The sequence below is a fragment of the Rhizobacter sp. P2_G4 genome, assembly GCF_056403575.1.
In genome coordinates this window covers 113,107-170,777 of sequence record NZ_JBFUFG010000009.1, presented here as the reverse complement: position 1 = coordinate 170,777, position 57,671 = coordinate 113,107, and the positions used below count along the sequence as shown (strand labels likewise).

Below are 57,671 nucleotides of genomic sequence, written 5' to 3'. Positions count from 1 at the left end.
CCTCGACGCCCACCAGGCGTTCGGCCAGCCACGGGTGGTTCTTCGTGTCGTGCGTCGAACGCCCGGAAAGGGGGGTCCACTTCGCACCGCCATCGCTGGACAGGTACAACTCGTCGCCCGCGCCGTCCCATTGCTCCAGCAGCATCGAGGTGACGATGCGGCCGCGCGGATCGACGTCCAGCGCGCCATAGGCGCAGGCGCGGCCGCCGGCCTTCGCCGGCGACACGTCGCTCCAGGCGCCGGCCGGCGTGCGCTTCCACACGCCGCCGCCGCGCAGGCCGCCCGGGTTCGGCGCCCACTCTCCGGCCGCGGCGAAGCTCACGTACAGGGTGCCGTCAGGGCCGAAGGCCGCGCGCTGCGGCACCTGGTCTGGTGCGCCGGCCTCACGGCTGAAGGTGGTGCCGCCATCGCGAGTCAGGTACAGCCCCGGCTGGTCGACGCCGCCCGCGTAAAAGGTCTTGCCGCCGCCGGCCGGGTCGAACAGTACCAGCGACACGTGCCTCGGCGGGAAGGCGAGATCGACGAAGCTTGCCCCGCCGTCGCTGCTCTTCTTCAAGCCATCGCGGGTGGTGCCGAGCACGAGCACGCGGCCGTCCTGCGGGTCGACCTGCAGCCGTTCACCGCTGCCCCGCCCTCCTTCGTTGCCCCCCAGGCGGAAGGTCTGCTCGTGGAGCCGCCACGTCGTGCCGCGGTCGCTCGACGCCAGCACGGCCGCCTTGCGGCTCCACTCGCCGGTGGAGTCGCCGCAAGCGAGGAACACGCGCTGCGCATCTTGCGGGTCCACCGCCACGCTGAGCACGCTCATCAGGTCTGCGTCGGGGCCGCCCAAGTGATCGAGCAACGGTTGCCAAGGCTGGTCGTGCGCATCGCGCCGGTAGACGCCGCCCCGCTCGGCGCGCGCGTAAACGAGCCCGGGCTGGCGCGGGTGCATCACCAGACTGCAAATGAAGCCGCCACCACCGAAAGGGAGGTTGCGCCACGTGTAGGGTGCAGCGGCGTCCGCCGCCCGCACCAGGGAGGCTGCCGGGCCCAACAGCAGCCCAGCACCGGAAGCGGCAAGCAGTCGCCTGCGATCGATCATCATGAAACGCGCCTCCGGGCAAGCCGCGCGATCAGAACGCGTAGCGCGCTGTCAGGCTGTAGCTGCGACCCGGGTAGAACCAGGCCCGCCCCATGTCGCCGATATGCTGCTGCTGCGTCTGGCGAACGATCACGTCATTGATGTTGGTGACGTTGAACGACATGCTGAGGCTGTCGTTGAGCTGATACGACAGACCGCCGTCCCACTGGCCGAATGCCTCCTGCCATGTCGGCAGGCCCCAGCCGACGTCCTGCGCACCGGGCCGCGCCGGATCGGCGCTGGTGGCGTCGGTGCCGCGCGTGCCGTTGACGTCGGTGCCCTGCAGGACGCGGCTGTGCCAGTTGTAGGCCAGGCGTGCCGACAAAGGTCCCTTGTCATACATCAGCACGAAGTTGAGCGCGTGCTTCGCCATGTACGGGAGCGGCAGGTCGTTGAAAGGAACGCCGTTGGTGTCGCAGCCGTACGCGTGCAGGCTCGCGTTGCTCGCCGCGTTTCCGGCGTCGCAATAGGGGTTCGAGAAGTCCTTGTAGAGCTTCTGCCGGCCGTTGATGTAGGTGTAGTTGGCCGACACGCCGAAGCCTTTGCTCCACGCAGGCAGCTTGTCCTCGAGGAAGGACACGCGATCCAGGTAGGTCATGCCTGCGATCTCGAAGCCGCTCACCTTCGCCCGTGCCACGTTGTCCGGCCCGGTGATCGCGAAGGTCTGGTCGTTGCCGGCCTGACTCTTGTACGTGCGCGTGTACATGGTGTTCATGATGATGTCCTTGACATCCTTGTGGAACACCGTGCCCGTGAGCGACTGGCCATCGCGCGGGTACCACTCAAGCGCCAGGTCGATGCTGTCGGCCTTGATCGGCTTGAGGTTCACGTTGCCGGTGTTCTTGCCTACGTACGAAACCGTGTTGTTGGTCGCGTCGTACTTCTGTTCCAGCTCGATGTACTCGCCCAGCTGGTTGAAGCCAGGGCGGTTCATCGATCTGGACAGCGCGAGGCGCCCTTGCAAGCGCTTCGTGAGGTCGACCTTCAGGTTCAACGACGGCATCAAGTCGACGTGGCTGCTCGACACATCCATCGGCCGGGCCACCGTGTCGAAGCGCGGCAGATCCGGTGGCGTGTTGGAGTTGTACTCGGGCGAGAACTTCTCGTAGCCATGCGACACATCCCGCGTGTACACCACGCGCGCACCCACATTGCCTTCGACCGGGAACTTCCAGTCTTCGAAGCCGAAACGCAGCGCGCCATAGGCGGCCAGCGTCCGTTCGCTGTGCGTGCTTTTCTTGGACGGATCATCGTCATAGGCGGGCAGCGTGAACTCGTAGTCCGACAGCTTGCAGGTGTCTGGGGCCCGGCCATAGAGCGCGGCGCCGTCCAGGCACTGCTGGTAGCGGAAGTCCCGCGCCAGCGTCGTGTAGGCGTTCGGGTAGTCCTTCACCAGACCGAAGGTGGGGAACACGAGGTTGGGCAGCTGACCCGCCTTGCCGCGATAGAAGTTGCCGTAGTTGAAAATCTCCGTGGGCAACTGGTACTTCGGATTGCTGAGATATCCGAAATTGCCGCGTGGCGCCCAATCCGCTGGATCGCTCGCGCTGGGCAACTGCCCGGGCGTCGATGTCTGCTTCACGGCCCAGGGCTCGGCAATGGAGGTCCAGTTATTGACCTTGCCGTCGAAGTGCCGCGCCTCGCGGTAGGTCGCGCGCGCGCCGAAGCGGAAGTCGCGCAGCACAGGGTCTTCGAAGCGGAACTTGCCATCGGCCTTCCACGCGTACAGGTCGGCGTTTGCCTTCGACATGGCGGGCGCAACGACGTTCCAGTAGTAATTGTCCGGGTTGGAGAGGAAGGCGGTCGACTGCTGATCGAAGCCGATGCGCACCGGTGCCGTGCCCGAAGCGTCGATCGACATGCTGGGGACGAAGGTGCCCATCTGGATGCCGCGGTCAATGCTGTCGTTCTTCGCATGCACCCACTGCAGGTCGTTCTGGAACGCCCAGCGTTCGTTGATCTCCCACTTGAAGTTCCAGGCCAGCTCCTGGGTGGTGTTCGACTTCTCGCTGTAGCCACGCGCCATGTTCATCCCCAAACCGCCTTGCGCGAAATTGTTCGCGCCCAGACCGCCGGAGGGATAGGTGTAGGTGCCGGACTGCAAGACGCCACGGCTGTCGTACACGGGGTTGCTGATCACCGACTTGTACGGGTTCTCGACACCTGTGTAGGTGGCGGTTTCGGTCTCGGTCGAGTTGGAGGCCGAGACGAAGTAGGTCAGTGCCGACTGCATCTCGTTCTTCTTCCACTGCAGCGCGGCGTAGAGTCCCTTGCGATCGGTTTCGCCGGTGTTGGTACGCCAAGAGGCCGACTTCGGCACCCAGACCGTCTGGCCGGGGACGAGGTCGGTACGTGGATAGTAGGCGTCGAGCTGCAGGGTTTCGTTCTGGAAGGTCGACCGGTTGGCGGAGAGGTCGACCAGCATCCCCCACTTGCCGGACTCGGCGTCCCACTGGGTGGTGTACAGCCCGGACACGTTGGGCGAGGCCTTCTTCGACACCTCGACGTAGTTCGCGCCGACGGAGAGATAAGACTTCGTTTCCTTGAAGTCGAACGGCAGGTGGGTGCGCAGATTCACCAGGCCGCTGACGCCGCCTTCGATCAGCTCGGCAGACGGGTTCTTGTAGACGTCCACACCTGCCATCAGTTCGGGCGGCACGTCCCCCCAGTTCAGCTCGCGGCCAGGCCAGCCGGCAGAGAAGGACTCGCGCCCGTTCAAGGTCGATGCGCCCCAGCTCAGCCCGCGCACGCTGATGCCCGACCCTTCAACCGAGAAGTGCTCCGGGTCGCCACGCGAGCGGTTGCGGTCGATCGTCACGCCGACCAGGCGCTGAAGCACCTCGGTGATCGACTTGTCGGGCAACTTGCCGGCCTCCTCGGCCACCACCGAGTCCACGATCTCTTCGGCGTTGCGCTTGAGTTGCTGGGCCGACTGCAGCGCGGCGCGCTGCCCGGTCACTGCCACACCGGGCAGCACCTGCGACGCGGGGGGCGCTACGTCCGGCTGGGCCTGCGACGCAGCGGCTGCGGCGGGCACTGCGGCTGGCTGCGCCTGCGACGCGGCGGACGCGGCGGACGCGGCGGACGCGGCAGATGCGGCAGATGCGGCAGATGCGGCAGATGCGGCGGGCACCGCCTGTGACGCTGCAGGAGCGGCGGGCACAGCACCCGGCTGCGCCTGCGATGCGGCAGATGCCGGAGCCGCGGGCGGCGTGCCCTCGGCCTGCGCATACGCACCACCTGCAACAAGCATCAACGCCTGCGCCACGGCCCGGGAAATCGTCGTCCTCTTGGGTTGTCTCATTTGTCGTCTCATTTCTGATGCTCGTGGACGCTTGCTCGGCGGCCCCGTCGGACCAGGACCTCAGGTCACTGGCTGTGAAGAGGCGGCATCACTGGCCGCCTCGGGTTTTTTTCGTCGCCGGTCAGGCCGCGACGATGCGATTGATCAGGTTCTCGAGGTACTCCTGGCGACCCGAAACGGGCGCCACATCCTTGTTGCGTGCGAGTGCAGCCTCAGCGAGGTCGTGCAGCGGGACGCGGCCCGCGAGGATGTCCTGCCCACGCGGTGCGACCCAGCCCTGGTAGCGGCCCTCCAGCAGTCGATCCAGTTCGCCATCGGCGACGATCCTCTCGGCCGCCAGCAGCGCCTGAGCACACAGGTCCATGGCACCGACGTGGCCATGGAACATGTCCTCGGGGTCGAGCGATTGGCGGCGCACCTTCGCATCGAAGTTGAGCCCGCCGGTGCCCAGGCCGCCGGCCTTGACGATGTGGTACATCGCCAGCGCGAGTTCGGGCAAGTTGTTCGGGAACTGGTCGGTGTCCCAACCCAGTTGCGCATCGCCCCGGTTCATGTCGATGCTGCCCAGGATGCCGAGCGCCGCCGCCGTGGCGATCTCGTGCTCGAAGCTGTGGCCCGACAGCGTGGCGTGGTTGGCTTCGATGTTGACCTTGACTTCCTTCTCCAGGCCGTAGCGCGTCAGGAAGCCGTAGACCGTGGCGACGTCGAAGTCGTATTGGTGCTTCGAAGGCTCGCGCGGCTTCGGCTCAATGAGGATTGCGCCCTTGAAGCCGATCTTGTGCTTGTGCTCGACGACCATGTTCAGGAAGCGCCCCATCTGATCGAGCTCCTGACCCATGTTCGTGTTGAGCAGCGTCTCGTAGCCTTCGCGCCCGCCCCACAGCACGTAGTTCTCACCGCCGAGTTCCAGCGTGGCGTTCATCGCGTCACGCACCTGCAGCGCCGCCAGCGTGAAGATCTCCGGGTCCGGGTTGGTGGACGCTCCGGCCATGAAGCGGCGGTGGCTGAACAGGTTGGCCGTGCCCCACAGCAGCTTCATGCCGGTGCGCTGCTGGTGTTCGCCGAGCAGCGCGACGACGCGCCGGAAGTTCTCGTGGCTCTCGCGCGGCGTGGCACCTTCAGGGGCCACGTCGCGGTCGTGGAAGCAGTAGTACGGGGCGCCCAGTTTGCTGAAGAACTCGAACGCCGCCTCGGCCTTCATGGCAGCCAGCTCCATCGGGCTGCCGCCCTGGAACCAGGGCCGCTCGAAGGTGGCGCCGCCGAACGGATCCAGGCCGGTCCAGACGAAGTTGTGCCAGTAGCACACGGCGAAGCGCAGGTGGTCTTCCATGCGCTTGCCCAGAACCACGCGGTTCTTGTCGTAGTGCCGGAATGACAAGGGGTCGTTGCTGCTGGCGCCGCGGAACTGAATGGGCTCAGTGCCAGAAAAATACTTACTCATGGTTCGATTCGCTAAGGAGTGAATGCATTTCAGACACCGGTCGCCCGCCGGTGCAACGGGAAGAACCCACCGGCAGGCCCGCAACATCTCTTCCCGTTTGCGGAGCCGGATGGAACATGGCGAAGCCCTGTTGGCCACCAGCCCCGACGACAGCAGCGGAGACGACCGTGTGCATGCATGCGCGGCTTACTGAACGGTGATGGGGCCGAAGATCGCGATGTCGTTGGTGAGCGTGTAGTCCGCATCCGTCTTCGCCGGAATCGTGCCGTCTGCCCTGGGCGCCGACGTGGTGAGGTTCATCGAGTTCGGTGAGAACTCCAGCAGCCGAATGCCATACGTCCTGATTTCGGCCAGAGCCGCCGCCTTCGACTCGGCCGTCACGCCCCAATTGAACATCCAGCCCTCGGTCTTCGGCATGTCGGGCAGGCCACAGTTGTCCGTCACTGCAAAGTCGCTGAGCTGCAGCAGACGCCCGGTCAGGTCCGCGCTCGCCATCTCGGGCAGTTGAGAAACGGTCACGTAGCAGTTGCCGCTGCCATCGGATTTGGGCACCGCATGGCCCGTCTGGATCCTCACGAACACCCTTCCGCCCGTGGCGTACAGCGTGGGGTCGACGCCGTAGTTGACGAACAAGGTGGTCTCCGTCAGCGCCTCGAACGGCGTCAGGTCGTAGTGATCAAAGGCGCCACTCGCATTGAGCACACGGGTGCGGGGCGCTCCGACCTGCAGGGCGTAGTAGGCCCCGTCGATGACGCTGTCCGCACCCCAGTTCGGATTGGTTTTCAGCGGCTTGATGTCGTACGCACCCACCGCCATGAAAGGAAGCACGGTCAGATTGCAATTGGACGGCGTCGAGCCGCCGCACCACCAACCGTCCACAGCGCTACCCGCGGTTAAGTTGAGTTCGCCGTACTCCGCGGTTTGATTTAACGTTAAATTGAAGCCAGTCGAATAGAAGCGCGGATCAATCGATACTGAATAGCTCGCTAGCGAACCGCCCGATCCAGTCGCCGAAACCTGGCAGCTGCCTTTGGCGAGCAGCTGCAGGTCGCTCCCGGACACCGTACAGACCGTCGGCGTCGTGGACGTATAGCTCAGGGCCTGCCCGTCGGTATCGACCGTGGCAAGCGCTACGCGCTGAACCACACCCAAGGACCGAGCCACGAAAGGCGGTTGGCTATCGACCGGAAATGACGCTCCACTCGCCAGTGCCGAATAGTTAGCATCTGCCGGCGCTGTGACCATCAGGTCGCACAGCCCCAGGCCCGTCACTGTCAGAACGGTGCCACTGACCGCGCACACCGCCGGCGAGCGCGATGCATAGCTCGCGGCAAGACCAGCATCGGTGACGGCTGACAACGCGACCGTTTCGCTTGTACCCCGAAACACAGCAGCCATCGGCAGCACTGCCGTCTGTGCGTGCCTGAGCACGTTGAACAGCTGGCTGACGCGATCGGCAGCCGCCCATTGCACACCGTTCGCTGCCGAACCGCCGCCTTGATTGGCAACGACCAGGCACTCGCCCGCCGCCACCAGGGTCAGCTGGTCACCCGACACGGTGCAGGTGGTTGGCGTACTCGAGCTGAATGTCACGGGCAAGCCCGACGTGGCCGTCGCATGCAAGACCGTGGGCCCGTTCAGCAGCGTGTTTCCGCCCGGATACTGAAAGTTGATGGTCTGCAGGCGGCCCTCTGAGTTGCCACCCCCACCACTGCCGCCGCACGCGGCGAGCAGAAGGCCACAGGTTGCGGCCACCAGGAACATGCGCATTGCGCACTCGATTTGTCTCATCTCGTTCTCCTTGTCAGACCTGCACGGCAGGCCGTACTCCGCTCGGGATGCTTTCCACTTTTGCATGGTCATGCGCCATGCATTGCGGTGTCTCCATTTCCCGCCTGTGCCGCCTTGAATGCTTCACGACGACACGCTCGACGTCGGTCAGACCGAGCGAAGCCATATTAATTTGCACGCCAAACTAATTAAAACGGTGGAAACACCTAAGCCGGTGTCGACTGGACAGGTGCATGGTTGCGGTCGATCAAGAAAGGACACTTCGTGAACGGCAGCGCATTGCGCAAAGTAGTGATCGTTGGCGGAGGATCCGCGGGTTGGATCACGGCTGCCCCGCTAGCACGCATGCTGTGCGGACCGGCTGCGCAGCCCTGCGAGGTGGTCGTTGTGGAGTCGCCCGAGATCGGCACCGTCGGTGTCGGCGAAGCCACACTTCCAACCATCGCCTTCTACAACCAGATGCTCGGCCTCGACGAGGCGGAGTTCGTGCAAAAGACACGCGCAAGCTTCAAGCTGGGCATCGAGTTCAAGGACTGGGGTCGCATCGGCCACCGCTTCTTCCATGGCTTCGGCGACTTCGGCCCGACGATCCACAACCGCCCGTTGTGGATGTACTGGCTGCGGCTGCGCGCCACCGAGCCCAATCTGCCATCGTACGAAGAGTGGTCCACCGCCACGGTGATGGCGCGCCATGGGCGTTTCGCCTTGCCGCAAGACGGCGAGCCCTCGCCCGCCAATGCATACAAATACGCCTATCACTTCGACGCTGCGCTCTACGGTGCCTACCTGCGGGACTACGCACTGAAGCATGGCGCACAGCGAATCGAGGGCACCATCGTCAATGTCGAGACGCGCCCGGACGACGGCTTCGTGGCTGCACTTCATCTGCGCGACGGCCGCCGCATCGACGGTGACCTGTTCATCGACTGCTCGGGCTTTCGCGCGCTGCTGATCGGCGGCGTGATGAATTCACGTTACGAAGACTGGAGCCACTGGCTACCCTGTGACCGAGCACTGGCGGTACCCTGCGAGCGCGTGGACCCGATGACGCCCTACACCACCTCCAGCGCCAAAGCAGCCGGCTGGCAGTGGCGCATCCCGCTGCAGCACCGCACCGGCAACGGCCTGGTGTACTGCAGCGCACACGTGAGCGACGACGAAGCCGCGAGCACGCTGCTCAGTGGCCTGGATGGCCCGGCACTGGACGAACCGCGCCCGCTGCGCTTCACGACTGGCCGGCGGCGCGAGGGCTGGACGAAGAACGTGGTGGCCATCGGTCTGTCCTCGGGATTTCTGGAACCGCTGGAGTCCACCAGCATCCAGCTCATCATGGACGGAGTCAGCCGTCTGACGGCACTGATGCCAGATCGCCATTTCGCGCCTGCGCTGGCGGCGGAGTTCAATCGGCAGATGGCATATCGCTACGAGTCGGTGCGCGACTTCATCATCCTGCACTACAAGCTCGGCGAGCGCCGCGACAGCGCGTTCTGGCGTTACTGCGCCGAGATGCCGATTCCGGACGACCTGGCCCATCAGATCGAGCTGTTTCGCAGCACCGCTCGCGTGGCCATCATCGAGCCCGAAGGCTTCGGCGTGCCCTCATGGGCTTCGATCCTGTTCGGCCTGGGCATCATGCCGGAGCACTACGACCCGTACGTCGATCGGGTGGATGCCGCCATCGTGAAACAGCACTTGGCGGGAGTGCACGAAGCGATTCGTCGCACGGTGCTGAACACTCCCAGCCACGGCGACTTCCTGGCCCGACTGATCGCGCGCAGCGGCTCGTAGGCGGCGCTGCGCGGGCCGTCCTCACCCGTCAGAGGTGCTCGGCATCAAGGGTCATGTCTTCGGTGTCTGTGCATGATGAAGGTGTTCATCGAACCGGGTTCAGAAGCTTCTGCAGCGTGGGGTCCATCTCGCGTTGCCATATGGCGTAGCCGGTCGCGTTGGGATGCAGGTAGTCGGGCATCACGTCGCGCGACAGCGTTCCGTTGTCTTCGAGCAGCGCCGCGTTGATGTCGAGGTAGTGCACCGTGCGGCCATCGGCGTAGCCCGCGAGGATCTTGTTCACGCGCTCGTTGATGCCGCGAAGCAAGTCGCCGGGCTTCTCGCCGCGCGGGAAGATGGCCAGCAGCAGCACCTGGGTGCCGGGCAGGCGCTGGCGAATCTCATCGAGCAGGCGTTTGACCCCCGCTGCCGTGGTTTCGGGGTTCTCGGCCCGATGGCCGGTGTTGTTGGTGCCGATCATCAGCACCGTCACCTTCGGCGCCTGGCCGTCGAGTGCGCCGTGCTGCAATCGCCACAGCACGTTCTCGGTACGGTCGCCGCCGATGCCCAGATTGACGGCGTGGACCTTGTCATAGTGGCGCTGCCAGACCTCGCGGCCTACGTCGCCCCAACCCTGGGTGATGGAGTCGCCGATGAAGAGGAGTTCAGGGCGGTGCCCAGCAGCCAGGATCGCACGCGCTTCGTCCAGCCGCTTCTGGTGGGTCGGCAGCCACCAATCCACGGCCCAGGGCTGGTTCTGCATCGCCGGGGTAATCGATTCGGTGCGGTAGTCGGGACAGGCGGTGTTGGGCTTGCCGCCGCGCGTGATGCGCAGGTTCGCCACGCTGACACGCCCGCTGCCTGAGCCTTCGAGCATGAAGGGCATCGTCACCTCCGAGAAATCGGCGCCATCGCGCACGAAGCAGTTCAATGCGAGCGCCACGTGCTGCCACCCTTTGCCCTCCATGGCACGCGCCTGGTCCAGCACCACGGCGCGTTCGCAGCCGTTTCCACACGAGAGCTTGATCTTCACGCCGCCCTTGGCCAGGTCAGCAACGTGCAGGTCGAGTTCCAGCGTGCCGCCGAGCCAGGGCCGCAAGTCCATCGGCTGCGGGCTTTCGATGCGCAGCCAGGACGACCAGAGCCCACTCCAGTCGAGCAGCAGCGTCTCGCGCTGGCCGGCGGTGCCGCCAGCGCTCGCGCCCAGGTGGCTGTAGCGGGCGTATTCGGCCGTGGGCGTTGCCACCACCACGGACGCGCCGGTGAGTTCGGCCTGGCTTTCCCAGTGGCCGACAAAGGTCCGCCACGCGCCCGGGGGCGCAGGCAGCATGACCAGGTCCGTGTCGGCCTCGGCCCAAGCACCGCCGGCACACACCAGCAAGACGCTGGCGCATGCGGCTGCAAGCCGCTTGCACGCACTGTCCCGCATCACCGCCGCCGCACCGGCGTCGTCGTTGCCGCCGCTGGTGAAGGACTTGATCCGGTCACCCATGCAGGCACGCGCAGGGCTGCCAGGGTCGGCAGAACGCCTTGTCGAAATTCCAGTTCCTGTAGTTGCTTTCAAGACGAACCTCTTTGCATTCGACGACCGACCAACGTCGGCCCAGGTAGCGCCGCGACTCTCACACTTACTTCATACTCGCACGGCTTCACACGGCCCGCGACTCGAGTCGACGGCCAAAGAAATCCCTCGCTCAGCGGCCGGACTCGACGATCGCCCGGATCACATCCGGTTCTTTCTGAGCGCCGGTGCTGCGGTCGATCAAGGCACCGGTGTCCCACCACATCGGCACCAGCCCGTGCTTGCGCATCGAACCCGTGACGTGCCGGATCCAGTAGTCGACGTAGGGCTTCATGCCGGGGAACTGCTGCTTTGGATACGCGCCGTACTCACCGACCAGAACCGGCACGCCCCGATCGACGAAGCGTTTCTGCATCGCGCTGAACTGCTTCTCGACCCAGGGCTCGTCGGCCCACGTCTGGGTCGCGGCAGGATCCTTGGCAATGGCGCCCCATTGCCAGATCTTGCTGTCCCTGTTGAGTGCGAAGTCGTACGGGTCGTAGTAGTGAACCTCCATCATCAGCCGGTCAGCGATGGTGTCCTTGGGCAGTACCGCGTGCTTGAGCGTGTGGTCGATATTGGTGTTGTAGCCCTGCACGACGAGGTGCCGCTTCGCGTTGTTGCCGCCGGTGGCGCGCACGGTGGTAACGAAGGTCTGGTTGAAGCTGTTCTGCACCGCGGCGTACTCGTCGGTCGGCGGCGTGAACAGGTTTTCCATGCCGACCTCATTGGTGCCGGCGAACAGGAGGTGCTCGTCGTAGTCTTTGAACGCGTTGGCGATCTGTGTCCATAGGCGGGCGAGCCGCGCATTCAGCGCGGCCTGTTTGTCGTAGGTCGTGTGATTCAGCCAGCCGCCGTCCCAGTGTGTGTTGATCATCACGTACAGGCCAGCGCGACGAGCGTGGTCCACGACCTGCTTGACGCGGGCGATCCAGGCCGGGTCGATGCGGTCCTGGGCATCCGCATGGGCGAGCCAGGCCACAGGAATGCGCACGCTGTTGAAACCGGCGGCCTTGTACGCATCCATGACTTTCTGAGCGGTGGGTGGGTTGCCCCACGAGGTCTCGGTCGGGAGGGCCTCCAGCGTGTTGCCCAGGTTGATGCCCGGCGACATGGCCTGTGCAAGATCCTTGTTCGTGCTCGAGACGGTGCGCGTCGAGGCAGCGGCAACCGGGTCGCCAGGTGGCGTGGCACACCCCGCCAGCGCGGCAGCCATGCCCAGGGCGGCGGCGAGGCACTGGCGCCGCGTGCGGATGATGGGGTTCATGGTGCTATGTCTCCAGGTTTTGGGAATGGAGGTGCGAAGCCGTGTCCGCCATGGCGCCGAGGTCACGACGACGATCAACTTCGGTGGCAACTCCCTTCATCCCGGCAGCCCCCGGTATTGGAAATTGCGAAAGCGAACCTCGCCGCTACCGGCCGCGTACAGCGCCAGTCGCAACGCGAGGAAGCCGCCGAACACGTTCTGGTGATAGCCCGAGACCTCGCGCTCCCAGCCCTGCTTGACCCACGGGCCGTTGTCCAGCGCGTAGTAGAAGGTGACGTCGTGCGCGACGTTGCGCAGCTTCAGCCGGTAGCGGCGCGCTGGCGCCTTCTCCCGCGCCCAGCTCTGTTCTTGGCCGTAGTGGTGGATGAACATGGTGCCGCCACCAAACCCCAGCCCAAGGTGGCCACGGTCGTCGTAGAACAGTGCCACGCCACCTTGCGCGCCCTCGCCCACCTCCAGCTCGACCTCGGCCTCGTAATGGCGGTCGCCCACGGTGCAGACCAGCGGCGAGCATTCGGCCAGCGACTTGCCCTTGGCACGCAGCACCAGTCCGCCGCCATCTAGGCGCGCGCGGCCACTTTCGTCACCGGTCGGTCGGAAGATGGCCCACTGGGTGCCGAATCGGGCTTGCGTGAAGTCGTCGCTCAGGGGGAACCCCGCGGGGCTCGCCTGTCCGCCCCTGGGCTTGGGCAACGGGCGGTCCAGCGTGCCGCCCTTGGCGCGCAGCCAGCCGTCGGCAGTCCATTCGACTGGATCGAGCAGCACCTGGCGCCCGAGCGTGCGGTAGCCGCTTTCGTAGCCGTGGTAGACCATCCACCAGTCGCCCGCCGGGCCCTCGACCACCGACGCATGGCCGCGTGACCACCACGGCTCGGCGGCGCTCTTGGTGCGCACGATCGGGTTGAACGGGCAGTCTTGCCACGGTCCGTGGATAGAGCGCGAACGCGCCACCGTCACCATGTGGCTGGTAGCTGGTCCCGCGGTGCCGCCCACGGCGGCGATCATGTAGAAGTACTCGCCATGGCGCAGCAGCTTCGGGCCCTCGGGCGCGAACATCTCCACCACCCAGTCCTTGGGGTACTGCCAAGGCGTGTGTGCGTGTTCGACTTGGCCCACGGTGGCCAGCCCGTCATCGGTGAGTCCAATGCGGCGCACGCCGTTGACGAACAAGTAGCGCTTGCCGTCTTCACCCACAACATGGCCCGGGTCGATGCAGCCGTCGAGCCCGAGGTCGATCGGGTCGCTCCAGGGCCCGTGAATGCTGTCGGCGTGCACGACGTAGACGGCCATCCGCTGCGGTTGCAGGACGGGGATGTAGATGAAGTAGCGTCCCTCGTGTTTCACCAGATCCATGGCCCACACGGTGCCGATGTTCTTGTGCAGCGCGGGGCCGACGGGCGCCCAGTTCACCAGGTCCCGCGATTGCCAGATCACCGCGCCCGGATAGAACTGGAACGACGAGAACGTCATGTAGTAGCCCGCACCATCCTTCAAGATCGTCGGGTCGGCATGGTCGCCGGGCACGATCGGATTGCGGAAGGTGCCGTTGCCCAGATCGGCCTTGCGCTGGCCTTCGAACCCGAGGCCGAAGATCGGCTCGGCAGGTGCGGCGGGACCCGCAAGGCGTGGCGCCGCCTGTGCGGTCAGCCCAGCAGCACCGGTGGAGACGAAGGCCGCCGATGCGAAGAACCGACGGCGCGTGGACGAGAGGTCGCTCATGGTCAGACAGTCCCCCGGCGGCTTTCGAGCTGGACGCGGATCTCCCCCATGCGCTTCTCGTCGAGACGCATGCGCAGCACGACGATCAGCGCGATGACGAGGCCGATGACCGGGATGCCCGACAGCAGCAAGCGGATGACGAGGATCACGCTTTCGTCTTGAATCGGCAGCTTGGAGTCGAAGCCGGTGAACTGCAGGATCCAGCCGGAGGCGCCGTTGCCGATGGCCATGCCGGCCTTCGTGATCCACGATTGGCAGGCCGAGAACGAACCCTCGCGCCGCTGGCCCGTTTCCAACTCGTCGTCGTCCATCACGTCGGCGAGGGCCGAGCCGTAGATCGTCCAGAAGCCGGCGCCGGTGAAGGCGACGAAGCCGCAGGCGAGCAGTTGCAGCGCCGGAAACGCGGGGTTGTAGAACCACCAGTCGCCGATGAAGGCCGCGACAGCACCGATCAGGACGGTGATGAGTGCGGCGCGCTTGCCCTTTCGTTTGGCGATGGCGCCGAAGAACGGGATGCCAGCAAAGCCGAACACCATGCCCGCCACACCCATTGCCGTGTTCCACTGCCCGGCCAGCGTCAGGTCGCCGCCGCAGACGTGGTAGATCGTGGTGTAGTAGCCCAGCACCGAGACCATCGCCGTGGCCATGCCATAGGCCATCATCGCGGTCAGCAGAATTCGGAAGTGCCGATTTTTCAAGGTGCGGTACAAGGTGTCGCGAATCGGCACCTTGCTGCCGTGCGCGACGACGACCGTCGCGTAGTAGCGCTCGCGAACCATGAAGAACACCGCGACCGCCGCGGCGACCATGATGGCGCCCAGGATCGACGTATAGACCTGGGCACCCTTCAAGATGTCCGGCTTGCCGTTCGCGTCGTAGAAGATCACGAGCGTCGTGAACTGCGCGGCGCCGAACATCGCCAGCTCGGGCAGCTTCTGGACCACCGCCCTGATTTGCTGGACGGTGGTGCGCTCGTGATAGTCCGGCGTCATCTCCGAGCCCAAGCTCACCCAGGGCATGTTGAAGCAGCTCATGACCGGCACGTAGAGCAGCAGCGACACGAGCATGAACCAGAAATACTGCATGTCAGACCAGCCGCGCCCGACGGCGAACATCAGCGGCAGGCCCACCCCGGCCAGCACACCGCCCACCAGGATGAACGGCCGGCGTCGGCCCCAGCGTGTGCGCGTGTTGTCGGAGAGCCAGCCGAAGAAGACATCCGAGACCGCGTCCAACAGGACCTTGAGCATCATCACCGTCGAGATCAGGCCCGGTGCCACCCCCAGGGCGAGGTTGAAGACCTGGTACGCGAGCGATGAGTAGAGCCAGTGGCCCCACATGTCAAGAATGGAGCCCAGGCCGTAACCCACCTTCTGGCGCATGGGCAGGCGGTCGGGCGCGATCGCGGTCGCGGGCGCGGCGGCGATGTGAGTCGCAGGGATAGCAGACATGTCAGGCAATCGTGATCTTGGTCGTGCGCGGTGCGAACAGCGTCGCTCCGGGGACAACCACCGTGGGAAGCACGGTGCTAGTCGCAACGTGTACGGGAGTTTGGTCTTGTCTTGCTTCGATGAGGCCGATCAGCGTGTCAACCGCTTGCCGACCCAGCTGGCCTAGCGGCTGAGACACGGTGGACAAGCGCGCAGCCCGCGCAAGCAAGGTGTTATCGAAGCCAACAAGCGAGATATCGGCTGGCACGCGATGGCCGCGCACGATCAGGCGGTCGAAGCAGCCGAGAGCGACCGCGTCGCTCGCGGCGAATATGGCGTCGGGCAGCGGCTGCCCGGCATGGCGCGCCAACCAAGCCTCGAGCCCATCGCGCCCTCCCTCGACCGTGAAGTCAGTCCGAATGACGAATTCGGGCAACGGCGTGAAACCGGCTTCGGCATGCGCCCGCAAGTAGCCGCCGAGGCGACGCTCGGCGCCTCGCGTTCCGATGGGGCCGCCCACATGCAAGATGCGACGGTGGCCCAACTCCAGCAAGCGCCGGACCGCCCGATACGCGCCACCTTCGTCGTCGGACTCCAGGTTGGGTACGCCGGGGATCTCGTGGTTCGCATGCACGGAGACCATCGGCGTGTGCCGGGGCAGCCACTCGGCCGCATCGGCTTCCAGCAGCGGCGCCAGCAGGATCAGGCCGTCGATGCGCCCGTCGCAGAATTTCGGCACCTGATGTCGGGCGACGTCCCAATCGACCATCGTGAAGACGGTAGTGGTCTGCCCGTGCGCGGCCGCGCCTTGCATGACGCCGTTGAAGACTTCGAGGAAGTACAAGTTCGGCTCGTCGCCGAGCAGCGTCGCCACCATGCCCAGCGTGTTCATGCGCTGGACCGCCAGTCCGCGGGCGGTCGCGTTCGGCCGGTAGTTCAGCTTCTCGGCGGCCGCGATGACGCGTGCACGGGTTTCGTCCGAGATCCGGGTCGAGGTTTGCGCGCCGTTGAGAACGGCTGATGCGGCCATCGCAGAAACGCCAGCCTCGCGCCCCACGTCACTGAGGGTCGCGGCACGCAGCCTGCGGCTGGGAGGGGAGTTCTTAGGCATGGGCGTTGTGTATCAGACGATGCGACGCGTGCGCATCACGTCAGCGTAGTAGCGCGCCGACAGCTTGGGCGTGCGCACCTGCGTCGCGAAGTCGCAGTGCACGATGCCGAAGCGTCGTTCGTAGCCATCTTCCCATTCGTAGTTGTCGATGAACGACCACAGGAAGTAGCCATCCAGCGGCACGCCGTCGGCGATGGCGCGGTGTGCCTCGCGCAGATGGTTGCGCAGGAAGTCACGGCGGTGCAGGTCGATCACCTCGCCGTTCACCACATCCTCGTGGTTGTAGCCGCAGCCGTTCTCGGTGATGTAGATCGAGCGGTAGCCATACAGCTCGTGGCACATGCGCGTGGCCCAGTAGATCGCCTGCGGCACCAGGTTGAGCCACGGGCTGTCGGCGCGCGGGTAGTTGGCGGGCAGCGGCAGCGCCTCGTAGGCCTGGCCGTCGCGTCCGGCGCGCACAAAGGTGGCGGTGTAGACGTTCAGGCCGAGGAAGTCGGTGGGCAGCCCAATCAGGTTGAAGTCGCCTGGTTGCACTACGGGCGCATTGGCACCGGCGCGAGCCATCCAGGCCTGCGCCTCGCTCTTGCCCTGCATCACGCCGAGGATGTGCAGGTTCTTGTCGAGGAACCATGCCTTGGCGGCAGCGATGTCGTCTGGCGTCTCGGTGACGGGGACGCACACGTCGCAGTTGTCGGTCAGGCCCACGCGCGCACCGGGCCCGCCGAACTCGCGCACCGCGCGCACCGCATGCCCATGGCACAGCAGCGCATGGTGATACGTCTGGTTCACCACAGCCTCGCTTTCCTTGCGGCCTGGCGCTTTGCTGCCGGTGCCGTAGGCCAGCAGGGTGAAGCAGCGGATCTCGTTGAGCGTGATCCAGTTTTTCACCTGGTCTGCGAGCGCCTTGACCACGGTCTGGGCGTAGACGGCGAAGGCGTCGACGGTGGCGCGCGAAACCCAACCGCCCCGCTCTTCCAGCGCTTGCGGCAAGTCCCAATGGAAGAGCGTGACCCAGGGCGTGATGCCATGGTGATGCAGGCTGGCGAGCAACCGGCGATAGAAGTCCAGGCCGGCCTCGTTGACCTCACTGTCGCCGTTCGGAAAGATGCGCGGCCAGGCGATCGACAAGCGATAGTTCTTCACTCCCAACGAGGCCATCAGCGCGAAGTCCTCGTCAAAACGGTTGTAGTGATCGCAGGCGACATCGAGATTGTCCCCGTTTGCCACCTTGCCCGGCGTGCGGGCGAAGTGGTCCCAGATCGAGGCGCCTTTGCCGTCGGTGAAGGCCGCTCCTTCGATCTGCGCGGCGGCGGCCGCAACGCCGAAGACGAATGAGGGCGGGAAGGCCTTGGAGTCGGTAATGGTGCTGGTGCTCATTGGATGGGTACTTCTGTGGTGCTATGGAAGGGAGAGCAGGCGCTCCAGCGTCGGCACGATTGCGCGTGCCCACTGCCGGTAGCCTTTTTCGCTCAGGTGCAAGAGGTCGGGCATCACGTCTCTTGCGATGGTGCCGTCGGTGTTCATCAGCGACGCGTTGATGTCGAGGAAGAAGACGTCGCGGCCGTCGTGCAGGCCGGCGATCCGCTCGTTGACGCGGTTGTTCAGGCGCCGCAGCAGCGTGTTCGGCTGCTCGTCGCGCGGGAAAATCGCCAGCACCAGCACCTTCGTCCCGGGCTGACGCTTGCGTAGTTCTTCGACGACGCGGCGGATGCCTGCGGCCGTAGTGTTGGGGTCCTCTTGCCGGTCGCCGGTGTTGTTGGTGCCGATCATCAGCACCGCCACCTTCGGCGCGATGCCGTCGACCTCGCCATTCTGCAAGCGCCACAGTACGTTTTCGGTCCTGTCACCGCCGTACCCGAGATTCAGCGGGTGGTACCTGCCAAAGGCCTGGTCCCACACCGGACGGCCGACGTTCTCCCAGCCGTGGGTGATCGAGTCACCGATGAACACCATGCTTGGCGGTGTGCCGGCCGCCTTCAGCGCGCGCAATTCCAGCAGCTTGTCCTCGTGCCGGCGCATCCACCAGTCCACCGCCCAGGTTTGCAGCAGCGGTCCCGGAGTGACCGACTCGGTACGGTAGTCCGGGCACGCAGCGCTGGGCTTGCCGCCACGAACGATGCGCACGTTGGACACCATGACCGCACCGCTGCCGTGGGTGTCGACGACGAAGGGCTGCGAGATGGCGCTGAAATCGTTGCCGTCGCGCTCGAAACACGTGAGCGCGAAAGACAGACGCTGCCAGCCCAGGCCCTGCAGCGCGCGCGAAGGCAACACGTAGTTCACCTTGCGCCCGCAATCCCGACCGCAGCCCATCGCGAAACTGAGGCCCGACTTGGCGACATCCAGCACGTTCACCTCGACCTCCAGCGTGGAATCAGGCAACCATCGGCGCAGGTCCATCGGCCGATCGGCCACCAGGCGCAGGCTGGTGAACCAGGTGTTCTGCCAGCGCAGTTCGAGCGCGTCGGCATCGGCGCGGCGCGGCGTTCGGCGCAGGTTGGCGTCGCTGGCCGGCTCGCCGGCCTTGGCGGTGTTGGGCATCGACACCGACGCCGCGGCGAGGTCGAGCTGACCGCCCGGGCCGGCCAGTTGCACGCGCAGACCGGCGGCTTGGCCGTTGCCGAACAGCACCAGTGTGTCGGGCTCGGCCGGAGCTCGCTTGATGGCGCATCCACCCAGCACGAGCGCCGCCAGCGACATGCCAGCCGCCATCGCTGCACGACCTATGAGGCCCTTCATCACTGGTAGCGTCCCATCTTCACCTTGAGCACCACCGGTCGCCCGGTGAAGTTCAGTCCCCAGTCGACCTGATCGCCGTTCCAGCGGCGCTCCATGACCCAGCGGCCACTTGCATCGAAGCGGCCCTGCTCGGCGCGGTCGATCATGGCCCGGCCGCTGCCCTCGGCATCGTCCAGCCGGACCCGCGCGAACTGGCCGACGAGAATGAACTCGTCCTCTGCGATCTGCGCGATCGCTACGCCGCCCTGGGCCTTCGCGGCGTGCGGTGGCGCCTCCTTCGCGTTGCCCGGCCATTCCCTCTCGCCGAACATCCATTGCCCGAAGGTGACCTTGGCCATCCAGCCGTTCATCACAATCGTCTGGTCGCCGTGGTCGTCGCCTTCTGCCACGCCCCGGGTGCGACCCTCGAAGGCCCAGCGCGCCCACTGGCGCTGCATGGGCGCAAAGACCTTGAACACGCGGGCGAAGGGCTCGACCATCGAGCGGTCACTGCGCTTGGCGCCGAGCGGGAAGTTCGCGTAATCGAAGTAGTCGATGCCGAACGGCGCCACGCCGATCGCCCCTCGCCCAAGAATCTGGTAGACGTAACGCGCGAAGGCCTCGGCGTTGCCGAGTTCCGGCACCCACAGCGCGTTGTCCGGGCGCTGGAACTTCTGCAGATTGGCGGTGACCTTGTCCGACTCGGCCTGGTAGAGGTCCGGCCCGATGATGTCGATGCTCGGCGCGGCGGCCTTGTAGATGTCAATGACGTCGTAGGTCGGGCCACCGGAGGCGAAGTTGCTCTTCCACGGCGCCAACGGCTCGAGCGGCTCGCGCAGCGCGTTGTTCACGTACATCGGCAGGTCGTAAGCGGCGCGCCCGGCCTTCGCGATGAACTCGATGTAGCTGGCGATGGCCCAGGCGTGGAAGTACTCGTCGGCGTAGTCGCCGTACACCGCGCGCCACGAGCCGCTGGCAGCGCCCGGCACCGGCGGCTTCTTGCGCGCGAGCACGGCGGCGGGCACGTCGCGGTCGAACGCCGCCTGCGCCCTCGCTCCGAAATCGCGCACCGTCCCGAAGGTCCCGACCTCGTTTTGCACCTGCACGAGGATGACGGTGCGCTCGCGGGTGTCGACCTTCTTCAGATGCGTCATCAGCGCGACGAAGGCCTTCCTGTCGGCTTCCAGCGTGTGCTCACCCAAGGGCGAGAGGCAATAGCTGTTCTTGCCGTCGCGGTCCACCATGCGCGGAAAGCGCCGGTTGTCGAACTTCACCCACGCCGGGACGTACTGCGGGCTGGTGTTCTTCCACGTGCCGAACCACAGCAGCACGACGCGCATTCGGTGCGCGCGCGCCTGCTGCAGCAACGTGTCGAGGAAGGAGAAGTCGAAGCGGCCCTCGACCGGCTCGACTTGCTCCCATGAGATCGGCACCTCCACCGTGTTGGCCCCGAGATCTTTGGCGGCGGGCCACACCTGATCCAGCGCGCCGGACCAGTTGCTTGAGTTGTGAACCTGGGCGCCGAGTACCGTGAACGGCGCACCGTCGACCATCAGCGCATGGCGCCCGTCGCGCTGCAGAAGGTGGGTGCGCGCAGCGGCCTCGGCGGCCTGGGCGAACGTGCAAGCCAGGACCAGGGTCAGGGCGGCGGCGAATCGGAGCAGGATCATGGTTGCAATTGATTAATGTGAAGCCGGCGAGCTGTGCCGCTTGAGCGGTCTCGGTGCACCAGTTGGAATCGTTCGGTGTCGAGCCTGGCACCACGATGGCCGACACGCTCACTAACGCCTACTTCCTGACTCAACTTCCAGTGCTTGATTTTTCGATAAATCTACAACACGTCAAGGGGAATTGCTGGCAGGATTTTCACTACATCGGATGTCCTTCAGCACCGAACGTCCAGGCGGCCCACATCTGCGTACAGGCCCGCGCCGGCGCGCCACCACTGCCGGCCCGCTGAGTCTCGCCCGCATCGGTCAGCAAGAGCACCCTCACCTCCGACGTGCCGAAGTTGATGCTGAGGAACATCAGACGACGTCCGCCAAGGCCAGTTCTCGGTCGCCGACGGATCGCGCCTCGATGAGCGTGCGTGTCAACCGATACCGGACCAGGCCCGCAGCGCCCAAGGCGACGGCATCGGCGCCATAGCGCGAAAGCCTGACCTGCGGGGCTGCGAACCCTGCCGCGCTCGCGTACTCGCCCAGCGTGCGCAGCGCCGGGCGCAGGAACGCATCTCCCAGTTCGACCAGGGCCCCTCCCAAGACGATGCACCCGGGGTCGTAGGCCGCAGCGAGGTTCTGCAACAGGACGCCCAGGTAGGCCCCGGCGCGTTCTACCGCGCCCAGGGTCGCCTCGTCACCCGCGGCGACGAGGTGCTGCACCTGCTTCAAGGCAAGATCGTTCGGCACACCTGGGGCCATCGAACGTGGGCCGATCAACGCCTCGGCACAGCCGTGCCGCCCGCAGGAACAGAGCGGCCCATCGGCGTCCAGGACCATGTGACCGACCTCGCCGGCGAATCCGCGATGACCCGTGAGCAGCCGCTCGTCGACAATCACGCCCGCACCGACGCCCTGATTGACGCTGACGTACAGCAGCGGATCGGCAACCTGCTCCCGGTTGAATTCCAACTCGCCGACGGCCGCCACATCGGCCTCGTTCTGAATGCACAAAGGTACCGATTCCAGCGGCGTGCCTTCGAGCCGCTTGCGCAGAAGCTCGATCACCGGCACCGCCTTCCATTTCAGGTTCGGCGCAAAGTGCAACATGCCGTTGGCCTCGCTGACTCCGCCGGGAACTCCCACGCCGATCCCGACTACTCGTTGGGTCCGAACGTCGATCTGCCGCAAAAGCTTCTGCATCGCACTCGCCAGAACACCGATGCACGCATTGGCGCTGCGTGACGAGCCGTAGCCTGAGCGGGCATGGGCAAGAATTTCTCCGGTCAACGACGTTGCCACCACGCGCACACCGTCGATGCCCACCTCGCCTCCGATGAGCACGAGCCGGGTCGGGTCAATGAACAGCGGTGTCGGCCGCCGCCCCAGATCACCCGTGGCGAGAACCTCGCTCTCGACAAGCCAACCTTCCTCGACGAGTTCGCGCACAAGAATGCTGACAGTGGACTTCGTCAGTTGCACCGTGGTCGCGAGGTCACTGCGCGACAGACCGGGGTGCCTGCACAGAGCCCTGACGAGCGCCATCTTGTTGACGCTCTTCAGAACTTGCTGATGCCCCCGGGCCGCGCCAAGTTCATCCAGCAAGTTGCACCCCTCTTCGGCAGCGGCGCCGGCAAGTCTCGGTCTTCATCCAGTCGATGATAAATTCGTGCATCGAACAAATGTATGCGTGTAAGCCCCTAGCGAAACCCATTGGCTTGGCTTGCACGCAACTTTATACTTTTCGGATCAATTTATGGATAAATCATCTTGAAGTTCACTGACGGCCAATGGCTTCTCCAACCCGGTGTGACGGCGCACTACGCGTCGCAGAACTATCACACGCAAGTGCTGGAGGATCGTCTGGTGGTTCTGGCCACCAACAAACCCATCAAGCACCGCGGCGACACGCTGGCCGGACCGACGCTGACACTGGTCCTCAGCTCGCCGCTCGAAGGCGTGATCCGCGTGAGCGTCGAGCACTACGCAGCCTCGCAGCCGCCGCGGCTGCACGTGCCAATGCCCGGCGCCACCCGCGTGCCCGTGCGCATCGAGGAAAGCGACGACGCCTGGACGCTAACCAGCGGTGCGATCTCGGTCGACGTAAAGAAGGGCGATGCCTGGTGCCTGACCTTCCGCGAGGGCAGCCGCGTCCTCACGCGCAGCGATTGGCGCGGCCTCGGCTACATCCAGTACGCCGGCCGCGGCAACTTCATGCACGAGCAGCTCACGCTGGAGGTGGGCGAGTGCGTCTACGGCCTGGGCGAGCGCTTCACGCCCTTCATCAAGAACGGCCAGGTGGTCGAGAACATCAACAAGGACGGCGGAACGGCCTGCGACCAGGCCTACAAGAGCGTGCCGTTCTACCTGTCGAGCCGGGGCTATGGCGTACTGGTCAATGAGGCCGGTCCGGTGTCGTTCGAGGTAGCCACCGAGAAGACCACGCGCGTGCAGTTCAGCCGCGAAGGCGAGAGCCTGGACTACTGTGTCTTCGCCGGCCCCACGCCCAAAGACGTGCTGGGGCGGCTCACCGCCCTCACCGGCCGCGCGCCTCTGCCGCCCGCCTGGACCTTCGGCCTGTGGATGACGACCTCGTTCACGACGCAATACGACGAGGCCACCGCTACCCACTTCATCGACGAGATGAAGCGGCGCGACCTGCCGCTGGCGGTGTTCCACTTCGACTGCTTCTGGATGCGCGAATTCGAGTGGATGAACTTCACGTGGGACTCGCGCGGCTTCCCCGCTCCCGAAGCGATGCTCGCGCGGCTGCGCGCCAAGGGCCTGAAGATCAGCCTCTGGATCAATCCATACGTCGCGCAGCAGTCGCCGTTGTTCGCCGAAGGCGTGCGCGAGGGCTATTTCATCAAGCGCGCCAACGGCCTGACCTTCCAGACCGACCTCTGGCAGCCTGGCATGGCGATCATCGACTTCACCAACCCGGCGGCGGTGGCCTGGTACCAAGGCCACTTGCGTCGCATGCTGGCGATGGGCGTCGACTGCTTCAAGACCGACTTCGGCGAGCGCATTCCCGACACCGGTGTGGTCTACCACGACGGCTCCGACCCGGTGGAGATGCACAACCTCTATGCGCTGCAATACAACGAAGTCGTCTTCAACCTGCTGCGTGAAGTGAAAGGTGCCGACGCGGTGGTCTTCGCGCGCAGCACCTATGCCAGCGGCCAGCGCTTCCCTGTGCACTGGGGCGGTGACTGCTGGTCCACCTTCGGCTCGATGGCCGAAAGCCTGCGCGGCGGCCTGTCGCTCACGAGCTGCGGCTTCGCGTTCTGGAGCCATGACATCGGCGGCTTCGAAGGCAACCCGCCACCGGCCGTCTACAAGCGCTGGATCCAGTTCGGCCTGCTGTCGTCGCACAGCCGCCTGCACGGCAGCAGCGGCTACCGCGTGCCCTGGCTGGTGGACGAAGAAAGCTGCGACGTGCTCAGGCTGTTCACGCGGCTGAAGCACCAGCTCATGCCCTACCTGTTCGCCAAGGCGATCGAGGCCACCGAAACCGGCGTGCCGGTGATGCGGGCGATGGTCATCGAACATCCGGAGGACCCGGCCAGCCCCACGCTGGACCGCCAGTACCACCTGGGCGAAGCCCTGCTGGTGGCGCCAGTGTTCAACGACAGCGGTGAGGTCGACTTCTACCTGCCCGACCTCGGTGGCGGCATGTGGACCAACCTGCTCAGCGGCGAGAAGCGCGCTGGTGGCCGGTGGGTGCGCGAGACCCATGGCTTCCTGAGCCTGCCGCTTTACGTCGCTCCGGGCACCGTGCTGCCCTGGGGTGCCGAGACTGAACGGCCGGACTACGGCTATGCCCGCGGCGTCACCCTGCGTGTGTTCGAACTCGCCGACGGCGCGAGCGCCGCATTCGTGGTGCCCACGCCGGCCGGCGGCATCGCCGCACGCGGCGTGGTCGAACGCAGCGGCGGCACCTACACCGCCAGCGTCACCGAGGGTGCGTTGCTGGACTGGAGCCTGCAGGTGGAAGGCCAGCGCAGTCCGGTGCAGGTCCAAGGCGGTCGCTTGACCTGGGGCGCGGGCCGATGAGCCGCGGCGGTAGTTTCGGCACCCGCGCGTCGCGTTCGAGTGGGCGCTGCAGTAGGCAGCTGCGCCGGTCAGACAACCACAGCACCATGGAGCCGCGTTGATGACGCCTCTGAACAGGCAGCGCGCCGCGCTGCGGCATACGCTGGGCCTGCTGCTGCTGTGCGCCTCCACATTGGTGCAGGCCCAGCGCAGCAGAACGACGCTCGACGGATCCTGGCGCTTCGAGCGCGGCGACCGGCCTGAGGCCGCAGCGCCGGACTTCGACGATGCCAGCTTTGCCCGGGTCACACTGCCACACAGCTGGAACGCGACCGACGGCGAGGCCGGTGGGCCGTATTACCGCGGCCCGGGCTGGTACCGGCGCGTGATCGAACGACCAGCCGCGCCTGCGGGCCCTGGCGCGCCCGCGCGCCGGCAGTTCCTCGAGCTCGACGGCGCGACGCTGGCCGCCGAGGTCTGGCTCAACGGCCAGCGCGTCGGACGCCACGAAGGCGGTTTCTCGCGCTTCCGCTTCGACGTCACTGCTTTTCTCAAGCCCGGGCACAACCTGCTCGCGGTGCGCGTCGACAACAGCACGCTGCCGCACGTCGCACCGCTGGGCGGCGACTTTACTGTCTTCGGCGGCCTGATCCGGCCGGTGCGCCTGATCGAGACAGAAGCCGCCCACATCGAGCTGCTGGACCACGGCGGCCCCGGCGTGCGCGTGGACACCGAGGCGCTGTCGGCGACCGATGCGCGGCTGAAGGTACGCGTACAGCTGCGCAACGACGCGCGGCAAGCCGCCGACCGCGAGCTGCGCCTCACGCTGCGCGACGCCCAGGGGCGCGCCGTCGCGCAGCACCGCCAGCGAGTGCGCCTGCTTGCCGGTGCCGCCGACACCGCCAGCGCCGTGCTGCACCTACGCAACCCGCATCTGTGGCAGGGTGTGTTCGACCCCTACCTGTACCGGCTGAGCGCCGAGCTGATCCAAGGCCGCACGGTGGCCGACGCCGTGCAGTTGCCGCTGGGCCTGCGCCAGTTCGCGGTCGATGCCGAGCGTGGCTTCCTGCTCAATGGCAAACCGTACCCGCTGCATGGCGTCAACTACTTCCACGCCGGTCGGCCCGGTCGGGGCGTGGCAGTCGGCGACGCCGAGATCGACGAGGACCTGCGCATCCTGATGGAGCTGGGTGCCACCGGCCTGCGCCTGGTGCACTACCAGCATCCGCCGCACACCTACGAGCGCGCCGACGAGCTGGGCCTGGTGCTGTGGACCGAAGTCCCGCTGAACGCGGTGATGCAGGAAACGCCGGCCTTCCGGAACAACCTGTTCCAGCAATTGCGCGAGCTGGTTCGGCAGAACCAGCACCATGCCTCGGTCGCGATCTGGGGCCTGGGCAACGAGGTCTACCGCAGCGACGAGCCCATCCGCGCGTTGCTCGCCGACTTGCAGACGCTGGCCAAGCACGAAGACCCGTCGCGCCTGACCGCTTACGCCCACTGCTGCGCACCAGACGATCACCCGATGGCACTGGTTGCCGACCTGGCCGCCTACAACCGCTACTGGGGCTGGTACGACGGCGCCGTCACCGACATCGGCCCCTGGGCCGACAAGCTGCACGCCAGGTTGCCGGGCAAACCCATCGGCCTGGGCGAATACGGCGCCGGCGCCAGCGCGCTACAGCAGGAAGACCCGCCGCGCCGCCCCGAGCCGGGTGGCCGCTGGCACCCAGAGCAGTACCAGGCCCTGTTCCACGAAGCCTATGCGCGCCAGCTTGCGGCACGGCCCTATCTTTGGGGCCACTTCGTGTGGCTCGGCTTTGACCATGCCTCTGCCATACGCAATGAAGGTGACAAGCCTGGCGTCAACGACAAGGGCCTCGTCAGCTACGACCGGCGCTTGCGCAAGGACGCTTACCACCTGCTGCGCGCCTGGTGGGCGCGCGAGCCGGTGCTGCACATCGCCAACCAACGCCTGGCCACGCGACCGGCCGGCGCCGTCGCGGTCAAGGCTTACAGCAACGCCCGGGAGCTAACTCTTGAAGTGAACGGACAGCCGGTGGGCACGGTGCCGGTAGTCGACCGCATCGCCACCTGGCCGGCGGTGAACCTGGCCGCCGGCCGCGCGACCTTGCAGGTGCGCGACGAGCGCGGCACCACCGACCGCGTCAACTGGGAGATCGAGTCCTGCGGGACCGACGCGCTGGGCACCAGCCGCGTGCTACAGCTGCCGCGCGAGGGCGCCGCCTACGGCCGAGCCCAGCACGGGCCGCTGGCGCTGGCGCCCGATGAAGTGGTGCTCACCTTCGACGACGGGCCGCGGCCCGAGACCACCGAGCGCGTGCTGCAGGCGCTGAAGGCCGAATGCGCACGCGCCACCTTCTTCGTCAACGGCGAGCCGCTGCTGCGGCACCCGGCACTGGCGCAGCGAGTGCAGTCCGAAGGCCACAGCGTGGCCATGCACGGCTTTCGCCACGTCGCCTTCAATGACCTGGCGCCGCAGGACCAAGCAGCCGACCTGGAAGCCATGCAGAAGGCGTATCGCCATGTGCTGGGCGGCGCGCCTGCGGCTTGGCGCTTTCCGTACTTGGCCGAAGCGCCACAGATGCGTGAGCTGCTGCGCCAGCAGGGCATCACCGTGATGTCGGTAGACGTGGGTGTCGACGACTGGCTGCCCGACCAGACACCGGAGGTGCTGGCCGACCGCATGCTGCAGCGCCTGCGTCAGCAGGGCGGCGGCATCGTGCTGCTGCACGACTCCCAGGAACAAACGGCCGCGGCGCTGCCGCTGCTCCTGCGCCGCCTCAAGCAAGAAGGCTGGCGCTTGGTGCATCTGCAATGGCCCGCACCCGTCCCCTGACAAGCCACCGATCTCATGCCGAACCCTCTACTGAAGAACACCCTCGCCCGCAGCGTCGCCGGCCTCGCACTGGTCCCGGTACTGGTGCTCGCCTTGCAGTCCTGCAGCCACGCACCCTCTTCGACACCGGCGGCCCAGACCCTCGCGCCTAATGCGCCCGGCACAGCCGACACCACCGCCATCCAGCTCAACCAGGTGGGTTACCTGCCCGGCGGCGCCAAGTGGGCCGTGGTGCGCGAGGTCGCGGCCGAGTACTTCACCGTGGTCGACGACATCAGCGGTCGCGAGGTCTGGCGCGGACCGCTCGGCGCCGCACAGCGCTGGGAGCCCGCGCAGGAAGCACTGCTCCTGGCAGACTTCTCCGCCCTGCGCCAGAGCGGCCGTTACCGCCTGCAGGTGGCGGGGCTGCCGCCGTCGGCACCTTTCGTGATCGCGCCCGACGCCTATGCGGCACTGAATGCCGCAGCCCTCAAGGCCTTCTATTTCAACCGTGCCAGCGTTGCGTTGGAGCCGGCCCATGCCGGCGTCTGGGCACGCCCCGCCGGCCACCCCGACACGCGCGTTTTTGTGCACGCCTCGGCCGCAGGCCCGGGCCGGCCAGAGGGCGCAGTGATCTCGGCGTCCAAGGGCTGGTACGACGCCGGCGACTACAACAAGTACATCGTCAACTCCGGCATCACTGTCTACACGCTGCTGGCCGCCTACGAACATTTCCCGGCCCACTTCCAGGCGCAAAAGTTGAACATCCCGGAAAGCGGCAACGCCCTGCCCGACGTGCTCGACGAGGTGCTGTGGAACCTGGAGTGGATGCTCGCGATGCAGGACCCTGCCGATGGCGGCGTCTACCACAAGCTCACGAACAAGGGCTTCGACGGCGTCGTGATGCCGCATCAAGCCACTGGCGAGCGCTATGTCGTGATGAAGACGACGGCCGCGACGCTCGACTTCGCCGCGGCGACAGCGCAGGCGAGCCGAATCTTGGCTGCGTTCGAGGCCCAGCGCCCGGGCCTGTCGGCCCGCCTGCTGACAGCGTCCAAGGCCGCCTGGGGCTGGGCCCAGGCCCATCCGGCGGTCGTCTACAAGCAGCCGCCCGACATCAGCACCGGCGGCTACGACGACAGCAAGCTCGACGATGAATTAGCCTGGGCGGCCGCAGAGCTGTACGTGACAACGCGCGACGACAGCTACTGGGCGGCTTTCAGCAAACACGCCCAGCCGGCCGGCGTGCCGGGCTGGGCCGATGTCGGCACCCTGGGCTGGATCACGCTGGCCCAGCACCGCGCCCGGCTCACGCCAGCGGCCGACCGCGCACTCGTCGAACGCCAGATCTCGTCACTCGCGGCCCGGCTGGCCGGCCGCTGGCAGGCCTCGAGCTACCGCGTGGCGATGCAGCGCGACGACTTCTACTGGGGCAGCAACGCCGTGGCGCTGAACCAGGCGATGGTGCTCATCCAGGGCTATCGCCTGGGTGGCGACCGCCGCCAGCTCGACGCCGCTCAGGCCGCGCTGGACTTCGTGCTCGGCCGCCACCCGACCGGCTTCTCGATGGTGACCGGCTTTGGCGAGCGTTCGCCCAGGGATCCGCACCACCGGCCTTCTGGCGCCGACGGCGTGGCCGATCCGGTGCCGGGCTTCATCGTCGGCGGGCCGCGCAACGTCACTTCGGACGACTGCAAGCTGCCGTATCCGTCGACCGCCGCGGCCAAGGCCTGGCTGGACAAGTTCTGTAGCTACACGACCAACGAAGTCGCCATCAACTGGAACGCGCCCTTGGTCTATGTCTCCGCGGCGCTGCAGGCGCTGACGCCGGTGGTGGCGCCATGAGCGCGCATGGCCGTTCCAAAGCGCTCATCTCGCAGTGCCCATCACAAAGGTTTTTTCCATGAGCAGCATCCCCGACAGCGTGGCCCCGGCCGCAGCCGGCAGCGTTCAGCGTCGGCATCCTCTGGCTTGGGTGCCATCGCTGTACCTCGCGATGGGCCTGCCGAACGTGATGGTCGGCGTGGTCGCCGCGATCCTCTACAAGAACCTTGGCGTGTCCAACGAGGACATCGCGCTCTACACCTCGCAGATGTACCTGCCCTGGGTGCTGAAGCCGCTGTGGGCGCCGCTGCTCGAGGCCCATCGCAGCAAGCGCTGGTGGGTCATCAGCATGCAGTTCACGATGGCGGCTTCGCTCGGCCTGGTCGCCTTTTGCCTGCCGCTGGACGACTTCTTCCGCCTGTCGCTGGCCTTCTTCTGGATCACCGGCTTCGCCTCGGCCACGCAGGACACCTGCGCCGACGGCGTGTTCATGACAACGATGCCGCTGAAGGACCAGGCGCGCTACGCCGGCCTGCAGGGCATGTGCTGGAACCTGGGCGCGGTGATCGGCTCGGGCCTGCTGGTCTCGCTGACCGGCTGGCTACACGACAGCAGGGGTCTGCCCTGGGTGCAGTGCTGGACGATCGTCGTCTGCTTCGCAGCGGTGGTGATGGCGGCGTTCGGTGTGTGGCACCTGCGGGTGCTGCCGCCCGGCGCGCCGCCAGTGGCGATTGGCGGCGCCGGCACAAACGGCATCACCGCGCTGCGTGTGGCCTGGGTCAGCTTCTTCGCCAAGCCGCAGATCTGGATGATGCTGGCCGTCATCTTCTTCTACCGCTTCGGCGAGGGCTTCATCGAAAAGTTCGGGCCGCTGTTCCTGCTCGACCCGCGCTCGGCCGGCGGCCTGGGGCTGGACAACGCGGCACTGGGCCACATCAACGGCACGGTCGGCACCATCGCCTTCATCGCCGGAGCCTTCCTGGGCGGCTTCCTGGTGGCGCGGCGCACGCTGCCGCGTTCGTTCTTCGTGCTCGCGCTGGTGCTGAACGTACCGCACCTGACCTTCTTCTACCTGGCGACGGCGCTGCCGCAGGACACGCTGTGGGTCGGCACGATCGTGGCGCTGGAAAAGTTTGGCTTCGGCATGGGGTCGGTGGGCCACATGCTTTACATGATGCAGCAGGTGGCCCCCGGCCCCTTCCGGATGGCGCACTACGCGATGGCCACCGGCGTGATGGCCATGACCAAGTGGTCCACCGGCTCGGTCAGCGGCTGGGTGTGGGGCGCCGTCGGCCACGACTACGCCACCTTCTTCGGCCTGGTGCTGCTGTTTTCGCTGCCGCCGGTCATGCTGGCCTGGCTGGCGCCCTTTCCCCACAAGGCCGACCCGGCCACGGAGACACGTTGATGACAACACTGCCCTTCCCGTTGAGCATGCCGCTGCTGCGCCCGCTGGCCGCCGCGTTGGCAATCTGCCTGAGTGCCGCCGCGAGTGCCGGGCCCCTCGCCCGCACGGTGCAGCTCGACCTGGCCGCCGCCACCACGCCGGTCGACCGCTTCTATGACTTCTCGGTCGGCGCCGACTACCCCGGCACCACCGGCCGGCCCGAGAACCTGGCGCAGATGAAGACGACTGTCGACGAACTCGGCTTTCGCCACGTGCGCTTTCACGACATCTTCCACGACGTCTACGGCACCGTGAAGAAGGACGGCGACAAGCTGGTCTTCGATTTCAGCGGCATCGACCGCCTGTATGACGCGCTGCTGGCGCGCGGAATCAAGCCCTTGATCGAGCTGGGCTTCACGCCGGGCGTGATGAAGACCTCGAATCTCAAGATCTTCTACTGGCAGGGCAACACCTCGCACCCGCAGCCCGGCCCGTGGTCCGAGCTGATCGATGCCTTCGTGCGCCACCTGGTCCAGCGATACGGCATCGAAGAAGTGCGCAAGTGGCCGTTCGAGGTGTGGAATGAACCCAACCTCGACGGGTTCTGGGAAAAAGCCGACCAGAAGGCCTACTTCGATCTGTACGCCAACACCTCGCGAACGATGAAGAAGATCGACGCGAAGCTGCAGGTCGGCGGCCCGGCGACCGCCGGCGCCGCGTGGGTGCCCGAGTTCCTGGCCTATGCCAAGGCCAACGATGTGGCGGTCGATTTCATCACCACGCACACCTACGGCGTTACCGAAGGTTTCCTCGACGAGTTCGGCAAGTCCGACCGCATCCTGGCGACTGACCCGAACTCGATCATCGGCGACGTGCGCCGCAACCGCCAGGAGATCGAGGCGTCGGCCTTTCCCGGCCTGCCGCTGTACATCACCGAGTGGAGCACCAGCTACAACCCTTACGACAAGGTGCACGACAGCTACATCAGTGCGCCGTGGATCCTGAACAAGCTGGTCGGCACCCGCGGCCACGCGCAGGCGATGAGCTATTGGACCTACAGCGACCTGTTCGAAGAACCGGGCGCGCCGCCCCGGGCCTTCCACGGCGGCTTCGGGCTGATGACCCGCGACGGCCTGCGCAAGCCGGCGTGGTTTGCCTACAAGTACCTCAATGCATTGCGGGGCAATGAAGTGCCCAGCGCCGACAAGCAGGTGCTGGCCGCCGTGGACAGCGGCAAGGCCGCCGTGCTGGTCTGGGACTGGCAGCACCCGGACCAGAAAGCGACCAGCAACGGCGTGTTCTTCGCCAAGCCGGTACCCAACGGGCCGGCCGCCGCGGTGACGCTGAACCTGAGCAACGTCGCTGCCGGCAGCTACCGCGTGCAGGTGCGGCGCACGGGGCACAAGACGAACGATGCGTACACGGCGTACATCGAGATGGGCGCGCCCAAGGATCTCAACCCGGAGCAGCTGGCAACGCTGCACACGCTCACACAGGACAAGCCCGAGGCGGACCGCGTGATCAAGGTTGGCAAGAACGGCAAGCTGCAGTGGAAGCTGCCGATGCGCAGCAACGACGTGGTGCTGGTGACACTCGAGCCGGCAAAGAAGTGAGCCTGCAGCCGCTCCGCCGGGCCTGCGCCGTCGTGGGCGGCTTGGCCATGTTGCTGCTCGGCAGCGCCGTCGCGCAGGCGGGCGATCCGCCGGCAGCCGAAGCCTACCGTTGGAAGAGCGTGGCCATCGTCGGTGGCGGGTTCGTCGACGGCCTGGTCTTTCATCCCACGGTCCCGAACCTGCTCTACGCCCGCACCGACATGGGCGGCGCGTACCGTCGCGACGCCGCCTCGGCGCGTTGGCAGCCGCTGCTCGACTGGCTGCCCCACGCCGACCTCAACCTGATGGGAGTCGAGAGCGTTGCGCTCGACCCGTCCGACCCGGACCGGCTCTACCTGGCCTGCGGCACCTACACCGCTTCGGGCGTGCCCGACGGCGCCGTGTTGCGCTCGGATGACCGTGGCCGCAGTTTCCAGCGCACCGACCTGCCGGTCAAATTCGGCGGCAACGAAGAGGGCCGCGGCAACGGCGATCGGATGGCGGTGGACCCGAACGACGGCCGCGTGCTCTACCTGGGCACCCGGCTCGGTGGCCTGTGGCGCAGCGGCGACCGTGCTGCGAGCTTTCAGCGCGTCGAGAGTTTTCCGGCCGCGGCGTGGAGTCGCTCGGCAGCGGATGGGGCACTGCCCGCCGGACGCGGCAGCGACGGACGCAGCACCATCGTCTTTGTCGTCTTCGATCCTGCGAGCGCAGCATCGGGCGGCGCTACCCAAACCATCTATGTCGGTGTCTCGGCGATGGATCGCCCGAATCTCTGGCGCAGCGAAGACGGCGGCGTGAGCTGGGCCCCGCTGCCTGGCGCGCCCACCGCGTATCGCCCGACACGCGCGAGCTGGGCCACGGATGGCCAGCTGTACGTCAGCTATGGCGACGAACCCGGCCCGCGCCGCATGCGCGGCGGCGCGGTGTGGAAGTACGACAGCCGCAGCCAGCGCTGGACCGAAATCACGCCCGAGCGTTCCAACGGCGCGCGCAACTTCGGCTATGCCGCCGTCGCGGTCGACGCGCGGCAGCCGCAGCGGCTGCTGGCCAGCACCCATGGGCGAGCCGGGGGCGAAGAGCTGTTCCGCAGTACCGACGGCGGCGCCACCTGGAGGCCGCTGTTCGCGGCTGGCCCGGCGAGCGCGCGTTTCGACGCCAAGCTCGCACCCTACGTGGGCGACACGCCCCTGCACTGGCTGTTCGACGTCAGGATCAACCCCGCGAACCCCGACCACGCCCTCTTCACCACCGGCTACGGCGGCTGGGAGACCCACGACCTTCGCGCCGCGGACGATGGCCGGCCCACGCATTGGCGGGTGATGAGCACCGGCATCGAGGAGACGGTCGCGCTGGCGCTGCACAGCCCGACACGCGGCGTGCCACTCGTCAGCGCGATCGGGGACTACTCGGGCTTCGTGCACACCGAACTCGACGTGCCGGCCGACGGCAACCCCAAACCGCCGTTCATGGGCAACACGACCGACGTAACCGGGGCCGAGCTCGCGCCCGAGGTCATCGTGCGTGTCGGCCGCCCGCGCGTCGGCAAAGCCCTGGGCTATTCCCTCGACGGCGGCCGCAGCTGGCGCGAACCGGCAGCGCTGCCCAATCCGGACGCCCGCGAAGGCTCGGTCGCCGTGTCGGCCGATGGCGCCACCTGGGTCTGGACCCCCAGAGGTCTGATGCCGCACGTGAGCCGCGACCGCGGCGCCCGTTGGACACCGGTAAGCGGCCTACCGCCGGACACGCGGGTCGTGGCCGACCGCGTGAATCCGCGCCGCTTTCACGCCGTCTCATTGATCGGCGACAGCCTCTACGCCAGCGACGACGCCGCAGCCAGCTTCACCGAGCGCGCGCTGGATTTGCCCGACGGTCCGGTCCGCGCATCGCCGCCGGGCGAGCACAACCGGACCCAGCGCGGCGACAACCGCGGCGGCCAGGACCGGCTCTACGCCGCGCCAGGACGTGAAGGCGATCTCTGGCTGCCCGCTTACCACGGCCTGTACCACGCAGCGCCGGGGCAAGGCTTTCGGCGCCTGCCTGGTGTGACCGAGGTGCACGCCTTCGGATTCGGCCGCGCGGCCCCAGGCTCGACCGAACCCGCGCTCTACCTCGTGGGCACGGTGCACGGCCGGTACGGCATCCACCGTTCGACGGATGGCGCCGCGCAATGGGTGCGCATCAACGACGACGCGCACCAGTGGGGATTGATCCTGCAGGTCAGCGGCGACCCAAAACTGTTCGGCCGGGTGTACGTGGGCACGCATGGGCGAGGCGTGCTCTACGGCGACCCGGCGCAATGAGGCACTGTGCTGGCCTTGACTTGGCTGGCGCAACAAGACCCGGGCTCGACGGCGCCTGCCGATTTCCCTCCCGAGCGATCCGGGCTGCAACCATGTCTGAGCTGGACGAGCACACCGAGCGGCAGCTCCGTGTGCAGGCCAAACGCAGGCGAGTAGAGGTTCGACTTCCGGCGTGGGCCCTGGTGATGCTGCTGGTCGCCCAAAGCCCTCCCAGGGCCCCGCCGCTCCCGAAGGCCAGTGCTACAGTGCGCCGCTGCGCGACCCGCCCCCCCCGGCGGTCCACCTGCCCGGAACATCCGTGCCTACTTCGAAGCCGAAACCACCCGCGACACAGCCGAAGACTCGCCGCCGCAGCGACGCGCCCACGCTTCTCGACGTGGCCCGCGCGGCAGGTGTGTCGGAGATGGCCGCCTCATCGGGGCTCAACGGGGGGAGCCGAGGCTCGGCCCGCGTGTCGGCCGAGACACGCGAGCGTGTACTGGCCGCGGCGCAGCAGTTGGGGTACCGGCCGAATGCGACCGCGCGTGCGCTCGCGAACCGACGCACCGATGCGGTCGGCTTCGTCACCAACATCATGGGCGAAGAGCCGAACCTCTACTTCCTTGAAGTCTTCAGTGGCGTCATGCAGGGCGCCACGGCGGCCGGGCAGACGATGGCCGTCTTCACGCTGGCCAACTGGGACGAGGCTCCCGCCCGCATCCCGGCGTTGTGTGACGGCCGCGTCGATGGCCTGATCCTGCTTGCGCCACACTTGCAAGATGACCGCTCGGCGTGGTTGCCGCCGCACACGCCACTGGTGTCGGTGCAGGCCGACAGCCCGCTGATGGGGGTGGTGAACATCGAGTCGGACAACGAGGCCGGTGCCTGCGCGATGGTGCGCCAGTTGCTCGCCATGGGGCACCGGCGCATCTTGCATGTAGGCGGACCGGTGGGCTTTTCAGCAGCGGACCAGCGCATCGAAGGCTACCTGCGGGCTCACGCCGAAGCAGGCGTCAAGCCTGCCCCCAACCACGTGCTTCGTGCGCCGCTCAGCGTCGGTGGCGGGCGCGAGGCAATGCAGGATTGGCTGCGGCGCCACCGCGGCCGGCCGCTGCCCGAGGCAGTGTTCGGATGCAACGATGCCATCGCCTTCGGCTGTATCGAGGCCTTGCGCTCGCGGGAGCTGCGCGTGCCGGAGGACGTCTCCGTCGTCGGCTACGACCACACCTTCATGGCGCGATCGGCGCAAATGGCGACGGTGCACCAGCCGCTTCACGAGATGGGACGGCGGGCCGTCGAAGTGCTGGTACAGCGCGTCGAGGCGCTCCGCCGAGGCGAGTCGCACCCCGGGCCATCCAACATCGTCCTGCCCACCGAGATCGTCCTCGGCGAGACGCTGGCCGAGCCACGGCGGACGAGGTTGGCCATCGCCTGAAAGGTGTGGGGCGCGTGGTTCGTCCCAGGTCACGCACGACCTAGGAGTAAGTGTTTTCCTTGCCAATTCATTCGGTCATCGAACTATCATGGTGTCGTTGATATAGCGCTACATCACGTTGCCAATGACCCCCATGAAAAATTGCAGCAAACCACTCATCCTTCTCTCGATCCTCGCGGCGAGCCTTGCGGCAGGCTGCGCAGCAGCGCCGGGCGCCGAACCGGCGCCCGGCGCCAATCCGGTGCTGCGCGACCGCTTCACCGCTGACCCCGCGCCGCTGGTCGTGGGCGACACGGTCTACCTCTACGTCGGCCATGACGAGGCCAAGGGCAACGACTTCTTCCTCATGAAAGAGTGGCTGGCCTATTCGTCCAAGGACCTGCGCCACTGGACCGCCCATGGCGCCTTCATGAAGCCCACCGACTTCAAGTGGGCGGTGGGCGACGCCTGGGCCGCGCAGGTGGTGCAGCGCAACGGCCGCTTCTACTTCTACGCCACCGTGCAGCACGACAACACGCAGTACGGCAAAGCCATTGGCGTGGCGGTGGCCGACAACCCGCTGGGCCCGTTCAAGGATGCGCGTGGCTCGGCGCTGGTCACCGACGCCACGACGCCCAGCCCCTACGGTTGGAGCGACATCGACCCCACCGTCTTCATCGACGACGACGGCACCGCTTGGCTGGCCTGGGGCAACCCGGTGCTCTACCTGGCGAAGCTCAAGCCAAACATGACCGAGCTGGACGGCCCCATCGAGAAGATCGCGCTGCCCAACTACACCGAGGGGCCGTGGCTGTCCAAGCGCAAGGGGATGTACTACATGACGTACGCCTCCATGGCGCCCCAGGGCCTCTTTGAGCACCTGTCCTATGCCACCGCACCCAGCCCGCGCGGCCCCTGGACCTACCAGGGCCTGCTGACCGGCCCGGCGCACAACAGCTTCACCATCCACGCGGGCGTCATCGACGACTTCAAAGGCCAGTCCTATCTGGTCTATCACAACGGCGCGCTGACCCTGAACGGCGAGACCGGCGCCGGCGCCCGCCGCTCCGTCACGATGGAGTACCTCTACTACGACGCAGAGGGCCGCATGTGGCCGGTCACGCAGACCGCAGCCGGCATCAGCACGCCGCCCAAGCCGCCCACCGGCAAGGTGCCCGCGATGGCGGACCCGGGCCGCTCCGACCCGCGTGTGGCTGTCCAGCAGTTCGCCCAGGGCTATCCCGAAACCTGGCCGGGCAACCCGGCGCTGGCCTCGATCACCCGGCCTTTCGAGCAGACACCCGAGCCCATCGGCTTCAACCGCAACGGCGGCGCCACCCGCCTGGTGCAGACCTTCGTGCCGCGTGCCGACATCCCGCTGGGCCGGCTCAGCCTGTACGCCGGAGATGGGCACGGCACGGACGCAACTCGCACCTTGCGCCTGTCGCTGCGCGACGCGGCGGCCGGCACCGAACTGCTCGGCGCCGGTGAGGGGCTGTCGATCGCCTACCAGCCGCAAGGGCCCGGCCTGCTGAGCTTCGACTTCAGCGCCCATCCGCCCGTCGTGCTGCAGGCCGGTCGGCGCTACGCGCTGGCGCTGCAGGGTCAGAAGGACGCGCTGACGCTCTATCTGCGCGCCAGCCGCAGCGACGTCTATGCCGACGGCGAGGCGAGCCTCGACGACCGGCCGCTGAAGGACCGGGAGAGCGGCCGCCCTGCGGACTTCGCGTTCGCTCTGTACGCGCGCTAGGCGCGCTGAGCCGGCTGCGGGCGCCAGTGCTTGCGGCCGCGTTGCGCTTGTGCGCGGCGGCACGCCTGCGCCGCATCCTGCGTGAAGGTGGGCGGCACGTCACCTTGACCGATGCTTGACTCGAAATGATTGATCCGGAGAAAAGACATGGACAAACACGCTGACAGCCTGAGCCGCCCTTGCGCCGTCTCTCCTGCCCGTCTCATGAACCGCCCGATTTTTTTGCTCGTGATGGCCCTCGTCCTCTGCGTCGCGTCTCGGGCTGCTCCGGCGGCAGAGGCTGCACCAGCGGCACAGGCGGCTCGTGCCCACAATCCCCTGATCTGGGCCGACGTCCCGGACATCGCAGTCATCCGAGTAGGAAAGACCTACTACATGAGCAGCACGACGATGCACATGAGCCCAGGCCTGCCGATCATGAAGTCGACGGACCTCGTCAACTGGCGCATGGCGTCGTACGCGTATGAAACGCTGGCCGACAACGAAGCCCTCCGCCTCGACAACGGCAAGGACGCCTACGCGGCCGGCTCGTGGGCCCCCAGCCTGCGTTACCACGACGGCGTGTTCTATGCCTCGACTTTCTCCTACACCAGCGGACGCACCCATATCTTCAGCACGCGCGATCCAGAGCGCGGCCCGTGGAAGGAGATGAGCTTCGAGCCCGTGCTGCATGACCACAGCCTGTTCTTCGATGACGACGGTCGCGTCTACATGGTTTACGGAGGCGGGCGCATCACGCTCATCGAGCTGAAATCGGACCTCTCCGGCATCAAGCCCGGCGGCGTGAACAAGGTTCTCATCGAGAACGTCAACACCATCTTCGGCACCGACCTGGGCGGGCTCAATGGCGAGGGTTCGCATCTTTCCAAGATCAACGGCCGCTACTACCTCTTCAACATCGCCTCGCCCGCAAGCCGCTGGGCGCCGACCGTCATCGTCCACCGCGCCGACAGCATCGACGGGCCCTACGAGGGTCGCATCGTGCTCGATGACCGCGGCATCGCCCAGGGCGGCCTCATCGACACGCCCGACGGCAAGTGGTACGCCTATCTCTTCAAGGGCAACGGCGCCGTCGGTCGCATTCCCTACCTCGTGCCCGTGACCTGGAAGGACGGCTGGCCCGTGCTCGGCGAAAACGGCAAGGTGCCCATGACGCTCGACATCCCGGCCGGCGCACAGGGCGTCTCCGGCGCCTCCGGCATCGTCGCCTCCGACGAATTCAACCGCCAGCCCGGCGACCCTGCCCTGCCCCTGGCCTGGCAATGGAATCACAACCCGAGGCCCAGTGACTGGTCGCTCACCAAGCGTCCGGGCTACCTCAGCCTCGTGACCAGCCGGGTCGTCTCCACGCTGACTGAGGCTCCGAACACCCTCACGCAGCGTACCTTCGGCCCACGCAGTTCGGCGACCACCAGCATCGACGTGAGCGGCATGAAGGACGGCGACTGGGCCGGCCTGACCGCCTTCCAGAAACAGTACGGTTTTGTCGGCGTCAAGATGACCGACGGCGTCAGATCGCTCGTCATGGTGAGCGCCGATTCCGACAAGCCCGAAGAGATCGCCTCCATTCCGCTCGCTGGCAAAACCGTTCACCTCAAGGTGGACTGCGAATTTCAGCCCGCGCCGGAGGTCGCCCGCTTCTCCTACAGCCTCGACGGTAAATCCTGGGCCCCCATCGGTCGTCCCTCGCGCCTTGCCTACACCTTCCCGCACTTCATGGGTTATCGCTTCGCCCTCTTCTTTTATTCAACCAAGACCGCCGGCGGCCGTGTGGACTTTGACTACTACCGGATCGGGCCAGCCGGTGGCTCCCGCTGATCTTCACCGGAGTCGGAGCCGACGCGGTTTGCCCCGGCCTGAGGCGTGCGCGGTCGGGTTGCCGCAGCCGAGGCCGAGATCGGCTCCATCCCGCCGAACACCCTTCCTTCCTTACGACAACGCAATGAAAACACTCGCCGCTGTCCTGGTCCTTGCCGCCGCTGCCACCGCAGCAGTGGCTCAACCCATCGAAGCACGTCTTACCGTGACGCAGGACGATGCGGGGCCGCGCATTGAGCCCACCGTCTACGGCCACTTCGTCGAGCACGCCGGGACGGGCGTCTACGGCGGCCTGTGGGTCGGCCCGGAGTCCAAGATCCCCAACACGCGCGGCTGGCGCAACGACGTGGTGCAGGCGCTCAAGCGCGTCGGCGTGCCGGTGATGCGCTGGCCCGGTGGCTGCTTCGCCGACGACTACGACTGGCGTGACGGCATCGGCGACCCCGCCAAACGCCCCGTCCGGCGCAACCGCTGGTGGGGTGGTGTGGAAAGCAACCGCGTCGGCACACACGAGTTCATGGACTTCGCGGAGCAGCTGGACAGCGAGGTCTACATCTCCGGCAACATGGGTTCGATGCCGCCAAGGGCTGCGGCTCAATGGCTGGACTACATGACGGCCGACGACAACACCTCGCTTGCCGAGGAGCGCCGCCGCAACGGGCGCGACAAGCCCTGGCAGGTCAAGTACTTCGGCGTCGGCAACGAGAGTTTCGGCTGCGGCGGCAACATGCGCTCCGAGTTCCAGGCCGACATGCACAACCAGTACGCCACCTTCCTGTGGCCGTCCAAGCGTGTCGCCTCTGGCGATGGCGAGGGCGACGACAACCGCGTCGAAGTGCTGATGCAGCGCTCCGTCAAGCACATGGACGCGATCACGTTGCACTACTACTCCGTCCCGGACAACTGGACGAAGCACGGCGAGGCCATCGGCTTCGACGCCGGCGCGTGGGCGCGGACGCTGAAGGCCGCGCTGGGCATCGACCAGCGTATCAACACCCTCTCGAAGATCATGGACAAGCACGACCCGGCCAAGCGGGTGGCGATGTACATCGATGAATGGGGCACCTGGTACGACACCCCAAAGGGCGCCAGCTCGCTGTGGCAGCAGAACTCGCTGCGTGACGCCCTCGTGGCCGCGGTCTCGTTCAACGTCTTCCACGCCCACACCGACCGCGTGAAGATGGCCAATATCGCGCAGATGGTCAACGTGCTGCAGGCGATGGCGCTGACCGACGGGCCGCGCATGGTGCTGACGCCAACCTACCACGCCTTTGACCTGTACCGCCCCTTCAAGGGCGCGACACCGCTCAAGGCGACGCTGCAGGCGCCTGCGTTCAGCACTGGCGACGTCGAACTCCCCACCGTGCACGTCAGTGCGGCGCGCGCCGTCGACGGCAAGCTGGTGCTGGCGCTGGTCAATCTGGACCCGACCCGCCCCGCGCACGTGACGACTAACCTCACTTCTGCAGTCAAGGGTCAGGTGCTGACCGCGGCTGCGATGGACGCCCACAACACCTTCCAGCAGCCGCAGGCGGTCGTGCCTGCGCCGTTCTCGGCCAAGCCCGGGCCGCAAGGCCTGGTGCTGGAGCTGCCACCCAAATCGGTCGTTGTCGTCGCGATGTAGCCCATGCACTAACCACGTTCTTCATAACGCTCGTGTCCGGAGGAGGCAACCGGCCGAGCACTTTCAAACTTGAAGGTAAACATGAGAACCTTGATACCCGCACTTCTGCTCGCCTTCGGCGTGAGCGCAGGCACCTTAGCGCTGGCGCAAAACTGCGGCAGCGGCGGCGGCGCCACCGTTTGCCTGACGGCCAACGGCACCCCCAACGACAACCAGCTCGCCTGGACCGTCAGCGGCAACGTCTCCCGCCTGGAGGTCTACCGCAACAGGGACGGCGACCCCAACGGTCGCAGCCGCATCGCGGTGCCGCGCAGCAGCGCCAGGAGCTACGCCGACGCCTCGGCCAACACCGGCACGCACTACTGGTATTGGGTCAAGTTCACGACCAGCGCGGGCAGCTACAACTCCGGCCCGGCCACCGCCACGCGCAACAGCAGCTGCACTGCCACAGCGGTGACGCCCTACATCAGCACCATGGGGTCCTGGGCGCAGACTTCGTCGGCCACGATCACTGCCGGCAACTCGGCCATCCTTGGCCCGCAGCCGATAACCGGCGGCTCGTGGAGCTGGGGTGGCTGCGGCACGTCAGGCTCGGCACGCGAGCAGACCATCACGCCCAGCGCCAGCTGCACGGCCACCGCCACTTACACCAATACCTGCGGCGCCAAGAGCACGCAGGCGTTCGTGATCACCGTGCCAGGCTCCATGCGCGACGTGACGAGCATCCAGCTGTCGAAGGAGATGTCGCCCGCCTGGAACCTGGGCAACTCGGTGAACGCCGTACCCGACGAGACCTCCTGGGGCAACGCCTCGACGAACCAGCAATTGCTCAACGCAGTGAAGGCGGCCGGCTTCAAGACCGTGCGCATTGGTGCCGGCTGGAGCCACCATGCGGACGCCGACGGCAACGTCAGCGCGGCCTGGATGGCGCGCGTCGCCGAGATCGTCGGTTATGCCCGCAATGCTGGCCTCTACGTCGTGTTGAATAACCATGAAACCGAGTGGACGAGCCCGACCTACGCCAACCAATCGGTTGCTAACGCGCGGCTGGCCAAGCTGTGGACGCAGATTGCCAACCACTTCAAGAACCACGACGACTACCTGCTGTTCGCCGGCACCAATGAAATATTGTTCCCTGGCGACTACGGCCCGCCGACGGCCGAGTACCAGGCCGTCCAGAACGAGTTCAACCAGGTCTTCGTCAACGCAGTGCGGGCCACGGGCGGCAACAACGCCAAGCGCCATCTCGTGGTGCAGGGCTTCAACACCAACATCAACTGGACCTACGACGGCTTCATCAAGCCCGCCGACTCTGCGACCAACCGGCTGTTCCTCGAAGTTCACTTCTACGATCCGTACAACTTCGCGCTCAATGACCAGAGCAGCATCTGGCAGTGGGGCGCGATCGCGACCAATCCGGCCGTGACGGAGACCTGGGCCAACGAAGCCTACGTCGACGCGCAGTTCCAGAAGATGAAGTCCCGCTTCGTCGATGCTGGCATCCCCGTGCTGCTGGGCGAATACGGCGCGATCCTGAGGACTGAGCACGACCCGGCCGGCACCTACCGCACCTACTGGGCCAAGTACGTCACCAAGTCCGCCGTCCAGCACGGCATCGTGCCCGCGTGGTGGGACCCGGGCTACGGCTTCAACCACGCGTCGGGCCTGTTCAATCGTGCGACCGGCGTTCAGTACTTCCCGGAGCTGGTCAAGACCATCGTCGACAGCACCAAGTAAACGGTCTTGCGGGCCGCCGCCCGCAAGCAACAACCATGGCTGAAGTTATGCACAACTACAAATCCTCCCTTAACGGATTCAATGCACTCTGGTTTGCGTCATGCCTGGCATTGAGCACGCTCGCTCACGCGGCGGAACCCGCGACTCACACCAACCCTTTTGAATGGAAATCCAGTGAGCCGCTGATCAGGCCGCCGGCCGATGCCAAGCAAATCTTTGGCGTCAAAGACCCGACCATCGTCTACCACGACAACCGTTACCACGTCTTCATGACCACGGCCGGGAAGAACGGTTGGGGCATGGCCTACACGAGCTTCGCGAACTGGGACGAGGCCCCCAAGGCGCCTCAGTTCATGCTCGAAAAGTCCCCCATCGGGCCGGGCTATCGCGCAGCACCGCAGGTCTTCTATTTCGCGCCGCAGAAGCTCTGGTACCTGATCTACCAAGGCGGCGACCCGCTGTATTCGACGACCAGCAACATCGCCGACCCACTGTCGTGGACGGCGCCGAAGCCCTTCTACCCGACGATCCCGGCAAGCGTCCGAGACACCAAGGGCAATGCGGTTTGGCTGGACTTCTGGAACATCTGCGACGACAAGAAATGCCATCTCTTCTTCACCGGCGACAACGGCAGCTTTTACCGCGGCGAGACGACGATCGAGCGCTTCCCTCAGGGCTTCTCCGAGCCCGTCGTCGTCATGTCAGAAAAGCGCGATGACATGTTCGAGGCCAGCAACACCTACAAGATCACCGGCACTGACCAGTACTTGACGCTGATCGAGGCGATGGGACCCAGCGGCAGGTATTTCCGGGCCTGGACAGCCGATCGCCTAGACGGCACCTGGCAACCCATTCCCGGCGCTGCGATGAACATGTTCGCCGGCGCAGCAAACGTCAAGTTCAACGGCCGGGTCTGGTCCGAAGGCGTGTCCCATGGCGAAATGATCCGCGACGGCGTCGACCAGACGCTGAGCATCGATCCCTGCCAGCCGCTGAGATTCCTCTACCAGGGCCTGGATCTGGAAAAGGGCAAGGCCTACGAATACATCGAGCTGCCGTACAGGCTGGGCCTGATCACCGCCACCGCCCCCAACGCCATCAGCGCGTTGTGCAAGAAATGAACACCGGCGCGGAGTAATGGCGTGGCGAGCCACGAGATCGAGCAGATCTCCCTCCCCCTCATCACCCACGAACGCTATAGCCTCTACCAACCACTCGACTTGCCATGAAACACAAGCATTCCCGCTCCTTCCTCCTGGCCTGTGCGTCCTGGGCGCTAGCTGCCGCCACGGTCGTGCTCGGCTTCACGGTGCCGGCCCTCGCCCACGAGACGCTAAAGCTGGATGCGCCCAAACCGCTGCTCGCACCCACGCCGCCCATGGGCTGGAACTCCTGGAACAAGTTCGCCTGCAACGTCAGCGAGCAATTGATCCGCCAGCAAGCCGACGCCATGGCCGCGTCCGGCATGAAAGACGCCGGCTACCAGTACATCGTCATCGACGACTGCTGGCAGAAGAGCCGCGATGCCGACGGCAACATTCAGGCTGACGCCGAGCGCTTCCCGTCCGGCATCAAGGCCCTGGCCGACTACGTGCACAGCAAAGGCCTGAAGTTCGGCCTCTACTCCGACGCCGGCTCGCTGACCTGCGGCGGCCGCCCAGGCAGCGCTGGCCACGAGTTCCAGGACGCGCGCCAGTACGCCAGATGGGGCGTCGACTACCTGAAATACGACTGGTGCTACACCGGCACCCGCAACGCCGAGGCCGCCTACACCATCATGGCCAAGGCCTTGCGCGAATCGGGCCGCGACATCGTGTTTTCCCTGTGCGACTGGGGCGGCAGCAAGCCTGGCCGCTGGGCCCACCCGGTCGGTCATCTGTGGCGCACCACAGGCGACATCTACGACGCCTGGGAAGGCAAGAAGGAATGGTCACACGGCATGCTCAACATCCTCGACATGAACGCCGAGCTGTCGAGCGAGTCCGCCCCCAACGGCTGGAACGACCCCGACATGCTGGAAGTGGGCAACGGCGGCATGACGACCACCGAGTACGAGTCGCACTTCTCGCTGTGGGCCATGCTGGCCGCGCCGCTGATCGCTGGGAACGACCTGTCGAAGATGGACGCCGACACGCTGCGCATCCTCACCAACAAGGACGTCATCGCCGTCGACCAGGACCCACTGGGCAAGCAGGGCCGCCGCCTGCTGAAGGAAGGTGACCTCGAGGTCTGGGTGCGGCCGCTGGCAGGCGGTGAGCACGCGGTGGTGCTGTTGAACCGCGGCAAGACGCCCGCCAACATCAAGGTGGGCTGGGACCAGCTCAATCTGCCCGCCGACACGAAGGCTCACGTCAAGGACCTGTGGACCAAGAAGGTCTTGAAGCTGGTGCGCGGCAGCTACGGCGGCACGGTGGCCCCGCATGGCGTGATCATGGTGCGCATCACGCCGGTGCTGTGAGTGCAAGGCAAGCTCGCATGAACGCCATGCCCTCTGCTGGCAACCTCCCTGGACAGCCTGCCCGCCGCGGCTTCGGGCGCCCCCGCGACTGCTGGGCGCGCGCCGACCTGCCGCTGGCATCCGCTCGCTCACCCTCCCACCGCATGGCGCACGGGCTGGTGCTCTGCGCTTGAAACCAAGGAAATCCCGATGACACCCGTGCGCCTCCTTCGTACCTTCGCTACCTTCGCGGCCGCCGCCATACTGCCTTTGGGCGTCGGCGCCGCCGAGTCCGTTCAGGTCCGCCTCGATGTCACCCAGCAGCCCGCCGGGCCGCGCATCGAACCCGCTGTCTACGGCCACTTCACCGAGCACCTCGGGCGGGTCATCTACGACGGCCTGTGGGTCGGCCCCGAGTCGCCCGTTCCCAACACGCGCGGCTGGCGCAACGACGTGGTAAGCGCGCTTCGCCAGCTTGGCGTACCGGTGATCCGCTGGCCGGGCGGCTGCTTCGCCGACGACTACGACTGGCGCGATGGCATTGGCGACCCCGCCAAACGCCCGGTGCGCATCAACAAGTGGTGGGGCGGACTGGAGAACAACCGCGTCGGCACGCACGAGTTCATGGATCTGGCCGAGATGCTCGGCTCCGACGTCTACCTGGCAGCCAACATGGGCTCGATGCCACCGCGCGCGATGGCTGAATGGCTCGAATACATGACCGAAGGTCGCAAGACGACGCTGACCGAAGAGCGCCGCCGCAACGGCCGCGACAAGCCCTGGACCATCAAGTACACCGGCATCGGCAATGAAAGCTGGGGCTGCGGCGGCAACATGCGACCCGAATACCAGTCCGATCTGCATAACCAGTACGCCACCTTCCTCCGCGCGTCGACCTTGCGCGCGGCTTCCGGCGAGGGCGGCACCAGCGACCACCTGGTCGAGGTGCTGATGGAGCACTCCGGCAAGTACATGGACGCGTTCACGCTGCACTACTACACCTTGCCGGGCGACTGGACCACGAAGGGCGAGGCCCTCGGTTTCAACGCCGACGCCTGGGCGAAGGTACTGAAGACCGCGATGGGCATCGAGACCCGTATCGACGTGGTCTCGCGCATCATGGACAAGTACGACAAGGACAAGCGCATCGCGCTCTACGTCGACGAGTGGGGCACCTGGTACGACACACCGGCCGGCGCCAGTGCGCTGTGGCAGCAGAACTCGCTGCGCGACGCGATGGTCGCGGCACTGTCGTTCAACGCCTTCCACCGCCACACCGAGCGCGTGAAGATGGCCAACGTCGCGCAGATGGTCAACGCGCTGCAGTCGCCGGTGCTCACCGACGGGCCGCGCATGGTGCTCACGCCCACCTACTACGCATTCGACCTCTACAAGCCCTTCCGAGGCGCGACGCCGCTGCAGACCAGGCTGGAGACGCCGCGTTTCCGCACCGGCGAGATCGAGCTGCCAGCGGTGGAAGCCAGCGTGGCGCGCGCCGAAGACGGCAGCACGCAGCTGGCGCTGGTGAACCTGGACCCACAACGTCCGGCGCGCGTCACGACGAACCTGAAGGGCGATGCGCGCGGCCGCGTGCTCACCGCCACCGCCATGGACGCGCACAACACATTCGACAAGCCGCAGGCCGTGGTGCCCGCACCGTATGTCGCGCGCGCTGGCGCGCAAGGGCTGGTGCTGGAGCTGCCGCCAAAGTCCATCGTCGTGGTCAGCGTCGGCAAGCCTTGACATGAGAGGACGCAACTTCTTCGGCCCGCTGGCCTCCGCTTCGGCGGGCCCTCTCGCGCCGCTTGGCTCCATGGCTGCCGAACATTCGTCCGCGCCGCACACCGTGCCGGGCCTGCCGATCTTGCGCTCCAACGACCTCGTCAACTGGGAGTTCGTCGCCTATGCCATGGACAAGCTCGACCTCGATGGATTTCAATTCCGTTGGCCGCCTTGTCAGCCTGTCGCCGATCACGTGGAAGGACGGCTGGCCCTATTTCGGACTGCCGGGCAATCTGACGCGTACGCCGCGGACGTAGGTCAAGCCCAAGACCGCCACGCCCCAGCCGGTGCGCGGGCCCTTTCAGTGCAGCGATGATTTTTCGGCGCCTCGGCTCCAGCCCATTTGGCAGTGGAACCACGTCCCGGTCGACGGCAAGTGGTCGTTGTCGGAACGGTCGGGATTCCTGCGGCTTCACGCGCTGCCGGCGACCTCGTTCTACGACGCGCGCAACACGCTGACGCAGCGAGCGATCGGGCCGATGTCGACGCCGACCGTCATGCTCGATGCCGCGAACCTAAAGCCAGGCGACACGGCCGGCCTGGGGCTGCTCAATCTGCCCTATGCGACCTTGGGCGTCGAAAGTGGAGGTGGTCTTTCATGACCAGCGCCGCGATCAGCGGGTGCGGGTGAAGATGAGCGGGACGCGCATCTGGCTTCGGGCGAGGTCGTGCTCCTCTACCAGACCTTCACCTTCCAGGGCGTTCGCTATGGATTGTTCAACTACAACGCGACCGGCGCCGAGGGCGGTTTTGCCGATTTCGACAGCATGGACGTCTATCAGCCGCATACCCGCGGCCTGATGCGGCCCATTCCCTATGGCCGATCGATCCGGCTGGCGTCCTTTCACGCGACGACCGGACTGGCAGTCAGCGATGGGCGCGTGGCTTCTGATGCCTCGATGCGGTTCGAGATCGCCGACCGCCGGTTGGGTCGCGTCGCTCTGCGGTCGGGCCGACGCTATGTCATCGTCGATGAGGACGGAGGCGTAACGCTTGTGGCCGGCACTTCCGGCAGGGCGCAAAACTTCCAATGGATTGAAACGCCGAACGGGCGAACTGGTGCTGATGTCGTTGGCCAACAACCGCTTCCTGCGCATCGATCCGAAGACCGGGGATATCCGGGCCGACAGTCCCGGCCCCACGCCGGATGACAGCGACGGCGCGCTTCATCTGGTCGCAGTACAAAGGGCGGCGCCAGCGAATCCGGGGACTCCACGGCGCAACGCCCGGTCCGCTGCGCAATCTGCGTGTTGTCGCAAGAACCTCCGCGCGCTATTGCTCGGGCGACATCGGGTACGTCCCCGATTCGTAGGTGACGCACAGCATGTCGTCGTGCACTTGTATCGGCCTGCCCTGCAGGAAAGCTTGTTGCGCGCCTCATGCAACTGCCGAGGCACATATGCTGCGTTGAACGGGAACGCGGCTCACGCTTTCGCCTCTCGTTCGATCCCGGCAATCACCCTGTCCAGGGCGAGGACGAAGTGGTTCTCGTACGAGATTCCCTCCAGGTGCGGCAACACGCCGGCCAGAAAGCGCAGCTTCTGCGGGTTCTTGCGCACCAGTGTGCCCACGCGCGTGCGGCTCAGGATCTGCGTGTTCTTCTTCGCTGGGACCTTGTCGTCGATGAGCGTGAGCGGGTTGATGAGGAACGACAAGGTCATCATCACGCGCATGGCTTGCTCGCCGCCGAAGCCGGCTGCATTCAGCACGCTCAGGATCGACTCGGCCCAGCGCAGCGCGGCCAGAGACGACTCGCGGTGGATGAGCAGAAAGCGCGCGAGACCCGGGTAGCGCATGAAGGTGGCCTGCTGCTCGACGATCAACGCACGCAGTCGCTGCGGCCACGGCAATGCAGGGTCGGGTTCGGCGATGCGCGACAGGATGCTTTCCGCACACAGGTCGAGCAGCGCATTCTTGTCGCGCACGTGGTGGTAGAGAGCCGTCGGCGTCACATCGAGCACGGCCGCCAGTTGACGCATCGACACGCCGGCCAGACCCAGCTTCTCGATGGATCGGACGGCTGTCTCGACGATGATTTCGATGTTGAGGCTGCTCCGCTCAGAGGCCTCGGGTGGCTTGGCAGGGCTACGCTTCTTGGTCGGCACGCGAGAGGTCTTGGTGAGGGCTTGCAAGGTGGGCCATGCAGTCGGCTTACCAGGACGCCTTGGCGTTCATGAAGTCGCTGTAGTAGGGCATGTGGGCAAGCATACCGCCGTCGACCATGATGTCCTGCCCCGTGACGAAGGCGCCATCTTCGCTGGCCAGGAAGGCGACCATCGCGGCCACGTCTTCCGGCAAGCCCAGGCGCGGCGTCAGCGTGTTGCGTTCCATCACCGTCACCATCTCGCCCTGAACGTTCTTCTTGCCACCCTCGGTGCGAATCAGCCCTGGCGAGATCGTGTTGCAGCGGATGCCCTGCTTGCCGTAGATCGTGGCCACGTAGCGCGAGAGCCCGATCACCGCCGCCTTCGACGATCCATACGCAAGGTTCGCCAGATCACCACGGTGCCCCGAGCCTGACGCGGTCATCACGATGGCGCCGCCGCCGGCCGCCAGCATGTGGGGAACAGCATACTTGCAACCCGCCAGGTAGCCGCGCACGTTGACGCGGAAGGTCAGGTCCCAGATCTCGATGTCGATGTCGACCGGGTTGTTGTCTTTCTGGATCACCGCGTTCGACATGATCGCGGCGTTGTTGTGCAGGATGTCGAGCCGGCCGAAGCGGTCCACGGTGGCGGCGACCAGCGCCTGCACCGAGGCCACGTCTCCTGCATCGAACTGCACGGCCAGCGCGGCGTCACCCAGCTCGGCTGCGAGCGCTTGCGCCGCCACGAAGTCGAGATCGCCGATCGCCACCTTGGCGCCTTCGGCCGCGAGGCGCCTGCAAGTCGCTGCGCCGATGCCTGATGCGCCGCCGGTCACGATGGCCACTTTCCCGTCGAGTCGTTTCATGGTTGTCTCCTAGACCAGGGCCGAAACAGGGATGACTTCGCCGCGCACCTGGAATCCCTCGTTCTGGAATTCGTCGATCGCGCGCTGCAGCTCGGCCGAATTGCCGTACACCGGATCGGTCGGATAGAACACGCGCGACGAGGCCGCCTTGCCGGGGTCCACGCCGAGCGTGATGGCCACCTTGCTGCCGGTGGTGATGACCGAGAGCAGCACGATGTCGATGACCTCCTGCTCGGTGTAGAAGCGGCGCGCTTCGTCGAGCACCTCTGGCGTCACCATCTTCGGTGCCGAGGCGATGGCGCTCGTGATGCGCAGTGCCGCCTTGATCTTGTCGGGCAGCGCGCTGGTCTCGAAGCGCGTGAGCTGGTTGACGATGTCTTCGTTGAGCCCCGCCTGCACCGCGATGGCCTGGCGTGCATTCATGCAGTACTCGCACCCCTGGTACTTGGCGTTGAACAGGCGGATGCATTCATGCACCACCGGGTCGAGCAGGATCGAGCCTTCGCTCGCGATCGGAATGCCCGAGAGGCGGGTGAGTTCGATGGGGATCGCGATGCGTGCTGCGGGCGTGGGATCGCCGTTGCCGAGCATCGTGAAGCCAGCGGCCAGTTCAGCAGGAATGCGGGGACTGGTGGACATGGTGTGCCTCCGTTGTGCAGTGGGTTAGAGGGTTGCGTCAGGCGGCCACGGCTTCGACAGCGCGAAAGCCCGTGAGCGTGGCGGGCAATTCGCTGCCCAGGCGGATGCCGAAGGCAACGCAGCTGCGCTGGAACTGGTCCATCACGCTCAGGGCCTTCACGAAGTAGATGAACTCTTCGGCGTCGAGAACGGCCTGCACGCGTGTCACGTCGTCGTCGCCGATGCTGCTCGACTGGATCACGAACAGCTCGGTGAACGCGATGCACTGGCGCTCGCGCTCGGTGAACAGGGGCGATTTGACGTAGCCGCCGAGTGCGTCGATCTTCGCTTCGGTGAGACCGGCCGCAGCTGCTGCCTCGTAGCGCAGGCCGAGCTCGAACTCACTGCCCAACAGCGTGGCCATGCGCAGACGGCAAAGCTCCAGCAACGGCGCGTCGATGCGTGCGATCGACCGGTTGTAGTCGTCCATGAAGACTGCATAGAAGCCCGGGCGCGTGCCCCAGACCTGATCCAGCTCGGTCGGTGCCGGCGGCAAGTTGCGAATGTTCGACATGCGTATCTCCTGTTGAGCACGTCACTTGCGTGACATAACGGTGTAAGGTCGGACCAGTCTAACGGTGTTATGTTTTCCCGTATTTCCCTCGAAAACCCTAGGTTGGGATCGTTGACAAGCGGTTCTCTCGCGGCGCACGATCTACGGCATACATAGATAACTAGGTTCTACAGGAGACAAGCCCGTGACGAATCTCTTCAAGCCAGCCGATGCCTCCCTGAATGCACTCGCGGTGGCTTGCGCCATCGCGGCATCGGCGTCCGCTCATGCCGCGCGCATCGAGACCGGCAACCCCGAACTCGAAGTGCGCCTCGACACCTCGGTCCGCTACAACCTGGGTGTGCGCACCGAGCGCATCGACCCGGCGTTCGGCAACAACCCGAACTACGACGAGACCGACTACAGCGTCAAGCGCGGCGGCCTGGTGATGAACCGGCTCGACCTGCTCTCCGAACTCGACGCCAACTGGAACAACCGCTTCGGTGGCCGGCTCAGCGCGGCCGGCTGGTACGACGCCGCCTTCAAGAACCACGTCGAGACCAACCCGGGCGAGGTGTTCCCCGGCTTGTCGTACTCGTCGATCGGCAGCTACAACAACAACGAGTTCTCGTCATCGGTGAAGCGCTACTACGGCGGGCCGTCGGGTGAGGTGCTCGATGCGTTCGCATTCGCCAACTTCGACCGCGTCAAGCTCAAGGCCGGGCAGATGACGAACTTCTGGGGGGAGTCGCTGTTCACGCAATTCCACGGCATCGCGTATTCGCAGGCTCCGCTCGATGGCCGCAAGGCCACGTCAAGCCCGGGGCTGGGCGCGAAGGAAGTGTTCCTGCCGATTCCGCAGCTCGCCGCGCAGATGCAGCTCACGCCCGAGTTCTCGGTGGCCGCACAGTACGTGCTGCGCTGGAAGCCCAATCGCCTGCCCGACGGCGGCACCTATTTCGGCTCGGCCGACCTGCTGTTCGACGGCCCCGACCGCACCCTCGCCGGCTTCACCCCGACCGGCGCGCCGTTCTTTGTGCCACGCGGCGAACCCGTCGAACCCGACAGCAAGCGCGGCAGCTGGGGCGTTCACGCGCGCTGGAGTCCCGACTGGATGAACGGCGTGGCCGGCATCTACTACCGCAAGTTCGACGAGACGCAGCCGTGGACGGCCGTGTTCCGCCTCGACCCCGCCACCTTCGCACCGGTCGACTACCACCAGGCCTATGCGCGCGGCACCGAGATGTACGCCGCGAGTTACACCACCACGCTCGGTGCGGCGAGCATCGGCACCGAGCTGATCTACCGCAAGAACACCGCCCTCAACAGCACCAGCTTTTTCGCAGCCAGCGGCGACCTCGCTGGGCTTGAAGGTGCACGCGGCAACACGTGGCACGCGGTCGTCAATGCGGTGTACCTGTTGCCGCGCACACCGCTGTGGGAGACAGGCGAGATCCAGGCCGAACTCGTGTACAGCCAACTCGCCAAGGTGACACGCAACGCCGAGGTGTTCAACGGGGTTGGCTATGCCTGCGCAGCGGGCCAAGGCAAGGACCAGGGCTGCTCGACCAAGAGGGTGCTGCTCGGCCAGTTCAACATCGAGCCCCGCTGGCTGCAGGTGCTGCCGGGCCTGGACCTGTCGGCTCCGGCGAGCATCGCCTACGGCCTGCGCGGCAACGGCGCCACGCTCGGCGGCGGCAACGAGGATTCGTACGTCTGGTCGCTCGGCCTGGCGGCCAAGTACCGCGACATCTACAACTTCAGCCTCAAGTACAACGACAGCCACGCTCGCACGAGCAACGACCCGTCAACCGGTTGGGTCGCGACCCAGAACGGCAACGCGGCACAGAACGACCACGGCTGGCTCAACCTCACCTTCCAGGTTTCGTTCTGAAGCGGAGACACACATGCAATCGACGACACGACACCTCACGCCCGCTCTCGTTGCCGCCCTCCTTGCCGCATTGGCAGCGGGCAGCGCCTTGCAGGCACATGCCACGCCTACCGCGGAAGAAGCCAAGCAACTCGGCACGACGCTCACGGCTTTCGGCGCCGAGAAAGCAGGCAACGCGGACGGCAGCATTCCCGCGTACACCGGCGGCCTGTGCTCGGCACCGGCCGGCTACAAACCGCTCGACCCCAATGGCGGGTTCCCGTATGTAGACCCGTTCGCCGCAGAGAAGCCTTTGTTCTCGATCGACGCGAAGAACATGGCGACCTACGCCGACAAGCTGGACGAAGGTGCCAAGCAGCTGCTCAAGCAGTTCCCGACGTATCGCATGGACGTGTATCCCACGCACCGCACGGCGTGCTTCCCGCAATCGGCCTACGACAGCACGATCAAGAACGTGATGTCGCCCAAGCTCGTGGGTGATGCCCCGGGCATCGAAGGCGCGCGCGGGCAGATCCCGTTCCCGATTCCGAAGACGGGCTACGAAGTGATGTGGAACTTTCTGCTGCACTACCGGCAGCCGTATGAGCGCGGTGACTACGAGAACTACTTCGTCGATTCATCCGGCACGCTGACGCGCATCGCGCGCTCGCACATCATCAACCGCTACGACTACTGGGACCCGGCCAATGCGAATCCCCAGTCGTTCTGGGACCTCATCAACGTGATCGACGAACCCGCCGCCAAGGCCGGTGAGGTGCAGATGCGGCTGAACCCGCTGCGCATGGACCAGAAAGACCCGCAGGCCTGGATCTATGTGCCCGGCCAGCGGCGCGTGCGGCTGGCGCCCGAGTTCAAGTACGACACCGTGGCGGCGGCCGTCTCGGGAACGATCGTCTACGACGAGACCAATGGCGGCTTCGACGGCAAGATGGATCGCTTCTACTTCAAGCTCGCCGGCAAGAAGGAGGTGTACATCCCCTACAACAGCTACCGGTTCCACCACGCTGCGGCCGACAAGGTCGCAACCAAGGACTTCATCAATCCCGACGTCGTGCGCTGGGAACTGCACCGCGTGTGGGTCGTCGAGGCGGTGCTCAAGCCAGGCGCGCGCCACATCTACAGCAAGAAGCTGTTCTACATCGACGAAGACAGCTGGGCCATTGCCAACTACGCCGGCATCGACCAGGCCGGCAAGCTGTACCGTTCGGGGCCTTCGTTCACGCATCAGGCCTACGAGATTCCCGCGATACGCAACGAGACCTCGGCGATGTACGACCACTTGAAGGGGCAGTACGTGATCTTCACCAAGGCGGCACCCGGCCAGGCTGGTTTTCGCAAGACGGCGCCGCTGCCGGCGAACTACTTCTCGGTGGACACGATCTCGGCGGCGGGGGTGCGCTAGGCATGCGAACGGCGGAGCCCGCGGCGTCTCACCACCACGCGGTCGCCAGGCGCCGCCTCGTCACGGCTGCAGGCCTTGCTGCACTGTTGCCTGCCACTTTGTCGGGAGCCGCGGCAACCAGCCCTGCCGACCCATTCAAGGACCCGCTCGACCGGCCCGCCGCTCGCACCACGCGGATCACCACCACACCGATCAACGCTCTCGCTCGCACCGGAGGCAGGCTGGTGGCCGCAGGCCTCCGCGGCCACGTGATCGTGTCGGACGACGCCGGCCTCAGCTGGCAGCAGGCGGCGGTGCCGGTCGCGTCCGACCTGACGTCGGTGCTGTTCACCACACCGCAACTCGGCTGGGTGACGGGGCACGATGGCGTGCTCCTGCACAGCGGGGACAGCGGCGCCACCTGGATCAAACGCCTCGATGGGCGCATGACGGCACAGGCACTGACAAAGCACTTTGAAACGCTCGCCTCGAACGGTGACCGCGAAGCCCCTGCCCTGCTCGACGCCGTCAAGCAAAACTATGCCGCAGGCCCGGAACAGGCGCTGCTCGGCGTGGCCTTCACCGACGCGCGCACCGGCTGGGCCTGCGGGTCATTCGGCACGCTGCTCGCCACGCAAGACGGCGGAGAAACCTGGCAGTCGTGGATGGAGCGCATCGACAACCCGAAGCTGCTGCACCTGAATGCCATCGCCCAGATCGGCGGCCAGGTGCTGATCGCGTCCGAGCAGGGAACGGTGTTCCGCCTCGACGCGCAGCGCCAGCGCTTCGTCGCCAGCGCCACCGGCTATGCGGGCAGCTTCTTCGGCTTCATCGGCCGTGATGCCGACGTCATCGCCTACGGCTTGCGCGGCACCGTGTTTCGCTCGCGCGACGGCGGCAACAGCTGGAGCAGGCTGCCCCTCAATCTGAGCGCAGGCCTCAACGGCGGTACCGTGTTAGACGACGGCACGCTCGCCCTCGTGAGCCAGGACGGGCGCGTGCTGCTGAGCAAGGACCGTGGCGACAACTTCAGGCCGCTCGCGGTGCCTCAGCCTGGCCTCTTCACCTCGATTGCGCAGGCATCGGCCGGCAGTGCAGCAGTCGGCGGACTCGCCGGCGTCAACCTGATCGCACTGCGCTAAGAGGGTGTGAACATGAACGCCGACACCCCCGAAGCGATGCCCGTCGTTCGCGACCTCGCCAGCTTCGACCGCAACAGCGGCAGCCGGCTAGAGCGCGTGATCTTCAACCACCGCACGCTGGTGCTGCTGGTGTGCGCGCTGCTCACGCTGCTGCTCGGTTGGCAGGCGCTGAAGCTGCCGGTGAACGCGAGCTTCGAGAAGATGATTCCGCGCTCGCACCCGTACATCCAGAACTACTTCGCACACCGCGATGCGCTGCATGGCATGGGCAGCACGGTGCGCATCGTGGTCGAGAACGCGACGGGCGACATCTTCGACCCCGCCTACCTCGACACGCTGCGCAAGATCAACGATGCGGTGTACTTGATCCCGGGCGTGGACCGCGCATGGATGCGTGGCCTGTGGACCAGCAGCCTGCGCTGGACCGAGGTCACCGAAGAAGGCTTTCGCGGCGGCCCGGTGATGCCCGACCCCTGGGACGGCTCGGCCGCAGCCAAGGAGGCGCTCGAACTCAATATCGCACGCTCCGGCATCGCCGGCAGTTACGTCGGCACCGACATGCGCTCCAGCCTCCTGCTGGTACCGCTGATGGACCAGAACCCCGACACTCGCCAAGCACTCGATTACGCCGAGTTCTCGCGCACGCTGGAGGCCACGCTGCAACCGTTCGAGAGCGCCTCCGTGCGCGTGCACGTGGTCGGCTTCGCCCGCATCGTCGGCGAACTGATCCGCGGGTTGCACCAGGTGATCGGCTTCTTCGCGCTCGCGGTGCTGATCGCAGCCGTGTGCGTGTTCTGGCACACACGCTGCGTGCGCAGCACCGCGCTGCTGGTGGCCTCGGCGCTGCTCGGCGTGCTGTGGTTGCTGGGCGTGCTGCAGTTGCTCGGCAAGGTGCTCGACCCGTATTCGATCCTGGTGCCGTTCCTGATCTTCTCGATCGGCTTGAGCCACGGGGCCCAGAAGATGAACGGGATCATGCAGGACGTCGGCCGCGGCACCCACAAGTACGTGGCGGCGCGCTACACCTTTCGCCGCCTGTTCCTCGCAGGCCTGACCGCCCTGCTCACCAACGTGGTCGGCTTCGCGGTGCTGATGGTGATCGACATCCCGGTGATCCAGGATCTGGCCATCGCCACCAGCCTTGGCGTGGCGATCCTGATCTTCACCAAGCTCGTGCTGGTGCCGGTGGCGCTGTCGTACACCGGCGTGAGCACGCGCGCTGCACAACGCAGCGTGCGGCACGACGCTGCCGGCACAGCCAGCGCGCCATGGCGCTTCTTCGCCAGCTTCACCGGGAGGCGGCGCGCCTCGATCGCCGTCGCAGCGGCCGCGGCGCTCTCGGCCGTGGGCTTCATGACGAGCCTGCACCTGCAGACCGGTGATCTCGACGCCGGTGCGCCCGAGCTGCGCGCCAACTCGCGCTACAACCGCGACGCCGCCTACGTTGCCTCGCACTACCAGCTCTCGAACGATCTGTTCGTCACGCTGCTAGTCACGCCGAAAGACGGCTGCAAGGAGTACGCCACGCTGGTCGAAGCCGACCGCCTGGGCGCACTGCTGCGCCAGGTGCCCGGCGTGCAGACCACCGCGTCGATGGCCGATGGTGTGCGCCAGTACACGGCCGGGCAGTTCGAGGGCAACCCGCGCTGGATGACGCTCTCGCGCAACCCCGGCAACCTGCACCAGGCACGCGACTGGATACTGTCGGACCGGCCCGAACTTG

The 57,671-nt window shown here is 66.2% G+C and carries 40 protein-coding genes (2 of these 40 only partly in view); 22 read left to right on the top strand and 18 right to left on the bottom strand.

Annotated features, from left to right (window positions below):
- The 4 genes from AC1DYS_RS25655 to AC1DYS_RS25640 form a co-directional block, all read right to left on the bottom strand.
- Positions 1-1,084, bottom strand: partial view of a beta propeller repeat protein gene (locus AC1DYS_RS25655; RefSeq protein ID WP_477904398.1) — the 5' end (the start) only. The gene continues 1,103 nt to the left of window position 1, outside the view; only the first 1,084 of its 2,187 coding nucleotides appear in the window; its start codon is at positions 1,082-1,084; its stop codon lies beyond the left edge, outside the window.
- Between the two features lie 28 nt (positions 1,085-1,112).
- The gene (locus AC1DYS_RS25650) at positions 1,113-4,424 is read right to left on the bottom strand and encodes a TonB-dependent receptor (RefSeq protein ID WP_477904397.1); all 3,312 of its coding nucleotides are present in this window, start codon (positions 4,422-4,424) and stop codon (positions 1,113-1,115) included.
- Between the two features lie 121 nt (positions 4,425-4,545).
- On the bottom strand, positions 4,546-5,865 hold the full coding sequence (gene xylA, locus AC1DYS_RS25645; protein WP_477904396.1) for a xylose isomerase: 1,320 nt from the start codon (positions 5,863-5,865) through the stop codon (positions 4,546-4,548).
- 186 nt (positions 5,866-6,051) lie between these two features.
- Positions 6,052-7,728: a hypothetical protein gene (locus AC1DYS_RS25640; protein ID WP_477904395.1), complete on the bottom strand. Its 1,677-nt coding sequence runs from the start codon at positions 7,726-7,728 to the stop codon at positions 6,052-6,054.
- A 192-nt stretch (positions 7,729-7,920) separates the two neighbouring features.
- Between AC1DYS_RS25640 and AC1DYS_RS25635 the strand changes: the two genes are divergently transcribed.
- Positions 7,921-9,444, top strand: coding sequence for a tryptophan halogenase family protein (locus AC1DYS_RS25635; protein WP_477904394.1), 1,524 nt, complete (start codon positions 7,921-7,923; stop codon positions 9,442-9,444).
- An 85-nt stretch (positions 9,445-9,529) separates the two neighbouring features.
- Here AC1DYS_RS25635 and AC1DYS_RS25630 read toward each other — a convergent pair whose 3' ends face one another.
- The 10 genes from AC1DYS_RS25630 to AC1DYS_RS25585 form a co-directional block, all read right to left on the bottom strand.
- On the bottom strand, positions 9,530-10,915 hold the full coding sequence (locus AC1DYS_RS25630; protein WP_477904393.1) for a GDSL-type esterase/lipase family protein: 1,386 nt from the start codon (positions 10,913-10,915) through the stop codon (positions 9,530-9,532).
- 202 nt (positions 10,916-11,117) lie between these two features.
- Complete coding sequence (locus AC1DYS_RS25625; protein WP_477904392.1) at positions 11,118-12,251, bottom strand: glycoside hydrolase family 5 protein; 1,134 nt, start codon at positions 12,249-12,251, stop codon at positions 11,118-11,120.
- A 96-nt stretch (positions 12,252-12,347) separates the two neighbouring features.
- Positions 12,348-13,970, bottom strand: a complete 1,623-nt coding sequence (locus tag AC1DYS_RS25620) for a family 43 glycosylhydrolase (protein WP_477904391.1) — start codon at positions 13,968-13,970, stop codon at positions 12,348-12,350.
- Between the two features lie 2 nt (positions 13,971-13,972).
- Positions 13,973-15,421 (bottom strand): MFS transporter, encoded by a 1,449-nt coding sequence (locus AC1DYS_RS25615; protein WP_477904390.1) that lies wholly within the window; start codon positions 15,419-15,421, stop codon positions 13,973-13,975.
- A gap of 1 nt (position 15,422) precedes the next feature.
- Entirely contained in the window at positions 15,423-16,511 is a 1,089-nt protein-coding gene (locus tag AC1DYS_RS25610; RefSeq protein WP_477904389.1) for a LacI family DNA-binding transcriptional regulator, read from the bottom strand.
- 12 nt (positions 16,512-16,523) lie between these two features.
- Positions 16,524-17,888, bottom strand: a complete 1,365-nt coding sequence (locus AC1DYS_RS25605) for a GH1 family beta-glucosidase (RefSeq protein ID WP_477904388.1) — start codon at positions 17,886-17,888, stop codon at positions 16,524-16,526.
- A gap of 21 nt (positions 17,889-17,909) precedes the next feature.
- Positions 17,910-19,250 carry a GDSL-type esterase/lipase family protein gene (locus AC1DYS_RS25600; RefSeq protein WP_477904387.1) on the bottom strand — a complete coding sequence of 447 codons (1,341 nt, stop codon included), beginning with the start codon at positions 19,248-19,250 and terminating at the stop codon, positions 17,910-17,912.
- Positions 19,250-20,899, bottom strand: coding sequence for a DUF5597 domain-containing protein (locus AC1DYS_RS25595; RefSeq protein WP_477904386.1), 1,650 nt, complete (start codon positions 20,897-20,899; stop codon positions 19,250-19,252). Before AC1DYS_RS25595 ends, AC1DYS_RS25600 begins: the two co-directional genes overlap by 1 nt.
- A gap of 199 nt (positions 20,900-21,098) precedes the next feature.
- Positions 21,099-21,257: a hypothetical protein gene (locus tag AC1DYS_RS25590; protein ID WP_477904385.1), complete on the bottom strand. Its 159-nt coding sequence runs from the start codon at positions 21,255-21,257 to the stop codon at positions 21,099-21,101.
- On the bottom strand, positions 21,257-22,492 hold the full coding sequence (locus tag AC1DYS_RS25585) for an ROK family protein (RefSeq protein ID WP_477904384.1): 1,236 nt from the start codon (positions 22,490-22,492) through the stop codon (positions 21,257-21,259). The genes AC1DYS_RS25590 and AC1DYS_RS25585 overlap by 1 nt, the downstream gene beginning before the upstream one ends.
- A 165-nt stretch (positions 22,493-22,657) precedes the next feature.
- On the opposite strand from AC1DYS_RS25585, the gene yicI reads away from it, so the two are divergent.
- The 17 genes from yicI to AC1DYS_RS25500 all read left to right on the top strand — a co-directional run bounded on the left by yicI (position 22,658) and on the right by AC1DYS_RS25500 (position 48,559).
- The gene (gene yicI / locus AC1DYS_RS25580; RefSeq protein WP_477904383.1) at positions 22,658-24,943 is read left to right on the top strand and encodes an alpha-xylosidase; all 2,286 of its coding nucleotides are present in this window, start codon (positions 22,658-22,660) and stop codon (positions 24,941-24,943) included.
- A 100-nt stretch (positions 24,944-25,043) separates the two neighbouring features.
- The gene (locus tag AC1DYS_RS25575; protein WP_477904382.1) at positions 25,044-27,782 is read left to right on the top strand and encodes a polysaccharide deacetylase family protein; all 2,739 of its coding nucleotides are present in this window, start codon (positions 25,044-25,046) and stop codon (positions 27,780-27,782) included.
- Between the two features lie 15 nt (positions 27,783-27,797).
- Positions 27,798-29,606, top strand: a complete 1,809-nt coding sequence (locus AC1DYS_RS25570) for a glycoside hydrolase family 9 protein (protein ID WP_477904381.1) — start codon at positions 27,798-27,800, stop codon at positions 29,604-29,606.
- A 58-nt stretch (positions 29,607-29,664) separates the two neighbouring features.
- A complete protein-coding gene (locus AC1DYS_RS25565) occupies positions 29,665-30,993 on the top strand; it encodes an MFS transporter (protein WP_477904380.1) in 1,329 nt (442 codons plus the stop codon).
- Positions 30,993-32,585, top strand: coding sequence for a GH39 family glycosyl hydrolase (locus AC1DYS_RS25560; RefSeq protein WP_477904379.1), 1,593 nt, complete (start codon positions 30,993-30,995; stop codon positions 32,583-32,585). Before AC1DYS_RS25565 ends, AC1DYS_RS25560 begins: the two co-directional genes overlap by 1 nt.
- Positions 32,582-34,867, top strand: coding sequence for a WD40/YVTN/BNR-like repeat-containing protein (locus AC1DYS_RS25555; RefSeq protein ID WP_477904378.1), 2,286 nt, complete (start codon positions 32,582-32,584; stop codon positions 34,865-34,867). Before AC1DYS_RS25560 ends, AC1DYS_RS25555 begins: the two co-directional genes overlap by 4 nt.
- Positions 34,868-35,165: 298 nt before the next feature.
- The gene (locus AC1DYS_RS25550) at positions 35,166-36,281 is read left to right on the top strand and encodes a LacI family DNA-binding transcriptional regulator (RefSeq protein WP_477904377.1); all 1,116 of its coding nucleotides are present in this window, start codon (positions 35,166-35,168) and stop codon (positions 36,279-36,281) included.
- Between the two features lie 133 nt (positions 36,282-36,414).
- On the top strand, positions 36,415-38,010 hold the full coding sequence (locus AC1DYS_RS25545) for a glycoside hydrolase family 43 protein (protein ID WP_477904376.1): 1,596 nt from the start codon (positions 36,415-36,417) through the stop codon (positions 38,008-38,010).
- 147 nt (positions 38,011-38,157) lie between these two features.
- Positions 38,158-39,828: a glycoside hydrolase family 43 protein gene (locus AC1DYS_RS25540; RefSeq protein ID WP_477904375.1), complete on the top strand. Its 1,671-nt coding sequence runs from the start codon at positions 38,158-38,160 to the stop codon at positions 39,826-39,828.
- 124 nt (positions 39,829-39,952) lie between these two features.
- On the top strand, positions 39,953-41,452 hold the full coding sequence (locus tag AC1DYS_RS25535; protein WP_477904374.1) for an alpha-N-arabinofuranosidase: 1,500 nt from the start codon (positions 39,953-39,955) through the stop codon (positions 41,450-41,452).
- Between the two features lie 81 nt (positions 41,453-41,533).
- Entirely contained in the window at positions 41,534-43,189 is a 1,656-nt protein-coding gene (locus AC1DYS_RS25530) for a cellulase family glycosylhydrolase (RefSeq protein ID WP_477904373.1), read from the top strand.
- Between the two features lie 35 nt (positions 43,190-43,224).
- Positions 43,225-44,310 carry a glycoside hydrolase family 62 protein gene (locus tag AC1DYS_RS25525; RefSeq protein ID WP_477904372.1) on the top strand — a complete coding sequence of 362 codons (1,086 nt, stop codon included), beginning with the start codon at positions 43,225-43,227 and terminating at the stop codon, positions 44,308-44,310.
- Positions 44,311-44,414: 104 nt separating this feature from the next.
- A complete protein-coding gene (locus tag AC1DYS_RS25520) occupies positions 44,415-45,647 on the top strand; it encodes a glycoside hydrolase family 27 protein (RefSeq protein ID WP_477904371.1) in 1,233 nt (410 codons plus the stop codon).
- A gap of 189 nt (positions 45,648-45,836) precedes the next feature.
- Positions 45,837-47,369 (top strand): alpha-N-arabinofuranosidase, encoded by a 1,533-nt coding sequence (locus AC1DYS_RS25515; RefSeq protein WP_477904370.1) that lies wholly within the window; start codon positions 45,837-45,839, stop codon positions 47,367-47,369.
- Between the two features lie 70 nt (positions 47,370-47,439).
- Entirely contained in the window at positions 47,440-47,724 is a 285-nt protein-coding gene (locus AC1DYS_RS25510; protein WP_477904369.1) for a hypothetical protein, read from the top strand.
- Positions 47,696-48,010: a beta-xylosidase family glycoside hydrolase gene (locus tag AC1DYS_RS25505; protein WP_477904368.1), complete on the top strand. Its 315-nt coding sequence runs from the start codon at positions 47,696-47,698 to the stop codon at positions 48,008-48,010. The genes AC1DYS_RS25510 and AC1DYS_RS25505 overlap by 29 nt, the downstream gene beginning before the upstream one ends.
- Positions 48,011-48,076: 66 nt before the next feature.
- Positions 48,077-48,559, top strand: a complete 483-nt coding sequence (locus AC1DYS_RS25500; protein WP_477904367.1) for a hypothetical protein — start codon at positions 48,077-48,079, stop codon at positions 48,557-48,559.
- A 273-nt stretch (positions 48,560-48,832) separates the two neighbouring features.
- Here AC1DYS_RS25500 and AC1DYS_RS25495 read toward each other — a convergent pair whose 3' ends face one another.
- From AC1DYS_RS25495 to AC1DYS_RS25480, 4 genes are read right to left on the bottom strand one after another with little or no spacing between them, the layout of a single operon-like run.
- On the bottom strand, positions 48,833-49,540 hold the full coding sequence (locus AC1DYS_RS25495) for a TetR/AcrR family transcriptional regulator (RefSeq protein WP_477904366.1): 708 nt from the start codon (positions 49,538-49,540) through the stop codon (positions 48,833-48,835).
- A gap of 19 nt (positions 49,541-49,559) precedes the next feature.
- On the bottom strand, positions 49,560-50,360 hold the full coding sequence (locus AC1DYS_RS25490) for an SDR family NAD(P)-dependent oxidoreductase (protein ID WP_477904365.1): 801 nt from the start codon (positions 50,358-50,360) through the stop codon (positions 49,560-49,562).
- Positions 50,361-50,369: 9 nt separating this feature from the next.
- The gene (locus AC1DYS_RS25485) at positions 50,370-50,999 is read right to left on the bottom strand and encodes a carboxymuconolactone decarboxylase family protein (RefSeq protein ID WP_477904364.1); all 630 of its coding nucleotides are present in this window, start codon (positions 50,997-50,999) and stop codon (positions 50,370-50,372) included.
- 37 nt (positions 51,000-51,036) lie between these two features.
- Complete coding sequence (locus AC1DYS_RS25480; RefSeq protein WP_477904363.1) at positions 51,037-51,552, bottom strand: carboxymuconolactone decarboxylase family protein; 516 nt, start codon at positions 51,550-51,552, stop codon at positions 51,037-51,039.
- A gap of 184 nt (positions 51,553-51,736) precedes the next feature.
- Here AC1DYS_RS25480 and AC1DYS_RS25475 point away from each other — a divergent pair, with 184 nt between their 5' ends.
- The 4 genes from AC1DYS_RS25475 to AC1DYS_RS25460 all read left to right on the top strand — a co-directional run.
- Positions 51,737-53,425 carry a DUF1302 domain-containing protein gene (locus AC1DYS_RS25475; protein ID WP_477904362.1) on the top strand — a complete coding sequence of 563 codons (1,689 nt, stop codon included), beginning with the start codon at positions 51,737-51,739 and terminating at the stop codon, positions 53,423-53,425.
- 13 nt (positions 53,426-53,438) lie between these two features.
- Positions 53,439-54,827, top strand: coding sequence for a DUF1329 domain-containing protein (locus AC1DYS_RS25470; RefSeq protein ID WP_477904361.1), 1,389 nt, complete (start codon positions 53,439-53,441; stop codon positions 54,825-54,827).
- A gap of 86 nt (positions 54,828-54,913) precedes the next feature.
- Positions 54,914-55,948 carry a WD40/YVTN/BNR-like repeat-containing protein gene (locus AC1DYS_RS25465; RefSeq protein WP_477904360.1) on the top strand — a complete coding sequence of 345 codons (1,035 nt, stop codon included), beginning with the start codon at positions 54,914-54,916 and terminating at the stop codon, positions 55,946-55,948.
- A gap of 12 nt (positions 55,949-55,960) precedes the next feature.
- Positions 55,961-57,671, top strand: partial view of an efflux RND transporter permease subunit gene (locus AC1DYS_RS25460; RefSeq protein ID WP_477904359.1) — the 5' portion only. It continues 776 nt past the right edge of the window; only the first 1,711 of its 2,487 coding nucleotides appear in the window; it begins with the start codon at positions 55,961-55,963; the stop codon falls past the right edge of the window.

Bases quoted from the DNA above. Each gene is read 5' to 3' on its own strand.
- AC1DYS_RS25650 (WP_477904397.1), bottom strand. From the start codon at position 4,424: ATGAGACAACCCAAGAGGACGACGATTTCCCGGGCCGTGGCGCAGGCG.
- xylA (WP_477904396.1), bottom strand. From the start codon at position 5,865: ATGAGTAAGTATTTTTCTGGCACTGAGCCCATTCAGTTCCGCGGCGCC.
- AC1DYS_RS25640 (WP_477904395.1), bottom strand. From the start codon at position 7,728: ATGACCATGCAAAAGTGGAAAGCATCCCGAGCGGAGTACGGCCTGCCG.
- AC1DYS_RS25630 (WP_477904393.1), bottom strand. From the start codon at position 10,915: ATGGGTGACCGGATCAAGTCCTTCACCAGCGGCGGCAACGACGACGCC.
- AC1DYS_RS25625 (WP_477904392.1), bottom strand. From the start codon at position 12,251: ATGAACCCCATCATCCGCACGCGGCGCCAGTGCCTCGCCGCCGCCCTG.
- AC1DYS_RS25620 (WP_477904391.1), bottom strand. From the start codon at position 13,970: ATGAGCGACCTCTCGTCCACGCGCCGTCGGTTCTTCGCATCGGCGGCC.
- AC1DYS_RS25615 (WP_477904390.1), bottom strand. From the start codon at position 15,421: ATGTCTGCTATCCCTGCGACTCACATCGCCGCCGCGCCCGCGACCGCG.
- AC1DYS_RS25610 (WP_477904389.1), bottom strand. From the start codon at position 16,511: ATGCCTAAGAACTCCCCTCCCAGCCGCAGGCTGCGTGCCGCGACCCTC.
- AC1DYS_RS25605 (WP_477904388.1), bottom strand. From the start codon at position 17,888: ATGAGCACCAGCACCATTACCGACTCCAAGGCCTTCCCGCCCTCATTC.
- AC1DYS_RS25600 (WP_477904387.1), bottom strand. From the start codon at position 19,250: ATGAAGGGCCTCATAGGTCGTGCAGCGATGGCGGCTGGCATGTCGCTG.
- AC1DYS_RS25595 (WP_477904386.1), bottom strand. From the start codon at position 20,899: ATGATCCTGCTCCGATTCGCCGCCGCCCTGACCCTGGTCCTGGCTTGC.
- AC1DYS_RS25590 (WP_477904385.1), bottom strand. From the start codon at position 21,257: ATGTTCCTCAGCATCAACTTCGGCACGTCGGAGGTGAGGGTGCTCTTG.
- AC1DYS_RS25575 (WP_477904382.1), top strand. From the start codon at position 25,044: ATGACGCCTCTGAACAGGCAGCGCGCCGCGCTGCGGCATACGCTGGGC.
- AC1DYS_RS25570 (WP_477904381.1), top strand. From the start codon at position 27,798: ATGCCGAACCCTCTACTGAAGAACACCCTCGCCCGCAGCGTCGCCGGC.
- AC1DYS_RS25565 (WP_477904380.1), top strand. From the start codon at position 29,665: ATGAGCAGCATCCCCGACAGCGTGGCCCCGGCCGCAGCCGGCAGCGTT.
- AC1DYS_RS25560 (WP_477904379.1), top strand. From the start codon at position 30,993: ATGACAACACTGCCCTTCCCGTTGAGCATGCCGCTGCTGCGCCCGCTG.
- AC1DYS_RS25545 (WP_477904376.1), top strand. From the start codon at position 36,415: ATGAAAAATTGCAGCAAACCACTCATCCTTCTCTCGATCCTCGCGGCG.
- AC1DYS_RS25540 (WP_477904375.1), top strand. From the start codon at position 38,158: ATGGACAAACACGCTGACAGCCTGAGCCGCCCTTGCGCCGTCTCTCCT.
- AC1DYS_RS25535 (WP_477904374.1), top strand. From the start codon at position 39,953: ATGAAAACACTCGCCGCTGTCCTGGTCCTTGCCGCCGCTGCCACCGCA.
- AC1DYS_RS25530 (WP_477904373.1), top strand. From the start codon at position 41,534: ATGAGAACCTTGATACCCGCACTTCTGCTCGCCTTCGGCGTGAGCGCA.
- AC1DYS_RS25525 (WP_477904372.1), top strand. From the start codon at position 43,225: ATGGCTGAAGTTATGCACAACTACAAATCCTCCCTTAACGGATTCAAT.
- AC1DYS_RS25520 (WP_477904371.1), top strand. From the start codon at position 44,415: ATGAAACACAAGCATTCCCGCTCCTTCCTCCTGGCCTGTGCGTCCTGG.
- AC1DYS_RS25515 (WP_477904370.1), top strand. From the start codon at position 45,837: ATGACACCCGTGCGCCTCCTTCGTACCTTCGCTACCTTCGCGGCCGCC.
- AC1DYS_RS25510 (WP_477904369.1), top strand. From the start codon at position 47,440: ATGGCTGCCGAACATTCGTCCGCGCCGCACACCGTGCCGGGCCTGCCG.
- AC1DYS_RS25490 (WP_477904365.1), bottom strand. From the start codon at position 50,360: ATGAAACGACTCGACGGGAAAGTGGCCATCGTGACCGGCGGCGCATCA.
- AC1DYS_RS25485 (WP_477904364.1), bottom strand. From the start codon at position 50,999: ATGTCCACCAGTCCCCGCATTCCTGCTGAACTGGCCGCTGGCTTCACG.
- AC1DYS_RS25480 (WP_477904363.1), bottom strand. From the start codon at position 51,552: ATGTCGAACATTCGCAACTTGCCGCCGGCACCGACCGAGCTGGATCAG.
- AC1DYS_RS25470 (WP_477904361.1), top strand. From the start codon at position 53,439: ATGCAATCGACGACACGACACCTCACGCCCGCTCTCGTTGCCGCCCTC.